We start from the raw sequence: 57,671 nt of genomic DNA, 5'->3' as shown, positions 1-57,671 counted from the left end.
CACTTTGAATACAAAGTATAAGATGAATGTCATAAATAGTCCAAATGCGATTACAATGGCTGTTCCCCAGTTGATTTTCATAATATTTATTTTTTTTAGCATCGGACTGAAGTCCGATGAAAGTTAGCTAAAGCAAGAAGATTAATTAAAGCTTCTAGGCCCCATGAAGTTAGTAGTAGCTGTTTCTATAAGATTTTCACCATCATACACTTCAATTTTTAATTTTATTTTATCGCCTTCAATGTAGGCCGGATTGATTTCGATAAATAAGGTTCCTTTGGCAATTCCATCCGGTTTTACCTTGATTTTTGGTTTACCAACCAGAATAATTTCACCTTTTGGTTCCACCAATTTAAATGTCACTGCTTCAAATTGCTTTGTGGTTTTATTGACAATTTTATAGGTGTACACATTGCTGATATTTTCACCTTTGTGTTCAAACAATTGACCCGGAAGTCGCAGTACTGTTGCTTCGACATCATTTCTTAAAAACAACATACCGATTAAGACGCCAATTAAAATGGTTAACACAGCGGTATAACCTTTCATTCTAGTAGTAAAGACAAATTTTTCTTTTTTAACAATCTCATCTTCACTGGCGTAACGAATTAATCCTTTAGATAATCCTACGCTTTCCATGATGGTATCGCATTCGTCAATACAAGCGGTGCAATTAATACATTCTAGTTGTGTTCCATTGCGAATATCTATTCCGGTGGGACAAACATGTACACATTGCTTACAATCGATACAATCGCCTTTTCCGGTGGCAGCTCTGTCTTCTTGTTTATTGAATTTTGCTCTGCCCAATTCTTTTTCACCACGAACGTGATCGTAGGCCACATTAATGGATTTATTGTCTAACAAAACGCCTTGCATTCTGCCATATGGACAAGCAATAATACACACTTGTTCTCTGAACCAAGCAAATACAAAATAAAATACGGCTGTAAAAATCAATAAGGCTATTAAAGTGCTGGTGTGTAAGGCAGGACCTTCTTTTATCATTAACAACAACCGATCACTACTGACCAAATAGGCTAAAAAAACATTGGCTATTAAGAACGAAATCACAAAAAAGATAATCCATTTGGTCACTCTTTTTCTGATTTTTTCTGCATTCCATTCTTGTTTTTGCAAACGAATTTGTGCTCCTCTATCGCCATCAATCCAATATTCGATTCGGCGAAAGACCATTTCCATAAAAATGGTCTGCGGACAAAACCATCCACAAAAAATTCTACCAAAAACTACTGTAAACAATGCCAACCCTACCACACCAATAATCATGGAAATCACAAATAAGTGAAAATCCTGAGGCCAAAAAGGAAAACTGAAAATATTAAATCTTCTTTCTAATACATTGAACATCAAAAACTGATGTCCGTTAATTTTGACAAAAGGAGCTGCCAATAAGAACACCAACAAAAAATAACTCAAGAGTTTTCGTTTATCGTAAAAAGGTCCTTTCGGTTTTTTAGGAAAAATAAATGCTCTTTTGCCTTCTTTATTAATGGTACCAATGGTATCTCTAAAACTTTCGTCGGGTAACTTGCTCATACCTTAAAAATTTAGATTTTACAAATCCCGATTTACACCGGGATTTGTTTTTTTTATTTTACTACCGCTACAATTTCTGTCTTTGTGGTATCGGTAACAGTAGTATCTTTGATTGTTTCTGTTTTTGTAGCATTTTCATCTACCCAAACATCGCCCTCAGGAGCTTTACCCTCTTTTGGATTAGTTCCTTGTAAAGACAACACATAACTGGCCACTTTTTGAATATCAGAGGGTTTGATTTCTGTTTTCCAAGGCACCATCCCTTTTCCCTCACGACCACCTTCCATAATGGTATTGAACACATTTTTGATTCCACCGCCCAAAATCCAGTGGTTATCGGTGAGGTTTGGTCCGATAGAACCACCGCCATCCGCTTTGTGACAAGCCACACATTTTGCTTCAAAAATTGATTTTCCTTCAGCCAAAGCAGTAGCATCCGTTAAAAGTGTTACTTTTTCTTTATCCATTAAATCAGGTGCCGTTAGTTTGTATTTTTCAACTTCTGCTTTAGCAATGGCCATTTCTGTTTCAAATTCAGAAGCTTGGTCATAGTCGTTGAAAATATGGAACCTTACCAAATAGACAAAAGCAAAAATGATGGTTAAGTAGAATAAATTCACCCACCAAGGAGGTAGCACATTGTCCAATTCTTTGATGCCATCATAATCATGATCTAACATTACATCATGTTCTTCTTCAATTTCTTTAGAACGGGTTAATTTTTTCATGATTCCTTGATAAAAAGCACTTTCTGTAAATGGTAATGATTGTGCTTCTTCCAATTGTTTTTTCTGTTCCTCAGAAAGTAAATGATAAGTAACTTTATCAACGGCACTTACCACAATTTCTATAGCAACTAACAGGAATAAGAAAACCCCTAAAAACAAAGCTACCATAGGGTATTCTATAAATGCAGGCTTATCGCCGGAGTCAATAAAATATTCCATTGCACCCATTACAAGGGCAAAAATCAACGGAACACGAACGTATGATGGAATTAATTTTTTCATATTTTACAACTAATAAGGTTAACTAATTATCTTCTTTTAAAGGGATATCACTTAATTCATTAATTTTTTCTTTGCTATAAGTGAATACCCAAAATAAAAGTAAAGCAAAGAAGATGAAGAAAATGCTGAGCGAAATAATCGGATAAATCTCTATCCCGGAGATACTGTCCATATGACCTTTAATAAACTTGAGCATAACAATTATTTTTGAGCAGTTTCTTTAACTTTAATATCTGTACCAAGTCGTTGTAAGTAAGCAATAAGAGCAGTAATTTCTCTGTCTTTCATAGCAACGAACTCTTCACCACGTGTAGCTGCATTCTTTTTACTTTCTTCATACGATTTTACAAAATCAGGATCAGCATGTAAATTTTTCTCAATTTGAGCAGCTTGTTCATCAATTGATTTTCTGGCATTAGCAATTTCTTCAGGAGTGTAGGGAACACCCAATGTCACCATCACTTCCATTTTTTTCTCAATTTGAGAATAATCCATTGGTTTATTATCATATAACCATTTGTAGCCCGGCATAATCGAACCCGGAGAGGTACTTTGCGGATCCCACATGTGATTAAAATGCCAATTATCATTGTATTTTCCACCTAAACGTTTTAAATCAGGACCGGTACGTTTGGAACCCCATAAGAATGGATGATCATACACATATTCACCCGCTTTTGAATATTCACCATAGCGTTCCACTTCAGAACGGAACGGACGAATCATTTGTGAGTGACAACCTACACAACCTTCGCGGATGTATAAATCGCGGCCTTCTAATTCTAACGGAGTATATGGTTTAACGGAAGCAATTGTTGGTATATTCGATTTTACTACAATTGTTGGTATAATTTGTATGATACCACCAATTAAAATAGCCACTAATGACAATACTGTAAATTGAATAGGTCTTCTTTCTAACCAAGAATGCCATTTTTCACCTTTCATTCTTCTGGAAGAAATGACAGCTAAAGCAGGGGCTTCCGCTAATTCGTCTTCTACTTTGGAACCGGCGGCAACTGTTTTTACAACATTGTATACTAACACGATTAAACCGGTCACATAAAGTGTTCCACCGATGGCACGCATCCAATACATTGGCATGATTTGGGTAACCGTTTCTAAGAAGTTTCCATACACCAATGTTCCATCAGGGTTGAATTGTTTCCACATAGAAGCTTGTGTAAATCCGGCAACATATAATGGTAAAGCATATAAAACAATTCCTAATGTTCCAATCCAAAAATGGAAATTGGCTAATTTTTCAGAATACAATTTGGTTTTGGTCATACGAGGAATCAACCAATAAATCATACCAAAGGTCATGAATCCGTTCCAAGCTAAGGCACCCACGTGCACGTGAGCAATAATCCAATCGGTAAAGTGAGCAATTGCGTTTACGTTTTTAAGCGAAAGCATTGGTCCTTCAAATGTGGCCATACCATATCCGGTAATACCCACTACAAAGAATTTCAAAACGGCATCGGTTCTCACTTTGTCCCAAACTCCTCTTAATGTCAGTAATCCGTTAATCATCCCCCCCCAAGATGGAGCAATCAACATCACTGAGAAAACAACTCCTAAATTTTGAGCCCAATCCGGTAAGGCGGAATATAATAAATGGTGAGGTCCAGCCCAAATGTAGATGAAAATCAACGACCAAAAGTGGATGATTGACAATCGGTATGAATACACAGGACGATTGGCCACTTTAGGTACAAAATAATACATCAAACCTAAAAACGGAGTCGTTAAGAAGAATGCCACCGCATTATGTCCATACCACCATTGTACCAGAGCATCTTGCACACCGGCATACACCGAATAACTTTTTAAAGCTGATACAGGAAGTTCCAAACTGTTAAAAATATGAAGCACCGCAACGGTAACGAACGTGGCAATATAAAACCAAATCGCTACATAAATATGACGTTCTCTCCGTTTGATGATAGTCATAATCATGTTGATACCAAACACTACCCAAATTAGAGCAATGGCAATGTCGATTGGCCATTCTAATTCGGCATATTCTTTTGAAGTTGAATACCCTAAAGGTAAAGTGATGGCAGCGGCAACAATAATTAATTGCCATCCCCAGAAGTTGATATTGCTTAACAAATCACTGTACATTCTGGTTTTCAATAATCGTTGCATGGAATAATAGACACCGGCAAAAATGGCGTTACCCACAAAAGCAAAGATTACTGCATTGGTATGTAAAGGTCTTAATCTACCAAAACTTAGGAACGAAATTCCATCGGTTAAATTGGGAAATAAAAACAGGATGGCCAAAATGAGGCCTACTAACATTCCGACTACTCCAAAGACGATACAGGCGTAGAGGAACTTCTTTACAATTTTGTTGTCGTAATAAAATTGTTGCATCTCCATAATTATACTTGTTTTTCTTTAATTGTTTGTATTGGTTTTTTGTTGGTTTTTATTTTGAGTTCATCGTCAAAAAGCATTCTGACGGAAGGAGTATAATCATCATCATACTGACCGCTTCTAACTGCTTTAATAAAAGCATAAAGAAAAAATACGGCCACAATGATGCTGATAGTGATTAAAATGTAAATGACGCTCATACCTTAAATTTATGTTAACAAAGTTAATTTGACTGCTTTTTATAAAACATGATATTTGTCATGCTTATTAATTTTAGTTTTGAGTAGCGGGTTTCGTGCGTAAAGATTGGTCATAATCGTTACAAAACTCACAATTGTAATTGTACTTAATGGCATGATAATCGCGGCTACAAGAGGAGATAAATTTCCGGTTACAGCAAAACTCAATCCTACCAAATTATAAGTTAAAGAAAGACCAAAACTCATGTAAATTGTTTTCATGGCGTTTTTGGAATACTGCATAAAAAAACCGATTGCAGAAAATTGAGAAGCATCTAAAATGCCGTCGCACGCCGGTGAAAAAACATTCACATTTTCTGAAATTGAAATACCAATATTACTTTGAGCCAAGGCACCGGAATCGTTTAATCCATCGCCAATCATCATGACATTTTTACCTTGTTTTTGAAGGTTCTCGATGTATTGCAATTTTTCTTCCGGTTTTTGATTGAATACTAAAGTGGTCGTTTCAGGTAACATTTTTTCTAAAATCTTACGTTCGCCATCATTGTCACCGGATAAGATAACTAAATTGTATTTTTTAGCTAATTGAAAAAACAATTGCTCTAACCCTTCTCTGTATTGATTATTAAACACATAACTTCCTTTGTAAACCCCATTAATTTCCACATGTACTTTGGTTTTTTTATGTGTATTCTCCGTCATCGTTTTTAAAAACTGTGATGAGCCTAATTTGATGGTATTGCCTTCTATTTCGGCAAAAATTCCTTTCCCTATTATTTCTTCAAAATGGGTGGGATTTACTTTCGCTTGGGCAGGAATAAAATCATATAACCTTCTGCTCAATGGATGATTGGAACCTCTGAGTGCGTTGTTCAGCAATTTCAATTCTTGTTCGCTCAAAGGAATGCCTTCGTATGTAATAGCCGTTTTTTTATTGGTGGTAATCGTTCCTGTTTTGTCAAAAACCAAGGTATCTACTTGAGCCAATTGTTCAATTACGGTGGCGTTTTTGAGATAGAATTTTCGTTTACCTAAAATTCGAAGCACATTGCCCAACGTAAAAGGAGCGGTTAATGCCAAAGCACAAGGACAAGCTACAATCAATATCGCCGTAAACACATTAAAGGCTGTATTGGTATCGATTAAAATCCAAAACAAAAATGAAACAATTGCCAAACTAAGTAAAGCCGGTGTGAAATAACGACTGATTTTATCAGTTACCGTTTTGTGTTTTACTTCCACTTTTTTCTGAAAAACGTCGTTGCTCCACAATTGGGTAAGATAACTTTGTGAAACAGAAAAAAGCACTTCCATTTCGATAATTTTCCCCACTTGTTTTCCCCCGGCATAGATTTTATCACCCGATTTTTTTTCGATGGCAACCGCTTCTCCGGTCACAAAACTGTAGTCAATGGATGCTTTTTCGGAAATTAAAATTCCATCCACCGGAATTAATTCCTGATTTCGGATTAAAAGTCGATCTCCTTTTTGAATGTCATATACTTGAACAGACGTTTCTGAACCATCGGCTAAAACTTTAGTAATCGCAATTGGGAAATAGGATTTATAATCGCGTTCAAAAGAGAGAAATGCGTAGGTTTTTTGTTGAAATAATTTTCCCAACAACATAAAAAAGATGAGTCCGGTCATACTGTCAAAAAAACCTTGACCATAATCGAAGACGATATCAATTGTACTTCTGACAAACATCACTACAATTCCCAATGCGATTGGGATATCAATGTTCAAGAATCCTGATTTTATACTTTTGTAAGCTGAAACATAATAGCCACTGGCGGAATAAAAGAAAGATGGCAATGAAATTCCGAAAATCAACCAACGGAAAAATCCTCGGTATTCGTTAATCCAATATTCCTCTACTTCAAAATATTCCGGAAAAGAAAGCAACATGATGTTCCCGAAACAAAAAAAGGCTACACCGATTTTATAAATTAAACTGCGGTCGATGTCTTTTTTTCCATTATCAAAATTCTCTAAACTGATATACGGTTCATAACCGATTGAACTCAATAATTCGACAATTTTCTTCAAAGAAGTTTGTTCAGGATGAAAAGTGACACGGACTTTTTTCTCAGGAAAATTTACTTGAGAAGTAATTATTCCCTGCTGAAGTTTCTGTAGATTTTCCAAAATCCAAATACACGAACTACAGTGTATATGCGGAATGTAGAGTGAAACAATATGAGTTGTATCCTCTTGGAATTCGAGAAGTTTAATAACAATGTCTTCATTGTCTAAAAAATCATATTTACCTTGTATATCTTGTGGTGTGGCACCCGGAGCTGCCTGAAAATCATAATAACACGATAAATCATTTTGACTGAAAATTTCGTAAACGGTTTTGCAACCATTGCAACAAAAACTTTTTTCGTCAAAAATAATTTCGTCTTTTTTATTAATTTCATTACCACAATGGAAACAATTTTCTGTGTCCATCTTTTGCTCATTTTACCTGTAACAAAGGTTGCAAAAGGTGAAAAATTAAAATATGATATTTGTCATACTTTAATTATCTTTGTAAAGACCAATAAAATAATACACCATGAGCAAGTGTGAACAATGTATTGTGAGAGAATTTAGCTCTCTAAAAGCTTTAAATAAAGAAGAGCTTTTAAAAATGGCCAACTGTAAAACTTCTTATACCATTAAAAAAGGGGAACCTATCTTTGAAGAAGGTGAATCGGTAAATGGTATTTATTGTGTTAAAGATGGCGTTTGTAAACTTTCTAAACTAAGTGCCAATGGAAAAGATCAAATTGTTAAATTGGTTAAACCGGGTGAATTATTGGGTCAACGCTCCATGATTAGTGACGAACCCACTAATTTAAGTGCGGTGGCTTTAGAAGATATGGAAGTTTGTTTTATTCCGAAGTCTGAAATATTAGGTTTTTTCAATAACAATAATCAATTTTCGATGAACGTGATGAAAACCATTTGTGGTGATTTGAAAGAATCAGACGATCACATGGTTTCAATGGCTCAAAAAACAGTAAAAGAACGTTTAGCTGAAACATTATTATACTTAGAGGACACTTTTGGTAAAAATGAAGACGGTTCGCTTCATATTCAACTTTCCAGAGAGGAATTGGCCGGAATGATTGGTACAGCTACGGAAAGCTGTATTCGATTATTGTCTGAATTTGCTAAAAATGGTTTGGTCAATTTAAATGGAAAAAAAATAAGTATTCTGGATAAGAACAAATTGAAAAGAATGGCGGAGTAAAATCATAATTTCTTCGCTTCTTCCCAAAACACATCCATTTCTGCTAAAGTCATATCTGAGAGGGGTTTACCAAGTTCTGATGCTTTGCTCTCGAGATACATAAATCGTTTCATGAACTTTTTGTTCGTTCGTTCCAACGCGTCTTCAGGATTTACTTTTAGAAAACGAGCGTAATTAATCATCGAGAATAATACATCGCCGAACTCTGCTTCTATTTTATCATTATTTCCGGCTTTTACTTCTTCTTGTAATTCGTTTAATTCTTCTTGTACTTTATCCCAAACTTGGTGCGGTTCTTCCCAATCAAATCCTACCCCTTTTACCTTGTCTTGTATGCGACTCGCTTTAACGAGTGCGGGAAGACTTTTCGGCACACCCTCTAAAACGGATTTTTTGCCCTCCTTCAATTTAAGTTTTTCCCAATTTTGTTTTACTTCTTCTTCATTGGCCACCACTACATCGCCGTAAATATGTGGATGTCGGTCGATTAATTTATCGCAAATACTATTAGCCACATCGGCAATATCAAAAGCATTGGTTTCGCTGCCAATTTTGGCATAAAAAACTATGTGTAATAATAAATCGCCTAATTCCTTTTTGATTTCCTGTAAATCGTTATCCAAAATGGCATCACCTAACTCGTAGGTTTCTTCAATGGTTAGATGGCGTAAACTTTCCAAGGTTTGCTTTTTATCCCATGGACATTTTTCACGAAGGTCGTCCATAATGTCCAATAATCTTCCAAAAGCTTCTAACTGTTTTTCCCGGGTATTCATCTGATTCTGATTTTTGTAAAAATAAAAAATCCTACTCGAAAGCAGGATTCCTTTTCAAATTTATTTAAAAAATTATTCAGCGGGTTTTTCAGATTCTGCTTCTTTCAATTCTTTTGATAAAGATTCCACAGAAACGATTCCTTTTGGCTGTAACATATTGTACCAATTGATTATTTTTTTTATATCAGACGGGTATACTCTTTCTTCATCAAATTCAGGTAGAACTTCTCTGAAATAAGTGACTAAAACACTGTTGTCTTCTTTGTGTGAAATAGCTGTTGGTCCATCATTTTCTTTGGTTGCAATCGCTTTAAAAACTTCGGCTAACTTTATTTCTTCATTATAGGTATACACCGCAATTTCAGAAAGCAAACTCACATTGCTTCGCATACCAACCGTAATTTTTTTTCCGTCTAATAAACTTTCGGCTACAAAACCGGTACGGGTTTGTAGTTTCAATTCAAACAATCCCGGTTTTCCCGAAATGGCTAATATTTTTTGTAAACTCATTTTTATTAAAATATTTATCTTGTATTATCTTCCTTTTTTGTTGAAAAACTTCATTTTGTAATCGGCTCTGATTTTGCCGTCGATGATGTTTTGCAATCTTTTTTTAATTAACGTTTTCTTTAATGACGATATTTTGTCGGTAAACAAAATGCCTTCAATGTGATCGTATTCGTGTTGAATTACTCGAGCAATTAATCCGTCATATACTTCGGTATGTTTTACGAAATTTTCATCAAAATAGTCAATGGTAATTCGCTCTTTTCGATACACATCTTCACGAACATCGGGAATGCTCAAACAGCCTTCGTTAAATCCCCATTCGTTGCCTTCTTCTTTAATAATTTTGGCATTGATAAAGGTTTTTTTGAATCCTTTCAACTGTTGAGCTTCTTCAGTTGACAAATCATCGCTTTCGCTAAATGGTGCTGTATCCACAATGAATAGTCGAATGGCTAAACCAATTTGTGGTGCGGCTAAACCAACGCCATACGCATTGTACATGGTGTCGTACATGTTGGCAATAAGTTCAGATAAATTGGGATATTCCGGTGATATTTCGGTACCAACTTTTCGTAAAACCGGATCACCATATCCTACAATTGATAAAATCATGTGAGCAATTTTTTGTAAATTAAAACCTAATCCAATTCGATTAAATTCGGATGCAAAAGTAATAAAAAGAAATCTGACTTTTACCTTAAAACAGGTAGCTTTTTCTTTTAAATCATTTTTCTGGTTAAGAAATCCTGCAACAAAATAGTCGCTGCAATTTCATCTACTAAGCCTTTATTTTGGCGTTGTTTTTTACTTAATCCGCTGTCTATCATCGTTTGAAAAGCCATTTTGGAAGTAAAACGTTCATCGACACGAATGACTTTCATTTCGGGAAATTCCGATGAAAATGTCGCCACAAATTTTTCGATAACGGGTGTGCTTTCTGAAGGTAATCCGTTCATTTGCTTAGGTTCACCAATTAAAACAGTAGAAACCTTTTCTTTTGAAAAATAGTCTTTTAAAAAAGAAATAACAGTTTCAGAGGGAATGGTGGTTAAACCCGATGCAATGATTTGCAATTCATCGGTCACGGCAATACCGGTTCGTTTGTTTCCGTAATCTATGGCGAGGATTCGTGGCATTTTATAAGGATTCTTTGTATTTAATGAAACCAAAAACGGTTACTAAATCATTTTCTATATCAACTAAATAAACGCAAACATAGCCTTTGAAAACATAATCCCTAATATTTTCAGTATCAAAATATATGGATTTTTTAAAATGAAATGGGCTTTTTAAGTCTTTGCGTAAATTTTTGATTAAATCAGATTTAAACTTTCTAGCTGCTCTGGGTTTATCTTTTGCAATATATTCAACTTGTTCGTTTAATGCCAATAAAAAATCTTTTTCAAATCTAATCTTCATATTTAGAAATCGTTTTTTCTAAATACTTATCAAGTTCATCTGGAGAAAAATATTCTGCTTTTCCATTAGCTATTTTTTCTAATGTGACCTCAAGTTTTTTCTTATCATTAATAAAAGATGCGTCTTCTGTGACTATCTTATAATCTTTTGAAGAAAAATTATTCAAAAACTCTATAACTTTGGTTTTGATATTGGGTTCACAATCAATTCTTATCGTTTCCATAACAAATAGTTTTTACAAATATACATGATTATTTCATTGCTTCAAATCTGGCCAACGGAGCCATTCTTCCTCTATTGAATGATAAATTATTTCCGTTAATACTATAATTATCCACTTTTTCAAGCATTTCGGCAAATTCTTGTTCAGTAGTCATATCCGGGCAAGCCATTAGGGTGGAAGCTCCTTTGGTAAACTTGATTAATGATTTTTCATCTTTGAATTCAACACTACCCATCATGTTATTACAACCGGCAAAAGCAACATATCCTTCTTCGCTATTAAGTTTTATAAACATTTCTTTTGACTCAATTGGTTTACCATTTAACTCAATTAATCTCCATTTATTTTTAACTAAAGAAATGTTTTCAAGGCTCTTTGAATGAATCGAATAATTTTTTATAGTTTCCGGTGCTGGTGGTGGTGGTGGAGGAAGTTCTCCTGAGTCAGATTTCTTTTGTAATACATATTTCTCAGCCAAATCACCTTCAATTTTATTACCATCCATATCCAATTGTTTTAGATAATTTTCACCCACAAAATAGTGATTAGGAGCATTTTCAATACCTTTTAAAATGATTGTATTTCCAAATTCATTCCAAACATATGAACCTCTAAATTCAGACTTAGTTTTATTCTTTTTACCCAAATAATTGGTGAATAAGACATAGTTGTTTTCATCAATCCATAAAGTAGTTTCAATTCCTTCGCAATCCGCACAGGGTAAAACACCTTGATACATCCCACTATAATCTAATGAAATTTTAGCATTATGCTCTTTATTCATTAATATCTCAGTTGAGTCAACTGTTATAACGTCAGTTGCTTCTTCTTTTACTTTTTTTGCACAGCTCATTATCAAAAGATATAAAAAAAGTAGTGTTGCTATTTTTGTTCTCATAATAGATTTCATAAGGTTCATTACAAATTTAATTCATTTTGTTGTTTATATGTGTTAAGTTTACAAAAATCAAACCAAAATGTATCGCCAAAAGATTTTATCTTTGTCAAAATTTTAAAAAATGAACGAACTACAATCTATCATAGAAAAAGCTTGGGAAAACAGAGCTTTATTGCAAGAAGAAACTACTATTGCTGCCATCAGAGAAGTCATTGAATTATTAGACAACGGAAAACTTCGCGTTGCCGAACCAACAACTAATGGTTGGCAAGTGAACGAATGGGTAAAAAAAGCCGTGGTCATGTATTTCCCAATCCAAAAAATGGAAACCTGGGAAACCGGTATTTTTGAATACCACGACAAAATGGAATTGAAACGCAACTATGCCGAAAAAGGCATTCGCGTAGTTCCTCCTGCTGTGGCACGTTATGGAGCGTATGTTTCTAAAGGCGTAATTATGATGCCCAGTTATGTGAACATTGGAGCCTATGTAGATGAAGGTACAATGGTGGATACATGGGCAACGGTAGGCAGTTGTGCTCAAATTGGAAAAGATGTGCATTTAAGTGGAGGCGTTGGTATTGGTGGGGTCTTAGAACCGCTTCAAGCCGCTCCTGTTATTATTGAAGACGGAGCGTTTATTGGCTCGAGATGTATAGTGGTAGAAGGAGTTCGGGTAGAAAAAGAAGCTGTTTTGGGTGCTAATGTGGTCTTAACCGGTTCTACCAAAATTATTGACGTAACCGGCGAAAATCCGGTTGAATATAAAGGTTATGTTCCGGCTCGTTCGGTGGTGATTCCGGGTAGTTATACCAAAAAATTTCCGGCTGGGGAATTTCAAGTGCCTTGTGCGTTGATTATTGGGCAACGTAAACCATCCACTGATTTGAAAACGTCGCTTAACGATGCGTTGAGAGAATATAATGTAGCGGTTTAATTTTTTGCGATGAAAGTACTGGTAATTCAACATAAAATGATTGGCGATGTTTTGGCCAGTACAGTCATTTGTGAAGTGCTGAAAAAAGAGCATCCTGATTGGGAAATTCATTATTTGATTGAAAAAAATACACTTCCTGTTGTTGAAAACAATGTTTATATTGACAAAATCGTTTTGTTTGATCCACAAGCTAACAAAGGGCTTTTTCGATTAATTCGATTTGGGAAACAACTCAAAAAAGAGAATTATGGCTTAGTGATTGATGTTTATGGCAAATGGCAAAGCATCATTCCGGCCTATTTTTCTGGTGCCAAAACAATTATTGGGCATTACAAATGGTATACTACTTTCTTTTATACTAAAACGGTTGTTCCGGATACTGAATGCAACGGGACAGCCAATGCTTATCGATTACTTTTAGCCAGTACGGCTTTGAACAAAAAAGTTGAATCAGTTTATCCAACAATTCACTTAGCAGTATCCGAATTGAATGATGCCAAAACTAAAATGAGTGTTTTTTCGCCCAACAATCCCATTTTTATGATTAGTGTTTTAGGTAGTGGGAAAAACAAAAGCTTACCACCATCCTATATGGCAAAAGTTTTGGATTATGTTGCAGAGAAAAAAGAAGCACACATTCTTTTCAACTATATTCCGAAACAAAGAGAAGAAGTTGAGCACATATTCAATTTGTGCAATGAGAAAACAAAATCGCAAATACATTTGGATTTTTATGCCAATGGATTGCGTGATTTTCTAGGGATTTTATCGAAATGCGATGCTTTAATCGGTAACGAAGGAGGTGCTACCAACATGGCAAAAGCTCTCTCCATCCCTACTTTTACGATATATGCTCCTTGGATAAATAAAACTTCTTGGAATATTTTAGAAGAAACCGGTTTACACGATGTAGTTCATTTAAGCGATTATTTCCCTGAATTATACCAAAATAAACATCCTAAAAATTTCAAAGACAAAGCGTTGGAATGGTATGAAAAATTTCAACCTAATTTATTTAAAGAAAAATTGATTGCTTTTATCGAAAGAATTGGGGGTTAACTTTGCTTTTCTCCTTTTTTAATGCCGAAAGGTGTCCACACAATCTTGTTATCTTTCACCTCTTTTCGAATCGCAAGATTTGCTGCTAAGGACTCCGGTGTTTTATATCCTCTGGCATGGTCTAAATGCAACACTATAGCTTGGTAGCGAATTTGTTTTCCTTTGATGCCGTTATTTTCTAAACGTTCACCAAACTCACGGTCGGGTCCACCATATTTCATTCGCTCATCATAGCCGTTAATGGCAATCATATCTTCTTTGAAACCGGAAGAATTACAATTATTAAAAGAAGGAGTTGTCGGTGTAATAGTATCCATTATAGTGGCCATAACCCCATCCGTGGATAACTTTAATGTTTGAGAAAAACCTAATTTATCTTTACTCTTCAACCATTTTACATCAAAACAAGTACCGTTGATAATATCATCTTTGGAAATGAGTTTACTGACTTTCATGCTTAATTTACAGTAACCTCCGGAGAGAAATCTGCCTTTTTCTGCATATTTGGCGTGCACTTCCACAAAATCTTTTCGAGGGATACAATCGCCATCTGTCATAATGATGTATTCGTGTGAAGCTTCAACTATAGCTACATTCAAAATTTCTTGTCGTCTGTAACCTTCATCTTCGTGCCACAAATGTCGGATTGGCACCGGATAATTTTCTCGATATTGGTCGATTAACTCTTTTGTGGAAGGTCTGGAACCATCATCAGCGATAATTAATTCAAAATCGTGATAGGTTTGAACACTGTAGCCTATCAGGACTTTCTCCAACCATTCTTCGGCATTATAGGTACTAACGATGACAGAAATTTTCATGTTTGCGTATTACAATAATTGATACAAAAGTAAGGATTAATTTTTTCATTGAAAATTGAGCTTTTCAAGGAGATGCTTTTTTATAAATTCCATCAGGAATCCATGTAATTTTATTTTTTTTATTAAAACTCCGAATCGCTTTATTTTTGGCAATGCTTTCCTGTGTGGCATAGGAACGCTTGTGGTCGAGGTGTAAACAAATGGCTGAATAACGAATTTGTTTAGAAAGCATACCGTTGTTAAACATTCTTTCACCTAACTCACGGTCTAACCCCCCGTATTTCATTGCTTCGTTAAACCCATTGACGGCTAAAATATCCTTTTTAAAACCCGACGAATTATGGCCATTCCAAGAACGTTTGGTGGGTGTTATCCAATTCATAAAGGTTGCTAACCATTTATTGTGTGTTAACTTTGTTAGTTTGAAATTGAAAGCTAACCCCTGTTTTTTTAACCATGAAATGGAAAAGCAATTTTGAGTAAGAATATCTTGTTCGGTTATCTTTTCTGAAATAGACATTGGAAGTTTAAAATAGCCGCCGGAAAGAAAATAACCCTCCTCTTTATGTTTCAAGTGTGTGGCAACAAAATCTTTTCGCGGAATACAGTCGCCATCCGTAAAAAGTAAGTAATCGGATTGGGAAGCTAAGATTGCTTTATTTAAAATACTTGGTTTTTGGAAACCATCATCTTCATGCCAAACGTGAACAATTGGATTTTTAAATTTTGATGAAAAACTGTCTATTAACTCTTTGGTTTTAAAGGTTGAACCATCATCGGCAACCACAATTTCAAAGTCTGAATCCGTTTGAATAGAGTAGCCTATGAACACTTTTCTCAGCCATTCTTCGGAATTGTATGTAGTTATTATAACCGATAATTTCATCAAATCAGATTAGATGGGAAAATTAAACCTTTTTATGTTTTATTTCCAAAAAAAGAGTTTCTTTTTTAAATTTTTTCTTCGGTTAAATTTATTCAAGAAGCGGTCTGATTCACTCTGTAAAAGTTTTGAGAAAATATTTTTTTGAACTTTCATTAATCTAGAGTACTCATCACTAATTAGTTCATTTACAATATTATCATTTGTTAGTTTTGCTAAATTAGAAGCTCTTTTTTGAATGGTTAGATTATCATGAAAAGCCATTCTGTTCAAGTCAACCAAATAAAAGTAATACTCTTCGTCTTTCACTTTTTTCACAAGTGTATTTCCGGCAGTATTATCAATAAACTCTATTCCAAAATTGTGGATTTTGTAAAAAAACTGAGCTAACTGTTTAAAAATTATTTCTCTCTCGGGATAATTAATATCAAAAATAACTTTTCTCAATTCACAATTTACCTCTTGTTGCTCACTAAAATAGTAACTTTCTCTCAATCCAAATAGCGAGATATTCTCAAAATAAGCAAACGGTTGGGGTGTACCAATTCCTTTTTCTTGGAGAATTGTGGCATATTCAAAAGAACGTCTAGCTTTTGACTTTCTTATATATCCATAAATTAAAGCATTAATGAAATTTGGTTTTTTAAATGACTTTACATTTACTTTTGTACCTCCATTTAAATCAAAGAATTTGATTATGTTTCGCTTTTCAGAACCAATCAAGTTGCCTTCTTTTTTAAATTTATTTAAAATATCATCAAACTGATTTTCTAAATAGTTAAAATTTGAGCGAAAAACCTTCTTCATTATAATTTCTTCTAATATGTTACAAAAGTAAGTTTTTTTATTTATTTGGTTTATTTTTACAAAAAAATAAAACATGTTCAAACATCTTTTAATTACTAGATTTAATCTTAGAAATCCTGAGTGGAAACAGTTAACAAAAAACAATGAATCAATTTTAGATGATAATTGGATGAATGAACGTTTAGCATTATTTTCAGACTATTGCTTACCTTCTGTAATAAATCAAACCAATCAAAACTTTGAATGGATAATTTATTTTGATGTCTCAACAAAAGCCATTCATAGAAAAAAAATTGAAGAAATTATTGAGAACTACACTAACATAAACACATTCTTTATTGATGGAATGCCTGTTTTCAATGAAAGCATCCTTAACTATGTGAAAAAAAATATTTCAACAAAATATTTGATAACTTCGAGAATTGACAATGATGATTGTATTCACAAGGATTTTATTGATGAAATACAAAGACAATTTAATTATCAAGATTTTTTGGCAATAGATAATATCAACGGTTACACTTTACAAGTAGAACCACAATTTATATTAGGAAAAAAAGAACATATTTTTAATCCGTTTATTAGTTTGATTGAAAAAAATGAAAATCCTAAAACCGTATGGCATTATGTTCACAACATGTGGAAAAAAGAGCCCCGATTAATTCATTTATCAGAAAAACGGTTATGGTTATCCATCATTCATGGAAAAAATAAAGTCAATGAATTTGATGGTTATGGAAATATCAAATGGAATAGTCTGAAAAATGACTTTATTATTTCTGAAAAAGTTTCAAAAACAATTGAGAGTAAACAATTATCATTTTCTAAATGGTGGTTTTTAAGTTTAAAAAACTATTTATATGTTAAACAAGTTTTACTTAGTAAACAAATTAAGAAAACATTAGGGATTTATAAAGCTAAATAAAAAGTAATGAAAATACTACATCTTTCTAGTAACATTAAATTTGGGGGAAGTGAACAACAATTAATACATTTAGTAGAAGCTACAGACAAAAGAAATATAAAAAATTATATTTTTTGTTTTGATACTTCTGAATTGTATAATTACAAAGATGTTACAAAAGCTGACTTTATTACTCTTCCTCCAAAAAAAATATATTCATTAGAGGTTATAAAAAAAATAAAAAAAATTGTTAAGGAAGAAAACATTGATTTAATTCACATTCATAACGGAAAGTTTATTTTATCGTTTATGTTATCGAACATATTATTTAACTTAAAATGTAAAGCAATATTTTCGAAAAAGGATATGAGTAGAAGTTCGAGTTTATTTAGCAAAATTAAATACAATTACAGTGGTATTTATAAAACAACTTGTGTAACTGAAGCTATAAAAAAAAGGTTTGAAAAAATTTTATTCAAAAGAAATCATCATAAATTAATCGTAATAAGAGATGGAATAAACATTAGTGAACTAAAAAAAAATAAAGAAATTGATATTGATTTTAAATTAATTAAAGATAAAATAGTTGTTGGAAATATAGCTAATCATGTTAGAGCAAAAGGATTAAAAAACTTAATTTTGACAGTTGATTTTTTGGTGAATGTTAAAAATATTAAAAACATTTACTTCATTCAAATTGGTAGATTTACAGATTTGACAGAAGAATTAAATAATATGATTCTTGAAAAAAACCTAACCAATTATATAGAACTCAAAGGTTTTATTCAAAATGGCCATAAATTTCTTCCACAATTTGACTATTTTATGATGACTTCAGAAAGTGAGGGCATGCCTTTAACTATTTTAGAATCATTATATTACAAAATTCCAGTTATAACAACCAATGTAGGTGGTATACCTGAAGTTATTATTCATAAGCATAACGGTTTATTATCTAATACTAATGACTTTGAAAGTCTTGCAAATAACTTAATCGAATTAATAAATGACTCATCTTTGCAAAAAAAAATAACAGAAAATGGATTTGAAATGATCATAAACAAATTTGATTCAAATATTATGGCTGAACAAACTATAGAAGTCTATAAAGAAGCTATTTTAAAACAATAATTTTCAAAGCGACATGTTAAATTCTATAGATATTCAAAACCACGAAATCCACCACGCCTTTCAAATCATCCAAAACGGAGGCATCATCCTCTACCCGACCGATACCGTTTGGGGAATTGGCTGCGATGCTACCAATCCGGAAGCTGTGAAAAAAATTTATGCCCTCAAAAAAAGAGAAGAATCCAAAAGCATGATTGTGTTGATGAATGGCGAAAAAATGATGTACACTGTTTTCAAGGATATTCCCGAAGTAGCTTGGCAAATTCTCGATTTAGCAGAGAAACCAACGACTTTAATTTTAGATAAACCACGAAATGTGGCTTCAAATATCATTGCAGAAGATCAATCCTTGGCTGTTCGAATCGTAAAAGAACCCTTTTGTTTTAAATTAATGGAACGTATGAAAAGACCGCTGGTATCTACTTCGGCAAACGTTTCCGGTGAACCTACTCCAAAATCATTTAAAGAAATTAGTCCTGAAATTATTAAAGGTGTAGACTATGTTGTAAATTTGCACCGCGAAAAAATGTGCGACAAGCCCTCCACGATAATTAAATTAACATTGGATAGTCAGGTTCAAATTATTAGGAAATAAAGTTATACGCCACAAATAATAATATTTTTTAGCCGCTGATTCGCTGATTTTTTTATTTTTATAAACCAAAATAATTAATATATGCCTGAATATCTGTATGAAAATGAAAGTTATAAAATAATAGGAATTTTATATGAAGTTCATAAAAATCTAGGAAAAGGTTTTTCTGAAATAGTTTATAAAGATGCTTTGGAATATGAATTTAATAAAAATAAAATTCCTTTTGAACGCGAAAAAGAATATAAAGTACATTATAAAGATACAGTACTAAAACACAAATTTTATGCTGATTTTGTGGTGTTTGATAAAATAATTTTAGAAATTAAATCTACCGATTCGTTTGTTAACAATCACTATGCACAATGTCTAAACTATTTAAAAGTTTCTAACAATAAACTAGCCTTATTAGTAAACTTTAACCAAACATCAGTTGAATACAAAAGAATAATAATTTCAAAATAAAATCAGCGAATCAGCGGCTAAAAAAAAATGAATTACACACAAGCCCTACATAACCCCATCTTCAAAATCATCTCACAAGCTGCACAAGAGCTTGGTGTTGAATGCTACGTCATTGGTGGTTTTGTGCGTGATTATTTGTTAGAACGCGATTTTAAAAAAGACATCGACATTGTTGCTGTTGGAAGCGGAATAGAACTAGCCCTTAAAGTTTCTGAACTTCTCCCCAACAATCCAAAAGTTCAGGTTTTTAAAACGTATGGTACAGCTATGCTGCGTTTTCAAGAAATTGATATCGAATTTGTAGGAGCCCGAAAAGAAAGTTATCATTTTGAAAGTCGTAATCCGGTAGTGGAAAACGGGACGTTGGAAGACGATCAAAACCGACGCGATTTTACCATCAATGCCTTGGCTTTTTCATTGAATGAAAAAAATTATGGCGATTTAATTGATCCTTTTAATGGTTTGGAAGATTTAGAAAATGGAATAATCAGAACTCCTTTAGATGCTGACATCACCTTTTCGGATGATCCCTTGCGAATGATGCGTGCGATTCGATTTGCTTCGCAATTGAATTTTACGATTGAAGAAAAATCATTAGCATCCATAACCAAAAATTGTGAACGAATCAAAATTATAACCGGTGAACGAATTGTGGAGGAATTAAACAAAATACTTTCCACAGAAAAACCGTCAATTGGTTTTATTTTATTGTATCAAACCGGATTGTTGGATTTGATTCTACCCGAATTGACTGCTCTCAATCAAGTGGAAGAAATAGAAGGTCATACTCACAAGAACAACTTTTATCACACCTTAGAAGTAGTAGATAACATTTGTCCAAATACCGATGATGTTTGGTTGCGTTGGGCGGCATTGTTGCATGATATTGGTAAAGCTCCCACTAAAAAATTCAATAAAAAACAAGGTTGGACATTCCATGGTCATGAATTTTTAGGTGGCAAAATGGTTAAGAAAATCTTCGAGCGGTTACATATGCCATTAAACCATAAATTAAAATATGTTTCCAAATTGGTGATGTTAAGTTCCCGTCCAATTGTGCTTTCACAAGATATTGTAACCGATTCTGCGGTGCGACGTTTACTGTTTGATGCCAGCGAAGACATTGAAGATTTAATGATTTTATGTGAAGCGGATATCACCACAAAAAACCCAACTAAGTTTAAAAAATACCACAACAATTTTAAGGTGGTTCGTCAAAAAATTGTGGAAGTGGAAGAACGCGATCACGTGCGAAACTTCCAACCCCCAATTTCAGGTGAAGAAATTATGGCGATTTTCAATTTGAAGCCTTCTCGTGAAATCGGAATATTAAAAGAAGCAATTAAGGAAGCGATTTTAGAAGGAGAAATTCCTAATGATTATGAAGCTGCTTATGCTTATATGTTGAAAAAAGCAGAAAAATTAGGCTTGCAATCAATTAAAAATTAACGTTAAGATTAACTTTTGTTTATAAAACTCAATAACCAAAAGTGATGTAATTTTGCATTAAGTTTATAAAACATGAAATCAAACAAACCCGTAATTATTTGGTTGCTCTCCGGCTGTCTTTTATTGTTTATCATGGTGATGGTGGGTGGCATAACTCGCCTTACCAATTCCGGACTCTCGATGACCGATTGGCATTTGGTGACCGATACATTTCCTCACACATCGGACCAAGCGTGGAATGAAGCATTTGAAGAATACAAGAAATTTCCGGAGTACCAAAAAATCAATATTCATAACGATTTCACGTTGGATGATTATAAATTTATTTATTTCTGGGAATGGTTCCACCGCTTCATCGGAAGAATTATTGGTATCGTATTTATTATTCCTTTTGTCTATTTTCTGATTAAGAAAAAATTAGATTCAGAAACCATCAAAAAATGTATTATTCTCCTTTTTATGGGTGGATTTCAAGGTTTTTTAGGTTGGTTCATGGTGAAAAGCGGATTAATTGACAATCCGGATGTGAGTCATTATCGTTTGGCTTTACACTTAACTTTTGCTTTTATCACTTTTGCCTATACGTTGTGGGTTGCGTTGGATTTAATTTACCCCGATAAAAATGAAGTTATTTTACCATTGCGAAAACTAGCTCGAATTGCGATGATCGTTTTAATCCTACAAATCATTTATGGCGGATTCGTAGCCGGATTAAACGCCGGTTTAATACACAATCATTGGCCATTGATGAGCGAAGGAAAATTAATTCATGAAACCGTTTGGATGGAACAACCTACTTTAGTTAAAAATTTAACCGAGGGAAAAAGCGGAGTGCAATTTGTACATCGAACATTAGCCTATGTTGTGGTCGGTTTGATGATATTACTTTACGTTCAAAGTAGAAAATATACTTTAACTACTTTACAATCAAAAGGTGTTAAAACATTGGTTGCTTTTGTGTTTTTTCAATTTATTTTAGGTATTTTTACCCTTTTATTTCATGTACCGCTTTGGCTGGGATTAGCTCATCAGTTGATGGCTTTTTTATTACTGAGTGCCATGACATTTACTTTGCATCGCTTTAGTAAATAAATATCAGACTATATTGTCGCAGTTTTTGTTAGAATACCTTACATGTCTAAACTCGCCGCTCAGGATAAATTTTTAGATTTATCCGATTATGGTAGAAGGTTCGGAAGAATTTTTGCTTTACAATTAAAAAATACTCGCTTTACACCCATCCACGTGACACTACTTTTTGGTATTAGTGGATTGATTGCGATGTATTGCATCCTCAATCAATATTATGTTTGGGCTGCTTTTTTCATCATTCTTAAATCCATTATTGATGCGGCCGATGGTGAATTGGCTCGATTGAAAAAAACACCTTCCTACTCCGGCAGATACTTAGACAGTATTTTCGATATTTTCTTGAATTTCGGTTTTCTAATGGTAATTTGTTATGTTTCTACCACCTCGTTTTGGTTTACGATTATAGCCTTTTTTGCCATACAATTACAAGGAACATTATACAATTATTACTATGTAATCTTGCGAACAAAATCTGTGGGAGGCGATTCTACCAGTAAGATTTTTGAATACAAAACCCCCAAAGCTTTACCCGGAGAAAGTCAGCAATTGGTAAATATTCTTTTCAAAATTTATACTATTGTTTATGGAACTTTTGACAAAATTATTTACTTTTTAGATTCTGAGGCATATAAAGTAAAAACCTTTCCAAATTGGTTTATGACCTTACTTTCTGCTTATGGATTGGGTTTTCAATTGTTAATTATCGCTATTATGCTCCCGTTGGGTTGGATTGAATGGATAGTTCCTTTTTTTATTACTTACTCGATCTTACTATTTGTTTTAATCGGTATTAGAAAAAAACTTATTCAATAAAAAAGCCTCTTCAAAAATGAAAAGGCTTATGTTTTTTTTTAGATAAATGTATTAGAAAGCGGTATTAATCGAAAGAGTAAAACCTGTACTTTCCGGAACAAAACGACAAACTCCTCCCACACAAACCAAACCACCGCGTTGACGACCATAATTCATTGCAATACGCGTTGAATTAATTCGATACGCTCCACCAAAGTTATAGTAGTGTTTTTGTTTGGAAGAATCATCGTTTCCGTAATTAATAATATCCCAGACATAGAACGAATATTTATCGTTCAAGTTTAATTCAACTATTCCACCGGCCCAATTTTTAAAATCGGCATCGGCCCACATGTGTTCAGCTTCTACACGAATGGATTTATTAGAGGTAAAATTATATACCGCTTCTGCTGTAACAATGTTAGTATTGACATCAGAACTACCGTCTTCTACCCAAGGTTTATTGTAATATTGATTGATGTAATAAAATCCGGTATGCCATTTTTCAGATAATTGTTTTTTTACTTCTAAATTGTAATCTGAATAATATTTGGTTCCTACCCCAAAAAAATCCGTTTTATATTCAGCAGGTGTTAATCGGTATTGACCCGGTAGATTATACCAAGAAGCCATGTTTACAGCGATTTTAGTTCCGTATTTTCCACCTAATTTAGTGTCTTTGGCAAACTCATAAAATAAATCAATTTGACCACCGGTCTCACCAACTTTTAAAATGCGAGGATCTTTAAAATCAAAACCTGCTTGAGCTTGATAAACATAAATATTAGCCAAATTAGAATGGTGTTGTTTTGTCAAAGCAGGTGTAAAATTCAATACTTTATCATTAAAATTTAAACTTGTATTATCGCCAGAAACAGTGGGTACTCTTTCAGACAAAAAAGTCATATTTTCAGTTCTACGTAAGGTCGCATCAATTCCTAAACCCTGTTTGGAATATCCTAAATTCAGACTAACTGCATTTCCGTCTTTAATCAAATTTTCATCAAGGGTATTACTGATTCTATTTAAAACGGCATCTTTGGATTTGTAATTGTATTCAAAATTGGAATAAAAAGAACTATAACTATAATTTACTCTTCCGGAAATTCCATGTGTAATTTCATCAAATTGAGGATTTTCTATTGCTAAATCAATTGCTTCATCGCGTCCCACATAACTCAAACCAAAGGATAAATCAGATTTTTCCAATTTTAATAATTGTGTGAGTTGAAAATCGGAATCAAAACCATAAATTTTTCCATCTGAAACATTAAAACCGCTTCGTTGTTGACCGTATAAAGCAGTAAGTCGAATATTATCCGAAGGACGGTAAATAATTCTACCTCCTCGTAAAGCGGTATTTATTCCTAACGCTCTGTCTTCCCATGCACGAAGTAACATACCGCTTCCAAATTGCTCATAGAAATAACCGGCTGTAATATCAAATTTGTTTGATTTGTAATTAATGAAATAGGTAGCAACATTCGTTCCTTCAAACTCCGGATTGTAATTTAATAATGCATTTTTTTCATATGCTTCCACTTGAACGCCGGCTGTCCATCCTTTAATTTGATAATTTAAAAACAAATAACTATTGGAACGGATTGGATCTTCGGGCTGAATAATTCCACGCCCTTTGTCATTCAAATACCATTGCGAATTGGATTCGAATCCTCCAAAAATTCTGCCATAATCTTTTTTAACCTCGGTAGAATCAACTTGTGAAAACAAACAAGAGAAACTGCCTAAGAAAACGAATAATAGAATTTTATTTAATTGCATTACTAAAGTTGTTTCAATTTGTTAAACAACTCTTTTTCGGCACCTTGACTGTAACCATTGTGAACATATACAATCTTTTGATTTTTTACAACAACGGTGTAGGGAACATTTGCAATAGCTAAAGCTCTTTTTAAATCTTGATTGGTATCCAATAGAACTGTATAAGGCCAATTTTTACCATTTAATAAAGGTTTTACACGTTTTTGAGTACGCGTATCATCAATTGAAACTGCTACAACTTCCATATTCAGCTCTTTGGTCCATTCAGAATAATTTTCTTTAATAGCATCTAGTTCATTCAGGCAAGGAGCACACCAAGTGGCCCAAAAGGTAAATACATATAATTTATCTTTTTCATTAAAGTCATTTTTAACATTATATGATTTGTTATCGTTAGATTTCAAAACAACATTTGGCATTTGTTTTTGAGCATAGAGACTGCAACTTAAGACAAGGAGAAATGCGACATAAAAATTCTTCATTGTTGTGGTTTGTTTAAAGAGATTATAAAATATTTGTTTGTTTAATGATTTTGGGACAATATTAAAAAAATACTTTCAAATTTAGTTTAATAGTTAAAAAAATGTTTAAAAAAAATTAATAAAACGTGAATTGTTTTGAAAAAAAGTATATTTTTGAAAATTCTAATTTTTAAGTTAATCTATTAATTAACAAACGACTAAACAATTTTAATTAACAAACCACTAAACTATGAAAAAAACATTACTTTCAGCGTTATTGTTGACATTTGGTTATTCTTATAGCCAAACTTTCGTTAGTACAACTCCAGAGAACAGAAAAGCAATTTTGGAGGAATATACAGGTGTGAATTGCGTTTTTTGTCCTCAAGGTCATGCAATTGCAAACAGCATTGTTAACGCTAACCCCAACAATGCATTTATTATCAATATCCACCAAGGTGGGTTTTCCACACCAGGTGCCGGTCAACCTGATTTTAGAACTTCTTTTGGTAATGCAATTGTTCAACAATCTTATAACCCTGCTCAATCAGGATTTGGTTATCCAGCTGGTTCAATGAACAGAAATGTATTTTCAGGTCTTTCAATTCATTCTGGTTATACTGCCATGTTTAGAAATAATTGGGCTAACGCTGCCAGTCAAATAGTTAACCAAAGTTCATACGTAAACGTTGGTGTTCAAGGAGTTATAAATGCTCAAACAAGAGAATTAACAGTTACTGTAGAAGTTTATTACACCGGTAACAGCCCTGTAAGCACAAACAAATTAAATATTGCTTTATTACAAAATAATACGTTAGGTCCTCAAACAGGAGGAAATATGGGGAATAATTATAATCACATGCACCGTTTAGTTCACATGATTACTGGTCAATGGGGTGTTGATATTACTTCTACTTCAACCGGTTCATTCTACACACAAAGTTTTACTTATACAATTCCGGAATCTTACAACAGTGTTTCTGCTGAAATTGGTGAAATGGAATTAGTTGCTTTTGTTGCAGAAACACAACAAAAAATAATCAGTGGTAATGGTGCAAAACCTACTTACACAGGTTTAGCAAATAATGATGTAAAAGTAAAAAGCATCGAAAGTATTGGTGCTCAATGTGTAAACACCATTAGTCCTAAAGTTACTATTCAAAACTTAAGTCAAACTCCTTTAACAAGTTTACCAATTGAATATAACATTAATTCAGGTGCAAATTCTGTTTATACTTGGACAGGGAATCTAGCACCATTAACTAGTACAGTGGTAGAATTACCAAGTTATAGTTTTACCTTAAACCCTACAAATACTTTGACAATTACTATTCCAAATGATGACAACAATGCGGATAATGTAGGTTCTACTAATTTTAACAAAGCAGCAGAAACTGATCAAACAAATATTACCATTCGTATTACAACAGACCGTTATGGTAGTGAAACAACTTGGAATTTAAAAAACAACGCCGGAGTTACTGTTGCTTCAGGAGGCCCATATGCTGATGCAGGTGCTGCAGGTGCCTATCCGCAACCTGATGTTAATGTTACTTTAGCAAATGATTGTTATACTTTAACTGTTAATGATAGTTATGGTGATGGTATGAGTAGTGCAGCTTATGGTTTTGGTGGTTACCAAATTTTGGCAAATGGAGTTTTAATACCAGGAATGAGCGGTGGAACTTTTACTAGTACAGATACAAGAAAATTCGGCGTAAATACAAACTTAAGTGTAAATGATTTTGACGCTTCATTAATTAAATTTTACCCTAACCCAACAAATGGTTTAGTGACAATTTCATTGCCTGAAAATGCAATGATTACATTAACCGATTTAAGCGGTAAACAAGTATTGGCTCAACAAGCTGAGGCAGGTGAAAGTACTATCAACTTAGGGTCACTTTCAAGCGGCATGTATTTAATTAATTTTGCCGGGGACAATTTTGCTAAAACCGATAAGATAATCATCAAATAATAAATAATACAAAGGGTGTTAAATTTTATTTAACACCCTTAATTTATCCTTAAATCTATTTTTTTACTAGATTTGTACATTACTAAAACTACAAAAATGAAAAAAATTTCGTTCTCAATTTTATTTTGTTTGGTATTTCTAAATGCTTTTTCTCAGTTTACTTTTAAAAAGTCTGATGGAACAACAATCAATGACGGTGCTGTATTAACTTATGGACCAGGAGATAATTATCTTAACTTTAGAGTGCAAAATACAAGCAACCAAGAACTAGACATTAAAGTAAAATGCACTAATCTTGTTAATACTAACGGAACCCAGTTTGAACTTTGTTATGGAGGTTCTTGTTTTGACAGTGTTGCTGTAAATGGTATTTATCCAGATTATTACAATCCTCTTTTACCTGGTCAAAGTAATCCTGCTCAAGGGGATCATTTTGTTAATTTTAATGCCGGAAACGGAGAAATCATGGAATTTCATTTTTCAGTTTATGCCGTTGGTTTTGAAAATGATGCTATAAATTTTGTTTACAGATATGATTCAAATTTATCTGTTAATTCTTTTGAAAATTTATCTTCATTAGGAATTAATATTGAAAATACTACTGTAAAAAACGAATTTAAATTTAACTCAACACAAGCTGGAAATCTTTCAATTTTTAACTTGAATGGTCAGTTAATTAGTGAATACAACTATTTTGAAGGTATTCAAAATTTGAATTTATCTAATTTAAGTTCAGCAATTTATGTAGCAAGCTTTTCATCAGCTGAAGGAAAATCTTCATCCATTAAAATAATTAAAGAGTAAGTAAATGAATAAATTTGGTTTCTTAAGTGTTGTTACTTTAGTCTTGACTTTATTTTCTTGCAGTAGTGACTACACCATTTTAGATCCTGTTGAATCAATCAGTTTGACTGCTGACAGTTCTGTTAAAGTAATTGGTGAAACCATAACTTTTTCAGTAACGACAAATGGTGGAAATGACATCACCGATGAAGCAACAATTTACGTTAATGATACAGAAATTAATGGAAATAACTTCACGGGGTCTGAAATTGGAGATCTAGTAATAAAAGCTAAATACCTTGGTGTTGAATCAGAACCAATCACCGTGAGATTTCACGATGGATCTGAAATCAATTTCGTGAAACGTGTATTAATCGAAGATTATACCGGTACTTGGTGTGGTAATTGCCCACGTGTGAATCATGCTATTGAGTTAGCTCGTGCTCAAACTGACAAAATTGTTACTGTTGGAATTCATCGTTCCAGTTCGAATCCTGCTGATGCGAGTTACGATCCTTATAATTTTGATTCTTCTGAATTAGAAGGGATATTAAATATGTCCGGCTATCCGAAAGCATTGTTAAACAGAATGACGCGTTGGCAACCCCTTGAACAGAATAACATTACTCAAGTTATCAATTTAACGCAAGGTGAAAACCCTAAATTAGGTATAGCCATGGATGTTTCAATTGTTGGTTCTACTCTAAATCTGGAAACAAAAGTAAAATTTAGTAAAGATTTCTCTAATATAAAATTAGTTGTATATGTTCTTGAAAATGGATTAATCTACGATCAAGTAAATTATACGAACTTTTTTACCGGTCCGGGTACAATTTCTAATTTTCTACATGACCATGTGCTGAGAAATTGTTTAACGCCTCTTTTAGGCGAATCAATTGCCAATAGCAATACAACTGTTGGTCAAACATTTACTAAAACTTTTTCAGTTCCTGTTCCTGCAAATATTGAAAATGTTAATAACATTGAATTTGTTGCTTTTGTGGTCGACGAAAACAATAAAACTATCAATGTGCGTAAAGCATCTCCCGGTGATAATCAAGATTTTGAAGAATTATAAAAATAAATTTCAATAATTTACAAAAGACTGTCCGAAAAGACAGTCTTTTTTTTATCCCAACCATTCTTTAAAATCATTAACCCGCTCACGACTTACAATAACTTCATCGGCTTTATAAGTAGGAAGAATAACTTTTAAACGCGAATTACTGTAGACCACAATATCTTTAATAGTTCTTAAAGGAATGATGAATTTTCGGCTCACTCTAAAAAAATCTTTCGGATTTAGTTCGGATTCCAGTTGTTCTAAAGTAATATCCAACAAATAATCACGATTGTCTATCGTATGAAGATAAGTACCTTTGTTTTCGCTATAAAAACATTCTACTTCTTCAATGGAAATCATTTTTAAATGTTCTCCGATTTTGATGGTAAAACGTTGCTTGTATGTTCTTTCATTTGGATTAACTAACATACGCTTAATCGCTTCAAAGTCCAACGATGATATACTGCTCTTTTGAAATTGATTTTTAAATTTTGTTATTGCCATAGACAAATCATCTTCATCAATTGGTTTTAGTAAATAATCAATACTATTCAATTTGAAAGCCCGCAACGCATATTCATCAAAAGCTGTCGTGAAAATCACCGCACTTTTTATTTCTATTTGTTCAAAAATTTCAAACGATAAACCATCCGACAACTGTATGTCTAAAAAAATTAAATCCGGGTGTTCATTGGAATGAAACCATTGTAAAGCTTCTTCAACAGAATGCAATAGTGACTCCACTTGTAAACCTAATTTTTCAACTTTGCGTTGCAATAATCGAGCAGCTGGTTTTTCGTCTTCAATGATAATTATTCTCATGATTTATTTTTTAAACTGTAACTATAAAAATCAACCTCCTTTGAGACTTTTTCTAAAATAAAACCACTTTCCAACAAATCCTTTTCAAAATCGTCAAAGCTTCCTTTTTTAACTAGCAAGTCAATATTTTGTTTTAGATTTGATTCATCAAGTAAAATTACATTATAAAAATCACTCATATCGGTAATTAATGTTTCTACTTTTGCATTGGAAAAGATAAAATGTGTTTCATTACTACCCGAATGATTTTCTTCATTTTGATCTATTGAAACAGGTATTTTTTTTGAATCGTTCACTTTAAAAAGGTATACATCAACTTTTTTAGTTTGAATGGTTTCGTATAAATTCAAGGCTGTGAGAAGGTTGTTTTTCAAAATGTTACCATGAGCTTGTAAGTCCATTTCGTTCAGATTTTTGTAAAACAAATTATAATTACTTTTCAATTCTTTAGGAACAATGATTTGCGATTCAGGTATTTTATTAATTTTAGAAAACATTGATTTTACATCACTATTCAAATCGAGGTATTTACCTTTGAATAAAGCATCGATTGACATTATATCATCATTCTCTAAAGCTTTTGATAAGCTGAAAGTGTAATGATTATTTGAATCTTTTAAAAAACCCATCGCCACTTCAACGTTCTTTTTTATCGAAACCTTTTCTGAATTTTCTTCTACTTTCTCAACTATTACATTTGAGCTGATTGGTTGTCCCGCTAGTAAATTATCGAGTAGCGATGCAGTCAATTCCATAGGTGTTCCAATCCATTTTATAATACCTCTATTATCAATTAATACGGTGTGTGGAATACCTTTTACATTAAAATTTGACTCCGTTTGCTTAGTTTGATCTGAAATTACAATGGTATTGAATTTCACTTTTTCAAGCGTTCTTTTCACCTTTTCAGGCTTTTCATAAGTTAAAGAAAGAAATACTAAATCATTTCGATCCTTATACTTGCTTTGTAAATCGTTCAAATGTGGTACTGCACTTAAACAAGGTGCACACCAAGTGGCCCAAAATTCAAGAACGATAAACTTATTTTCAAAATTTTTATCTTTTGGAGAATTAAGAAGATAATCTGTAACATTTATTTTTGGAGCTTTATCCCCTACTTTTATACTATTTTGTGCATAACTATAAGGGATCAGAAAAATAAGAAGTAAAATGGAATATAAACTTTTCATTGTTTTTAGATTTTTTGATTAAATGAATAAGACTGTATTCAACGAATTGGTAATGTTAAAACAGAAATCAAGTCATAGTTATTCCCACTTGTTTTGTTTCTCTTTTTCCATGATTTCTTTGATCTTTCGTTCTTCCCAATCATTCCCTAAAAACCATTGCGGTACAAAAACCGAAAATCCATGAGCAACAAGTCCGATTCCCCAAAAAAAGGCTGTCATAAAATTTTTAAATTGAAAATACGATTCTCCGGGAGCTAAATCTTTAAAATTTAAAACAATAATCATCAGATTTACAAGAATATAGACAAGTAAATGGGTGTAAAATCCTTTTATTTTTTGTACTCTTTTCTTCGCTTCTTGGTATTTAATTTCGTCTTGAATGTTCATAATTTTTAGTTTTTAAAATTTGTACTTTTACTTTGTTCTTCTTCCATAAATTCTTTTATTTTTCTTTCTTCCCAGTTTTTACCGAAAAGCATGTTGGTTCCAAAAACGCCAATCGCGTGACCAGCCAAACCTATTCCCCAACCGGCCATAGGATATATAAACCATAAGTGCTCGGGTGAAAACGTCAGGTTTAAATAAACCAATAAGGAAATTACCAATACATAACACAACAAATGAACATAGAATCCCTTGATTTCTTTAACGTGTTTACTTGCTTTTAAGTAACTTTCGTATTCTGATTTCGTTTCCATAGTATTGTCCTTTAATTCCATTTATTATTTTCTTTTGATTCTTTTTCCAAAATTTCACGAATTTTTCGTTCTTCCCATGATTTACCATAACCAAAAGTTTCCAAAGCGTGAAAAAATACTCCTAATCCCCACCCTAACATGGGGAACCAAAACCATTGGAAATTTGACGTATTCAGATTAATGATGATCAAAACGGGAATAACTACACAATAGGAAATTAAATTTCCATAAAACCCTTTTAAATTTTCTACACGTTCTTTGGCTCGCGTATAAGCCATGTTTTCACTATATTTTGTTTGCGTTTCCATAAATGTAATTTGTTTTGTTAAAATGGGTAATAAAACTTTAAATGCATTTTCATTTTCTTCAACCAACACATTTCGTTTGGTCAATATAGCATAGCGGTTCACTATGTTTTGAAGTCCTACTCCTTTTCTGTCGGACAAGACTTCTTTTTTCTGTAAATTATTTTCAACTATTAAAAAATTATTTTCAATGTAAATTTTAATGTGTAATGGCTTACTTTCACTCACCACATTGTGCTTAATGCAATTTTCCAACAATAGTTGCAAGGACAAAGGAACTACTTTAGCGTCCTCATTAGAAAAATCAGTTGGCAACTCAAATGTAATACTGTTTTCAAATCGCATTTTCAACAGATTCATATAGGTTTTAGCAAAGTTTAATTCTTCCTGAACAGTTACCAATTCTTTGTCTTTTTGTTCTAAAACATAACGATAGATTTTTGATAAAGAAGTGGTGAACTTTTGAGCACTCTCGGGATTTTCTTCTATCAATGAACTGAGTACATTTAAACTATTGAACAAAAAATGAGGATCAATTTGGTTTTTTAAACTTTCAAACTGAGCGGAAGCTGTTCCGGCTATAACTTTTTGTTCTTTTACTTTGTTTTCCTGATAGGCTTTGTAAAAATAAAAAGCATGAATTCCTAAAGTTATGATGAGCGTGATTACCATCGCAACAATATAGTTAGATGGCTTTTCGGTAGCTAAAAAATCACTTAATGATTTCTTTTCAATCATAACATCTTCAAAAATTCGCATTAAAAAAATAACAAACATGGAGACAAAAAACGAAAGAATTCCTCCGATAATTATTCTTTTTCGAGTAAAGCGATTGTCTTTATAAAAATCATCCAACTTACTAAAAACAAAACTATTTGCAAAGTATAAAGAGTATCCATAGAGCATGGTGTAACCAAAATTTACTAATAAATCCGTATTCAATGCAAAATGAACACCAGTTAAAAAACGGATTAGTACAAGCACTAAAAAAACACCTAAACTTATCCATGTTGCTCTCGGAAATTCTTGAATATACTTTTGCATAGCTATTATTATTTACAGGATTTAGCAATTTCTTGTGCTCTGTCTAAACCCCACTTTGGATGAAAAACGGATTGAGGTTTAAATGTAGCAAAAAGTTCAATAGATTTGTCAATTTGAGCACAGATTGGTTTGGTATCGGTACCAAAAAACTTTGCAGACCCTAATTCAAATTCTGCTTTGCTCAATACTACTCGAGGATTATTGGGCTCAATTTGTTCTGCTTTTCCATACAATTCCATCACTTTTCCGGATAATTTCATGCCATTGGTCATCGGGTCAAAAGCAATCCAAGCGGTATGAATCATGGCTTGCATCACTAACAATTCAGCATTATTTGGGTATTTAGTTAACTCAATATCTAATGCTGATTGTGCTTTTGATAGCAAAGCATTCATCTGCTCTTTATCTTTTGTGGCAAAAGCTGTAGTTGTATTGACTAAAGCCACATAATAATTAGGTAGCCAACTTTCCTTTTCTGCAGAAGCGATGCGTTCAAACATGGCCGAAGCTTCTGTGTTTTTTCCTTCTCCCCAAAGAGCGAATGCTTTTCCCATTCCTTGCTCAAATTGACCTTGTGAAAACAATTGAGTAGTCACAAATAAAACGATGGTAATAATAATTTTTGTCATGATTTTAGATTTTTATGTTTATAGTTTTGTTTTGATTAATTGTAAATTTTGCATCAGAATATTTTGGTGGTCCCATAAATCCTTTTGCCCCATTTGAACAAGCATAATCTTCTTTCGGAATGCCAAACCAACCTGTTTCCAATTTTCCATTTCCGTTTTCATCATGAAATAAGGAAATCGCAAATTCACCGGAAGGTAAATGATCAAATTCTACTACTGCTTCTTTATTGGAAATAGAAACAACTTTTCCAAAATATACTTTTCGCAAAAAGTTCTTTTCGCCTTGATACAAGCCAACTACTACTTGGCCTTTATTATTTTTCAAGCCTTTTATGTTGACAGTTAATTTACTTTGGGCTAATAGGCCGCAACTGAAACAAATGATCATCATGAATAGTAAATTTTTCATATTGTTTAGATTTAAAGATTAATAAATTTTTGATGAGTCAAATTTCGTTTGAAAATCATGGGTTTAAAAAAGAGTTTGACTGAGTTGTTGATTTTTAAGGATGAATTGTTTTTTAAGGTACTAAGGCACTGAGGTTCTAAGGAGCTGATTTAATTGTCATTTAAAAACCTTAGTTCCTTAGAGCCTTAGTAACTCAGAACCTATAGATTCTCCAACTGATTCGTTTTCTTATTCTCACTAATGGTCCAAAAGAAACCAACAAAGAAGAATCGATCAGCGGGTTGACCAATGGCTCTGCGTTGAAATTGACCATTCAAATCCGGTGAGTTAGCATATTGATATCCAAAAACATTGTCTGTACCAATGATATTAGAAACCGAGAAATACAAAATCTTTTGTTGCGAAAGCAAATACGCCCAGTTAAAACTCAAATTTTGAAAGGCTTTCGTTTTTCCGTTCATGAACTCCAATTCATTCGGGTTGTTATACGGACGACCGGAATTCACTGTGTAAGAAAACCCAATTTGCGATTTCCAGTCCTCTATCCAATGTTTGGTAACAACCGATAAGGTGTGATCAGCCACAAAACTTGGTGTAACTTGGTTAGGAAAATTCAAATAATCGCGTTCGGTATCGATATAGGAATAGGAAACCCAGTATTCTGTATTTTTAAAGGTCTTATTATCTCTCCAGAAAATATCAATTCCTTTGGCATAACCGAATCCATCATTGGTAAAAGCAGAATTGAATTGAGCTCCATTGGTATCAAATTTCACCAAATCGTGATATTTTTTATAATACGCCTCCGCTCTGAACAAACGTCCGTCTTTATTATGTTGAAAATTGAAGATGTAATGACTTGCTTTTTCCGATTGAAAATCATCCGAATATTTGATATAATCAGCTCTGGGAGTTTGCACAAAATCGCCATAGGCAAAGGAAAACTGACTGTTTTTTGAAACTTTATAGGCAAAAGAAGCTCTTGGTGAAAGTCGGAATTCCTCTAACAAACTAGTTTGCGAAGCCCTTGCTCCTAGTTTCATGGCTAACTTTTTACTGAAGAAAATATCCGATTCAGCATAAACTGCAGCTATTGAATTTTGATAGCCAACCTTGAAAGATTGTCCTTCAAATTCAGTAAATTTTTCATCAAAATCAGTCACAAAATAATCTGCACCGGCAGAAATTTTGATGCGTTCAGTAATTTTTTTACCTACTTTCATTTTTAAGTGAATCGCGTTTTCATCATTTTTCACTTGATCAGAATTGATGCCGATTTTATTTAAACCCAAACCGTAACTCACTCCGGTGTGAAGGTTCCAACTGTTTCCGAAAGTTCCTTTGTAAGAAGCATTTCCATAAAAATTATCGTTTCTTAAGTCAAAACGTACTTTCTCCGGTTGATTGATATCTTCCTGATTAATATCCAATTGAGCAACATCAAATGCTCCATACACTTTTAGCAATCCATTTTTGAATTGATAGCGATAAACCATTTCACCAGCTAAAGATTGATATGGTTTATTCCAATCTACCGCTTGCGGAACTAATTTTTGATAGGGTTCTAAATTGATGTAGGCTGCATTGAAAGTGAATGAATTTTTATTCCATTTTTGCGTATTTCCAATGCCTAAACCAACTGTCATTAACGAAATATCGGTTTGTTCTTGTGTCGGTTCATCTATCGTGTTTAAGGTTAATACGCTTGAAAGAGCTTCACCAAATTCAGCACTGTACCCCCCCGTGGAGAAAGAAATTCCATTAAACAGAAATGGTGAAAATCGTCCGCGAGTAGGTAAATTTTGAGCTGTTGCTCCATATGGTTGAGCCACCCGAAGTCCGTCTACAAAGGTTTGTGTTTCATCGGCTTCACCACCACGAACAAATAAGCGTCCGCTTTCCCCCACCGTTTGTGTTCCTGGAAGTGTATTGAGTGCTCCTATAATATCTCCGGCCGCACCGGCAGTAGTAACAATATCTAATGGTTTTAGAACAGAAACTCGAGCTTTATCACCGGCTTCAAATGTACCGGCAGTCACAATCACCGCATCCAACGTGTTGACACTTTCTCTTAATTTGATGGTTTGGTTTTTGAAATTGGATACATCAATTTCCTTTTTAAAGGTTTCAAACGAAAGAAAACTTACCACTACAACTTTTGTTCCGGTTTCAGAAGTCGAAAATGAAAAATTTCCGTTTTCATCGGAGGAAGCTCCATCATATGTTCCTTCTAAATAAATATTGGCTCCCGGAATGGCCATTCCTCTTTCATCGGTAATTTTTCCGGATAGTTCGGTTTGAGCAAAACTTTGTAACGCTAAGATAAAAAGTAAAAAAGTAAATATTGTTTTCATTTTGTTTGATTTTGATGAGACAAAGTTGCTTCAAAATATTCCTTTTTAAAATTGAATGTTACTGAGTTGTGGAAAATGAAGGATGAATTGTATATCAACAAAAAAGAATTACTTTCGTAACATAGTATAAATTCAATGCATCAATGAAAAAAATTTTATTTCTTCTCGTTCTTTCAATAAGTTTCCAATCTAATTCTCAAGACAATTCAACTATTACCACAGAGAAAAATATTGCATCTTGTTATAATAATTGGTTCAAAAAAAGTGAGGTAGATTTAGTTGAGTTTCAAAATCAATTTGAGTCATATTTCATTGTAAATAAATTAATTGATTCAAATTTAACAACGGACAAAAAATATGAAGCAATTTTAAAGATATTGGAAAATCCTCCAAAAAAATTACCCAAATTTCAGAATAAAAATAGTTTAGTTGAATTAATAAAAAAATTAAATATTTCAAATTCTGACATCATTAAAAGAGGACAATTAAAATGTTTAATGGATTTCTATAAAACCAACAAAAGTAAATTAGAAAACAAATCAGGCATTTATGCAATTGGAATAACGTTAGAACATGTAGAAAGAGCTCCTGGAGTTAGTCAAGAACTTATTGTCAGTTCAATTAGAATGAACTTGAACAAAAATGAATTAAAAAAAGATATAGTTCAAATTTCACTTGTAATTTTATTTTTTCCTGAACTCATCTTACTAACAGACTAATTCTTTTTTTAATGAATCCAAAAATCCAAATCACCAAAACCGAGTTACTTTCTGACAATTGGTATATACTTAACAAAGTTACTTACGAATTTACTCCTCAAAACGGTGAATCCGAAATCCAAAGAAGAGAAGTATATGATCGCGGAAATGGTGCCGCAATTTTATTGTACAACAAAAAAAAACAAACCGTTATTTTAACCCGTCAATTTCGTTTACCCACTTTTTTAAATGGAAACGAAAGCGGTATGATGATTGAAGTATGTGCCGGTATGTTGGACGAAAATAATCCGGAAGAATGCATCAAACGCGAAACCGAAGAAGAAACCGGTTACCGCATTCAAGACGTCAAAAAAGTATTTGAAGCCTACATGTCGCCCGGAGCTGTGACCGAAATTTTACATTTCTTTATTGCTGAATACCAACTTGAAATGAAAGTGAGTGAAGGGGGCGGATTGGCCACTGAACATGAATACATTGAAGTGTTAGAACTCAATTTCAACGAAGCGATGGAGATGGTTTATAATGGCGAAATCAAAGATGCAAAGACCATTATGTTGCTTTTACATGCAAAAAATAACCAACTATTATGATCCAAAATCTTATCAACAATTCACAAATCTTCCCACATAAATCGTAAATAATCGTTACTTTTGCCTTCCGTAAAAATGCAACGAAGATGATTTACAAATTACGAGTAATACTCGACAACGAAGACGATGTTTTTAGAGATTTAGCCATTGAAAACACGGATACTTTAGAAGATTTACACAATGCTATTGTGAATGCTTTTGGCTTTGACGGAAGCGAAATGGCCTCCTTTTACACTTGTGATGACAACTGGAATCAAGAAGATGAAATTCCGCTTTTTGACACCGGTGATGTTCCGGGTGAAATGCGGATTATGAGCGATTTGACCCTCGAAGACATGTTGTATGAAAAGCAAACTAAAATCATTTATGTCTATGATTTTCTAAATATGTGGACCTTTTTGGTTGAGTTAGCCGCCATCGAAGAAAGACAAATTGGAGCCACCTATCCGGAATTATTGTTCTCACACGGATTAATGCCACTTGGTGACAACGACCCTACTTTTGAAGCTGATGAAGATTCATTATTCTCCGAATTTGAAGACGAATTAGACGAAGATGACTTGAACATGTTTGATGGAGACGATTCGTTTGAAGATTTTGGATTTGAGGAGAATTGGAACTGAGTAGCTGAGTAGCTGAGTAGCTGAGTAGCTGAGTAGCTGAGTAGCTGAAAATTAAAAACTATAAACCATTTAAAACAATTATTAGCCATGAAAAATTTCAAATCATTACTTATTTGGCAAAAATCAATGTCATTAGTAACCGAAACCTATTTAATAACAAAAGAATTCCCTAAAGAAGAAATTTTTGGTTTAACATCACAAATTAGACGTAGTTCAATCTCAATTCCGAGCAATATTGCTGAAGGATTTGGTAGAGATGGAAATAAAGAATTTCTGAGGTTTTTAAGAATCTCTTTAAGTTCACTTTTTGAATTTCAAACGCAAATAGAAATTTCAAAAAACATATATTATTTAAACGAAAATCAATTTAACAAATTATATGAGTTCAGTAGAGAACTAGAAGCTATGCTTGTTTCATTCATCAAAAAAATTGACGAATCTAAATAAAAACTCAGCATCTCAGCATCTCAGCTACTCAGCAACTTAAAAAAAAATGATCAATTTATTCAACGCCCACATCGAATCCCTTTCCATCCACCGAGTTGGAAACAAAAGCCGTAACGAAGCTATCTTTTTATCGGAAAACCCATACCAAACCAATGACGAAATTACGCCATTGTTGAAAGAGTTTTTCCTAAAATCGTTTCGTGAAAAAGAAGAGAACTATTATCAATTTGCTCATGAAGTAGATTTGGAATACAACGATATGTTCAAATTGGCATCTGAAGTGTTTGAAAATCCAGCCAACATTCATGATATTTCAAAGAAAATTACAAAACATTTGTTTGAACAATCCAATCATCCGCACATTAAAAATGGTGAAGTGTATGTGGCTTACTTCACGCATTTAACCATTGACAATAATCAAGTAGATGCCATTGGTGTGTTTAAAAGTGAAGTGCAAGCCGACTTTTTACAATTTGAAGAGAAAGGAACAAACCTTGAAATGTTGCTTCAACACGGCATCAATTTGAATAAATTAGATAAAGGTTGTTTGATTTTTAATTACAAAAAAGAAGAAGGCTACAAAATCTTAACCGTCGATAGTAACCGCTATGATGCACGTTATTGGTTAGAGCATTTCTTGAGCGTAGACGCTTTTCAAGATGAAAACTTCATCACCAAAAAATACTTGAAATTCTGTCAGGATTTTGCCAAAGATGTAGTTTTTCCTGCCGAAGACAAAAAACAGGAAGTGATGTTTATGAATCGTTCGGTGAATTATTTTGCCAAGAATGATGAGTTTGAAGAAAGTAATTTCTTGAACGAAGTGATGGACAACCCTGACCTGATTCCGGAATTTAAAAGTTATAAAGTGGATAAAGGTGAAAAATACAGCATCGAAGATGTCACCAACTTCCCTATCGCCAATGCAGCGGTTTCCGATGCCCGAAAGAAAATTAAAAACGTCATCAATTTAGATACCAATATTCAAATTAAATTGGATTTCATCAACCCCGAAAGTGCTGAAAAATTTGTGGAAAAAGGCTGGGACGAAGAAAAACAAATGTATTACTATTTGGTTTATTTCAATAAAGAACAGAAATCGTAAATCGCAAATCCTCAATTAGTTATATAGTTGAGGATTTTTTTATTATTTGTAGTCTTTTACTTCCTAATGTGTTAATTTTCAGTGTTTTGTCGAGTTTTTTTGTGGTTTTGTCCATAATTAAGTAAGTTTAGCTTGCCACAATTTAAATACCACATCTATGAAAACCTACACTAGCACTCTGTCCGTTTCGGGCACTTCCGTGATTTGCTCCATTTTGGGGCACAAATTTCGATCAACCAGAAAAATCACCAATCACTTTAGTGAATACCAATGCCGTTGTTGCGGAAAACAAATGACCGAAGACCCAAGAGGTCGTTTAATTTCATTAACTCCTGAACTTCGCGATATTAATGAAACTTTGCATATGATTTTCAGAAGGAGGCAAATTCATATTTGACTACTACATTCGTAAAAGTTCTATTGATTTCAAGATCGATGCGTAACAAATTGGTAACTTAGTCGTCCTATCTTTAACGACTAAAGTGAATTATCTTGGAAACTATTCTCACCATTGAAAATTTAAACAAACGATTCGGAGCCGTTCATGCGGTAAAAAACGTATCACTTGAAATAAAAAAAGGTAATGTTTACGGAATTCTCGGTCCAAACGGTAGCGGAAAATCAACTACATTAGGTATTGTATTAAATGTAGTCAACAAAACTTCCGGTGAATACCGCTGGTTTGGCGGAACAATGGAAACGCATGAAGCTCTCAAAAAAGTGGGAGCCATCATTGAACGCCCTAATTTCTATCCTTACATGACTGCACAAGAAAATTTGGAATTGGTTTGTAAAATCAAAGGAGCATCCTATAACAAGGTAGCAGAAAAACTGGAAGTGGTTGGGCTTTTAGACCGAAAAGACAGTAAATTCAGGACTTTTTCGTTGGGGATGAAACAACGTTTAGCGATTGCTTCTGCCCTACTAAACGATCCCGAAATTTTGATTTTAGACGAACCAACCAACGGGTTAGATCCGCAAGGAATTCGTCAGATTCGCGATATAATCAAAACCATTGCTTCGCAAGGAACTACTATTTTGTTGGCTTCACACCTATTGGATGAAGTTGAAAAAGTCTGTAGTCACGTTTTAGTTCTTCGAAAAGGCGAAATCTTATATTCCGGAAAAGTAGACGGAATGATTTCCAACGAAGGCTTTTTTGAACTTCAATCTGAGAATATAAACGAATTAATGTCTGCCTTGCAAAATCATCCCGCCATTGAAAAAATGGAGTTGGAAGAAGGCAAATTGGTTGTTTATTTAAAATCTGCTTTGGAAGCAAAAGACATAAATAAATATTTAGTGGAAAAAGGAATTTACCTCAACCATTTAGTGAAGCGAAAACACAGTTTGGAAGAACAGTTTTTACAATTGACCAACAAAAACTAAACCTATTACCTTTTACCAATAACCATCATGAATAGACTTCTTCAAATAGAATTTCAAAAAATATGGAAAAACAAAGCCAGTCGGATATTAACGATTGCTTATTTTGTGATACTTTCCTTTATCGCTCTAATTGCTTCGATTAAATTTAAAATAGGAAACTTTGAATTGCAAATTGCTGAACAAGGCATTTTCAATTTCCCTTATATTTGGCATTTCAACACGTATATTGCAGCTATTTTAAAGTTTTTTCTTGCGATTGTTATCGTTTCGATGATGGCAAATGAATACAGTTACGGCACCTTAAAACAAAATTTAATCGATGGTTTCAGTAAAAAAGAATTCATACAATCCAAGTTCATAACCGTTTTAGTGTTTGCATTGGCATCTACTGTTTTTGTTTTCATTATGTCGTTAATACTGGGATTAAGCTTTTCTTCCTATAATGAAATCGATATTATTTTTTCAGATTTAGAATATATTCTTGCCTACTTTTTGAAACTGACTGCTTTTTTCTCTTTTTGTTTATTCCTTGGAATATTGGTCAAACGATCGGCTTTTGCGATTGGATTTCTTTTTGTATGGAATATAATAGAAGGAATTATCATTGGGTTTTTAAAGTGGGAAGTATATGTTAATTCAAATGATTACCAATATTTCACTCAATTCTTGCCTTTAGAATCGATGTCTAATTTAATAAAAGAACCATTCACACGTTTAAGCGTAATCAAAAATATAGAGGAAACCATTGGTGGAGCGGCTAATAGTAAAGATTATGGTGTGCATTGGTATTCGATGCTCATCGTCATTTGTTGGATAGTTATTTTTATGTTAATGTCCTATAAAATTCTAAAGAAAAGAGATTTGTAGTATCTTTGCAAACGCTATGAAGTTTGCCAAAAACATTGCCATTTTACTGCTTACGATTACTTTTACTCAAAGTAATCATGCACAATATATTCTAGTGGATGACAACCGAACCGTTGAAGATTTAGTAGAAAATATTCTCATCAACTCCTCTTGTGCCAATGTGTCTAATATTTCGGTTTCCGGTTGGGCATTTACGAGTGGAAACAGTTATGGGTTTTTTAATGCTTCCGGTACTTCATTTCCTTTTGAAGACGGTGTGATTATTTCAACCGGAAGAGCTGCCTCTGCGGTGGGACCAAATGGAAACCTGCTTAGTGAAGGCCCAACCAATTGGCTAGGCGATAATGATTTGCAAAATGCAATTAACGAAAACAATACCATCAACGCTACTGTTATTGAGTTTGACTTCCTCCCTTTTGCCAACAAAGTAAGTTTCGACTATATTTTTTCCTCTGAACAATATTTGTCCAATCCGAGTCCGAACCAATGTAATTTCTCTGATGGATTTGCTTTTCTTTTAAAAGAAGCAAGTTCTTCAGAATATACAAACTTAGCAGTTGTTCCCAACACTAACATTCCTGTAAAAATAACAACTGTACGTGGACAAGGAACCATCTGTCCGCCAGCTAATGAGGAATATTTTGATGCATTTAATGGTTTTGAACATCCAACCAATTACAATGGACAAACCAAAATTTTAAAAGCTGAAAGCAATGTTACTCCTGGAGTTTTGTACCATATTAAGTTAGTAATCGCAGACCAAGGAAATAATTTATATGATTCTTCCATTTTTTTAGGAGGCGGAAGTTTTACTATAGAAACCGATTTGGGTGAAGACCGACTCATTGCTACCGGAAATCCACTTTGTCCTGACGAAACTTTGTTGTTAAACGCCACCAATTCAACGGCTGTTGGATATAAATGGTTTAGAAATACGATTGAAATAATTGGCGAAACGGGTCCAACTTTGTTGGTAGATGATTTTGGAATTTATAAAGTGGAAGTCATTTTCAATCCGACCTGTTCTTCCTTTGGCGAAATTGAAATTGAATACAGTACAAACCCTGTTCCTAATGACACCACATTAACACAATGCGATTCCGACGGAGATGGTTTTGCTTTGTTCAATCTAAACGATGCAAATAACGATGTGATTGGCTCAAACACAAATGTAGGTTCTCCTTTTTATTACCTCACTCAAGCTGACGCGGAAAATGCACAAAACCCGATTGCAAATTTTTCATCATTTCAAAACACAGTTGTAAACCAAGTTATTTATGCCCGACTACAAAATAATTTTGGTTGTTTTGGTATCTCGGAAGTGACACTTTCTACGTCAAACAATACTGTCGCAATTACACCATTTGCAATTTGCGATGGTGATGTTGAACAAAATGGAATTACTGCCATCGATTTAAATAATGAAATTTCACCTACCTTATTATCCAATTTCACCCCGGGCTTAGTTGTAAATTATTATCCAACGGAAGGAGATGCGCAGCTTCAAGTAAATCAAATCGCTTCACCCTACATTAATTTAACAGCTTTTCAGGAAATTATTTTTGCCCGAATTACAGATGGTGTAAGTTGTTTTGGGATAATCCCAATTACAATTAACATTAACACTTTTGTACCTACAAATTTTGAAAACGAGACGCTTTTTTTATGTGAAAATGAATCGCTAATTATTGGTGTGGATGCTATTTTTGAAAGCTATGTTTGGAATAATGGAGAAACCACACCGGAAATTGTTGTAAATCAACCCGGAACTTACATAGTAACAGTTACCAATACAGAAGGTTGCACCGCTCAAAAGACTTTTATTGTAACTGCTTCCGGACCGGCCACCATAACATCAATAAATATTAAAGATTTTGCAGAAAGCAATAATACTGTTGAAATCAATTATACCGGATTAGGAAATTATGTTTTTTCATTAGACGGAAGTTTTTTTCAAAACAGTCCGATTTTTACTAATGTAAGTGCCGGTGAATATACCATTACCATCAATGATCTAAATGGTTGCGAGGCTACTTTTGAAACAATAATTGTGTTGGATTACCCAAAATTCTTTACTCCTAACGGTGATGGCATCAATGATTATTGGAAAATTGAAAACTTAAATCAACCCGCTGCAAAAATTTATATCTTCAATCGTTATGGGAAATTTTTGAAACAAATTGGTTCGAATGGTTTGGGTTGGGACGGAAATTTTTCCGGTTCTCCTATGCAAGCTTCTGATTATTGGTTTACTCTTTATTTAGAAGATGGAAGAATCATCAAAGGACACTTCACTTTAAAAAGATAATTCATTATCTTTGTTATCCTTTGAAAAATAAAATGAAAAAAATTGCTTTATTTCTGTTATTCACATTGAATTGTTTTGCTCAATTTAGTAAGACACACTATATCCCTCCTATAACAGGAACTAATCAACAACCTATTCAAAATCAATTCATTTACATTTCATCTCCAAGTTTAACCCCGGTAAATTTTACAATAAATCCGATAGGAGGAACACCAATCAACGGAACCGTTTCCAGAGATGTACCTTTTGTTTATACTATTGGATTTGGGGATAACACACCATTATTCGTTCCGGCTACAAACCTAAATAGTGTTTTTACGAATAAAGGTTTTATTATTGAAGCGGAAGATCAGATATATGCCGCTGTACGTTTTACTGCTTCAACTGCAAGTAATCAAGCCACCGGAATTGTTTCCAAAGGTCTAGCAGGATTGGGAACACAATTTAGAATTGGTGCATTTACAAATACCGGGTTGTCTAGTACAGGGTATACAAATAATCATTTGACCTTTATTTCCATTTTGGCAACTGAAAATAACACAACCGTTTCATTTAGTGATATCAAACCAGGGGTTCAATTAATAAATAATGTTGGAGTTGGAAACAATCCCGGCGACATCACATTGAATAGTGGGGAAAGTTTTGTAATGGGAGTAACTGGACCTAATTTTGCTAATCGAGATGGACTAATCGGTGCATTGATTAATTCTGACAAACCAATTGTGGTCAATTGTGGTTCATTCGCCGGTACAAATGGAAATGTTGATAACAATTTAGATGTAGGAATTGATCAAATTGTTTCTGTTGAAAGAACTGGCACTGAATATATTTTTGTAAGAGGGTTTGGCGATAATCTAACTGAAAAACCTTTGATTGTAGCCCATGAAGATAACACAGAAGTTTCTATCAATGGTAATTTGGCACAAATAATAAATGCCGGTGAATATTTAGCAATTGATGGAGGGTTTTACAGTCCACAAGGAAACATGTACGTACAAACATCAAAAAATGTGTTTGCCTATCAAGGCGTTGGTGGTGCCATTCAAGCCAACCAAGAAATGTACTTTGTTCCACCTTTAAGTTGTCAAACGCCTAAAATCATTGATAACATCCCTTTAGTGAATTTAATTGGGAATATTTCGTATACAACCAATAGCGGTATCAATATTGTAACCGAGACAGGAGCCGCTTTAAATTTTATTGTTGACGGCGTTAATTATACCATTGCTACTCTTCCCGGAGGTATTAATCTTCAAGGCCCTTTTTCAATTCCCGGAAATACGGATTACGAAACTTATCAAATTGTTGGGCTTACAGGAAATATTTCTGTTTTTTCAGATAAGCAATTGTATCTTTCTTACTTTGGTTCTAACAACGCAGCAACTTACGGTGGTTATTATTCCGGTTTTACATTTAAACCCGAAATTTCTTTTGAAAGATTAGATTTAGATTCTTCCAATTGTATTCCCAATGTTAACCTTTCCATCAATACACTTTCTCCCTTTGATACCTACCAATGGTTTTTTAATGGAAATCCAATTGTGGGAGCTACTAATCCTGAATACACACCTACGGAACCAGGATTTTATTATCTTTCTGCAACTGTAACTGAATGTAATATTACTTTAATATCAGATGAAATTCCGGTAAGTGACTGTCCGGAAGACAGTGATTCTGATGGAGTTAACAATAACATTGACCTAGATTTTGACAATGACGGCATTGCAAATTGCACAGAATCATTTGGCAATCAAGAAATTAATTTAAGTAATTCAACTGCAGGCACTATCGTTATTGGAAATTATTCCAATTCTTTCCTGGGAACGGTCAATACTGATGGCCCGGGAATTCCTACTCCCCAACCTCTCATTGGAAATGCCAATGGTGATTTTGTAACCCATCCGGCAAATGGAAAAGAGAATTCTGTTACTTATCGTTTAGATTTTGCCCAACCCATCAGTTTAGGGATAGAGTATGTGCAAACTGCAAATACTGCCAATTTATTATCGTCTACGGGAGAATTTATAATTGAAACAGCTGTTAACAAAACAATTACCTTATTAAATCCTGACGGACAATTGTTAGTTGATACTAATTATGACGGTATATATGAAAATGGGGTTTTTGAATATTCATCATTCCAAATTCGTTTTCGATTAAATAGTGCAGTTCCGCTTGCTGCCGGAACTGGAACGTTCAGATTTACGGTTAATTTAACCGAATTTATTTCAATCACGCACAAAAATATTTCAGATAACTCTTCAAAAGCTTCTTTCAAATTAATTGCCACCTGTATTCCAAAAGATTCTGATGGTGATGGAATTTCAGATGCAATGGATTTAGATAGTGATAACGATGGGGTTCCTGATAATATTGAAGCTCAAGGAGAAAATTTTATAGCCTCTACCCCAATAGATTCAAATAATGACGGGATTAGTGATGCCTTTGGAGTTGGTCTCGTACCAATTGATTCGGATGGCGATGGAATTCTTGATTATTTGGATTTAGACAGCGACAATGATGGAATTTATGATTTGAATGAATCCGGTTCAAATGCTACAGATACTGATCTAAATGGTGTGATTGACGGTACTGGATTTGGAAACAATGGATTGTTTGATAATTTAGAAACCGGTTCAAACAATGGTATATTAAACTATACTATTGCTGATACCAATGCAGATGGAATTCTAAATTATATTTCATTAGACAGTGATGGAGATTTATGCAACGATGTTATTGAAGCGGGATTTACAGACGGTAATGGAGATGGCCTCTTGGGTAATACCTCTTTTTCTGTTGACGCAAACGGGTTAGTTTTAGGTTCGGGAGGCTATAGCCCACCTAATCAAAACTATACCATTGGTGCACCTATTGAAATTACAACTCAACCGGCAAGTCAAACAACATGTAATTTTGAAAATACAAGTTTTACATTAACAGGAACGATTTCCGATAGTTATCAATGGCAGCTAAGTAGTGACAATGGAGTAAATTGGACAAACATTTCTAATAATACAACTTACGCTGGTGCTACAACTCCAACTCTACAAATTAGTGGAGCTGTTAATGCAATGAATAACTATCGCTATCGGGTGGTTTTAAATCGCATTGGGAATAGTTGTGGTTTAACTTCTGAAGAAGCTGTGTTAACAATCAATCCAACACCCATACTAACATCGCCGGTTTCAATTATTCAATGTGATAATGACGATACAAATAATGGTATTTCTGATATTAATTTACTTCAAAAAAATGACGTAATCTCTGCGAATTTTGCAACCGAAACATTTACCTATTTTACGACACAAATTGCTGCTGTAAATAATGATTCAACGTTACAAATTACAAATCCTATAGCTTATAATACCGGAAATTCGACCGTTTGGGTTCGCGTAGAAAATACGTTTGGTTGCTTTGAAGTTGGACAAATTGATATTTTTGTTTCTGCTACACAAATTCCGTCAAGTTTTCTTCGCACTTTTGCCAAATGTGATGATTTTATTGATACCGCCAACGACGATAGAGATGGTATTTCCACTTTTGATTTTAGCAGTGTTACTGCTGATTTAATTGGAATCTTGCCAGCTTCAACCCCATTTACCATAAAATATTTTGAAACAGAAGCAGATGCTCTTGCTGAAACTGACAATAATGGAAATTCATTAGAAATTACAACTATTAGTAATTTTAGGAATACAAATTCACCAAACTTTCAGCAAATTTGGATTCGAGTAGAAAGTACTTTAGATAATGCTTGCTTTGGTCTAGGTCCGTATATTGAATTGACGGTTGAACCTTTACCAATTTTAACGCCACTAACCACAAAAATTGAATGTGATGATGATCAGGATGGGCTATTTTCATTTGATACTTCATCAATCATAACTGATTTACTCGGCACTCAAAATCCGAATGATTTCATTATTACCTATTTTGATGAAGATAATATTCCAATACCAAGTCCGTTACCAAATCCGTTCTTAACCGCTTCGCAAACAATTAAAATTGTTGTGACAAATGCTACTACACAAGACCCTAACGGACCTTGTTCTGAGGAAACAACGCTAACTTTTATTGTAGATAAGCTTCCGTTTATTGCCAATGCTATTCCCAATCAAATAACCTGTGATATTGATAATGAAGAAGATGGTTTTTTCAATTTTGATACTTCTTCGTTTACATCTACTTTACTAGGAAGTCAAACAGGAATGAGTATTACTTATTTTGATGAAAATGGTATTGAACTTAATCCTCTTCCAACAAGCTTCTTTACAAAAACACAAACTATTACTGCTGTAATAACAAATTTAGCAAATACAAATTGTAATGTTTCAACGACAATTAATTTCATTGTAAATCCATTACCGCAATTAGAAGAAGGTTTTAAGGAAATTATTTGTTTTGGTGTAGATGCGGTAACATTTGATGCCGGTCTAATCGATGGAAACATTTCTGATTTTACTTACCAATGGTTCAGAAATGATGTGCTTATCCCAGGCGAAACAAATTATAATTTAACAGTCGATGAAGATGGTATTTATAAAGTGATTGTCGAAAATACATTTGGTTGTACACAAGAAAGAATAATCGAAATTGTTTACTCACAACCAGCCACTTTTGAAAATATTGTTGTGGTTGATTTAGTTGAAAATAATACGGTAAGCATTTTTGTAACCGGTTCGGGAAATTATGTTTACAGCTTAGATTCTGCAAACGGACTTTACCAAACAGCTAACTTTTTTGAAAATGTAATTGCCGGAATCTACACCGTATATGTAAAAGATTTAAATGGCTGCGGAGTAGTAGAACAAGAAATTGCTGTTCTGGGTGTTCCAAAATTTTTTACTCCAAATGGCGATGGTTATAATGATACATGGAAAATTAGAGGAGCAAATGAAAAGTATAATTTTAATTCTACAATTTATATTTTTAATCGATTTGGAAAGTTAATAAAACAAATCGGAACTACCGGAGAAGGTTGGGACGGAACTTACAACGGAGAACCTCTCCCGGCAGATGATTATTGGTATTCTATTGAATTTGAAGATGGTCGAAGAGCTAAAGGACATTTTTCATTAAAACGGTAACAATGAAAAAAATATACTTTTTAATTTTCTTTTGTTTTAATTTTACGATGACAAATGCTCAAAAAATCAATGTAAAATATGGTATTTTAGAGGTTTATGAAAATTTTAAATCCGTTAATGTACCACCGCGAAATGTGGGTGTTTGGCTCCCACAAAACTATACTCCCAAGAAAAAGTATGCTGTTTTATACATGCACGATGGACAAATGCTCTTTGATTCCACTGTTACTTTTAACAAAACCGAATGGGGAGTTGATGAATGTTTAACAAAATTAATGCGGGAAGGAAAAATAAAAAACACCATTGTAGTTGGTATTTGGAATACAAATGAAAACAGACATCAAGAATATTTTCCTCAAAAACCTTATGAAAATTTATCAAAAGAAGAAAAAGAAAACGTAAGTATTTCTTTGAAAAAAATTGGTATGTCTGCAACGTTTACACCTTCCTCTGATAATTATTTAAAGTTTATTGTAGAAGAACTCAAACCTTTTATTGATTCTACCTATTCCACATTAACGGATAAAAAAAATACCTTCATCGCCGGTTCTAGCATGGGTGGACTAATTTCTATGTATGCTGTTTGTGAATATCCCAACGTTTTTGGTGGTGCAGCCTGTTTATCTACTCATTGGCCTGGAACATTTGAAGCGGATAACAATCCGGTTCCCAATGTTTTTTATAATTACTTAACTAAAAATCTTCCAAATCCTAATCAAAATAAGTTCTATTTCGATTACGGTACCGAAGAATTAGATGCTTTATATCCACCTTTACAATCAAAAGTTGATGCAATAATGACATCCAAAAGATTTTCAAATGAAAACTGGATTACTCAAAAATTTGAAGGAGAAAATCATTCTGAAAATGCATGGCGAAAAAGACTTCATATTCCTATTGAATTTTTACTGAAAATTTAGTGCCTCAACGAATACTCTTTTCATTTGAATGTAAATGAAAAGTTATTAATGAAAAATGTTAAAAAAATATAACTTTTAAAGAAAAAGCTTAAGCATAAATTTGTACTTTGGTAGTATAATTTATTTGCACTATGAAAAAAATATTTGCTGTAAAAACTTTATCGCTCTTTACTTTTTATCTAGCTTTTTTGTTATTGCCACAGAACTCCTATTCTCAGCTGGCAGTTCCATTTAAAGTTCGTTATCAATCGTATGTTAAAGGAGATATGATGGTCATATCAAATACAATAGTCAATCGAAAAGAAAATAGAACTTCTACATCTGAACCCTATAACGACATTACAGAAATCGCGAAATTGAATGATCAATTTGAAATGAACTACATCGACATCGATAATGATGAGTCAACTTTCAGTTCAAGTTCTGCCGTGTTAAATTTGAGCAATGTTTCATCAAAGAAAATAAAATATGCCGGTTTATATTGGTCTGCTACGTACAAATATGATTCCGGTGAAAGAGATAAAAACTGGAGATATGTGGCGGTAGATAAAAATAGAGCTTCGGTAAATGAAATTAAATTAAAACTTCCTACACAAAATGAATATATCACCATTACTGGTGAACTTATTTTTGATGGACTGTCAGTGAAGAACTTTAAAGAAAGTGCTCCTTATGCGGTTTATGCCGATGTAACGAAAGAAATTCAATCACTTCAAAATCCTAATGGAGAATATACTGTTGCCAACATTCGTGCCACAAAAGGTATAATTAGTGGTGGGGTTGCCGGTGGTTGGACATTATTTTTGGTGTATGAAGATGAAACAGAAACCGGAAAATTCATCACCTCTTTCGATGGTTTTGTTGGAATAACTGCTAGACCGGTAGAAATATTATATACCGGATTTAGTACCTTACCGGAAGGAAAAGTTAATGCTAAATTAGCTGGATCAGTGCTAGAAGGCGACAGAAACTTAGTAGGTGATCAATTGGAAATTAAATCAGGGGATAGTAAAAATTATACGTTATTAAGCCATTCTTTAAAACCGGTGGATAATTTCTTCAACAGCACTATTGTGGTAAATGATTCTTACTTTGAAAACAGAAACCCTAATAGCTTAAACACATTAGGGTATGATACTTTTCTTATCCCTATTGACAATGAGAATAATTCTGTTATTCAGAACAATACTTCAAAAGTTTCATTGAAATTGAAATCATCAGGCGATCGCTATAGTATGTTTTTCAGTGCTTTTAATGTGGAAGTAAAAGATCCTGTAAAAGAAATCGGATCACACCTTTTGACTTCAAAAGAGATAAAAGAAGTTCAAAAACCGGCTGCAGCAAATCCATATTTGGTTGTTACTGAGAAAGAAAATAGTAACGATTCAGATTCAATTAAAAATGAAAATATTAGCCTGGAAAAGCCTACTGTGTTAGAACAAGCTATTGCAGAAATAGAGCCCAAAAACGATGTAAAAGAAAAAACAGTAGAAGCTAAAGAAACTCAAATTGAAGAAGAAAAAGTTTCACCACCTCCCGCAAGAACGTATTTCAGCATTCGCGATATGATTAAAGAAAGTGAAAAAATGAATGCTGAAATTGGTGAAAACGAAATCAAAAAAAGAATAACCGTAATACCGGGTGCCGATGTATTAATTCCAAACCAACCCAAAGGATATTATGTGGTCGCCAATGTTTTTGCAAAACCAAATAATGCAGAACGTTTTGAATCTAAATTAAAGAGCAAAGGTTTAGATGCACAAATTCTATATAATCCTACAACAAACTATAAAAGTGTTTATATTGGAAAATTTAGTACTTGGTCTGATGCTATCAAATTTTATTATTCCAATGCTGAAGGGAAATATGATGATGAATTATGGATTATGTTAGTCAACACCTCAACCGGAACAATTTTATAACGTTTGCAATAATCTATAAATACAAAAAATCCCGATTGCTCGGGATTTTTTTATGATAAGATGCTTGAACTTATTTAGCTCTGTTAGCATATTTGTTTTTGAATTTATCAATACGACCTGCTGTATCAATAAGTTTCGATTTACCTGTATAAAATGGATGAGATGTTCTTGAAATCTCCATTTTAAACACCGGATATTCAACTCCTTCGTGTACAATTGTTTCTTTTGTTTCTACGGTAGATTTAGTAATAAAAACATCATCATTAGACATGTCTTTAAAGGCAACTAATCTGTAATTTTCTGGGTGAATTCCTTTTTTCATTTTGTGTAAATCTTTTTCTTATTAATGGTTGTGCTTCATTTTGCGGCTTTTCTTCTTGAAAAGGTATAAACGACACACAACTTTTTGTTTATACTATTTTGAGGTTGCAAATTTAATCAATTTTAATAAACTAACAACAAGTTTATAAAAAATATTTTTTTAGCTTTTTACGACTAAAATTGTAACGTTTTATTGAATTTTATTACTAACTTAGATAACCTAAACTTAAAATCATGGAAAACCAAAAACAATCAATCAAAAGTTTAATTCTTCTATACGGAACAATTTTAGCTGTTATCACAATCCTAATTTCTGTGGTAAAATATGCCATGGGTAATCATTTGGAAAGAAACGTTTGGGAAAGCGTTTTCGGAATTGCTTTGATGATAGCATTGACTGTTTATCCCATCATGCTGTTAAAAAAAGGAAATAACGGATTTTTAAATCTTAGTCAATCGATCAAAATCGGACTTGGTGTTGCAGCAGTTTCCGGAATTATTTCAATAGTATATTTCTTTATTTTTGCTAATTACATAGAGCCAGAGTTTGCTAAACAAGTGATGGATGCTCAAATGACTGAGGCAATTAAACAAAATCCAAACATGTCTTCGGCCGACTTAGAAAAAGGAAGAGAAATGGGACAAAAATTTGTCATGCCAATGTTATACGGCGGAATAATTGTGGTAAATTTATTTTTAGGATTTATCATTTCATTAATTGCTGGATTGGCGATGAAAAAAGAATAATTTTTGGATACTTCTTTGTATTTTTGACTTTTCTTAGAAAAGTTATATGAATATATCAGTAGTAATACCACTACTCAACGAAGAAGAGTCGCTCTCTGAATTGCATTCCTGGATTGTTCAGGTGATGAATAAACACAACTATAACTACGAAATCATTTTTATTGATGACGGTAGTTCGGATAATTCATGGAATGTAATCGAATCATTGACCAAACAAAATTCAAATGTAAAAGCTATCCGATTTCTGAAAAACTTCGGTAAATCACAAGCTCTTCATGCCGGATTTGCTAAAGCTAAAGGAGACGTTGTTGTTACTATGGATGCTGACTTACAAGACAATCCGGAAGAAATACCTGAATTATACGATTTAATTTTAAATCAAAATTATGATTTGGTTTCCGGTTGGAAGAAAAAAAGATATGACTCCGTTGTTTCCAAAAACTTACCTTCCAAATTATTCAATTGGGCAGCACGAAAAACGTCCGGTGTTCAATTAAATGATTTTAATTGTGGTTTAAAAGCTTATAAAAATTTGGTCATCAAAAACATTGAAGTTTCCGGTGAGATGCACCGCTACATTCCGGTTTTAGCCAAAAATGCGGGTTTTTCTAAAATTGGAGAAAAAGTAGTCAAACACCAAGCTAGAAAATATGGCGAGACTAAATTCGGCATGGAACGATTTATCAATGGTTTCCTCGATTTAATTACCATATGGTTTTTATCCCGATTTGGAAAAAGACCAATGCATCTGTTTGGAGCTTGGGGTGTTGTTATGTTTTTAATAGGATTTTCCACTTCCGGTTACATCGGGATTTCAAAATTATATCGATTGTATAATGATTTACCCTATGATTTAGTGACTAACAGTCCGTATTTTTATATCTCATTAACCACTATGATTATTGGCTCACAATTATTCTTAGCCGGATTTTTGGGAGAAATCATTTTGCGAAACAAAGAATCAAACGAAAATTATAAAATTTCAAACGAGTTAAATATGAACTAAAAATATAAGCCATTTTAAAATTAATAAACGCCAAAATCATGAAATTAGAAATCATTCAACAACAAATTATCGAGTTAAGAGGACAAAAAGTAATGCTCGATTTTCATTTAGCCGATTTGTATGAAATCGAAACTAAAGTTCTAAAGCAAGCTGTAAAAAGAAATATAAATCGTTTTCCAACTGATTTTATGTTTGAACTGAGTAACAAAGAGTTCGAAAGTTTGAGGTCACAAATTGTGACCTCAAAAAGAGGTGGATTGCGTTACATGCCATTTGCCTTTACAGAACAAGGAGTAGCCATGCTTTCCAGTGTTTTAAATTCGGAAAAAGCCATCGCCATCAACATTGCCATCATGCGAACATTTGTTTCATTAAGGCAATTTGCACTAAATTATAAAGATTTAAATGATAAAATAACCGAAATTGAAAAACAATTTCCTGATATATATAAAATATTAAATTTTTTAATGAATAAAGAAAAAACTGTTTTAATAAAAGAAAGAAATAAAATAGGATTCAAAAAATAAACACCATGTATATTCCTGAAAACATTCTCAAAAAAGTAAATGAGTGGTTAACACCAACCTTTGATGCTGCTACTCAAGAAGAAATTAAAAATATGATGACTTCTTCTCCAAAAGAACTAGAAGAAAGCTTTTATAAAAACCTAGAATTCGGAACCGGTGGAATGCGTGGTATCATGGGCGTTGGCACCAATCGAATTAATAAATACACGCTGGGAAAAAACACACAAGGTCTTTCCAACTACCTCAAACAAGCTTTTCCAAATGAACAGTTAAAAGTGGTCATCGCCTATGATTGTCGTCATAACAGTGATACCTTGGCCAAAGTGGTTGCCGATGTTTTTTCTGCAAACGGAATTAAAGTTTATCTTTTTGAAGAATTACGTCCAACACCGGAATTGTCTTTTGCTTTAAAACATTTGAATTGCCATGCAGGAATCGTTTTAACGGCTTCGCACAACCCCCCGGAATACAATGGATACAAAGTATATTGGCAAGATGGCGGACAATTAGTACCACCACAAGATGAAGAAATTATTCAAGTAATTGAAAATTTGGCCTATGATGAAATTAAATTCGAAGCCAACGAAAGTTTAATCGAATACATTGGTGCAGCAATTGATGAAGCCTTTTTTAATTCAACTATAGAAAATGCAAGTTTTAACACTCCGGCAGCTGCCAAAGAGAATTTAAAAATTGTCTATACTTCTTTGCATGGAACATCCATCAAAGCCATTCCGGCAGTATTAGCAAAAGCAGGATATACCAAAGTTAAAATCGTTAAAGAACAAGAAATTCCTGATGGTAATTTTCCAACCGTAAAATCGCCCAATCCGGAAGAACCGGAAGCGTTGACAATGGCTTTGGCTTTAGCAGAAAAAACCAATGCAGACATTGTAATTGGTACCGATCCGGACTCTGACCGATTAGGAGTAGCTGTTCGCAATACCGAAGGAAAAATGACTTTGTTAAACGGAAACCAAACCATGGTCATCATGACCGCTTTTTTGTTAGAACAATGGAAACGTGAAAATCGATTCAAAGGCAATGAATTTATTGGTTCTACTATTGTTTCCACACCTATGATGCTTGAATTAGCGTCAGCATATGGCGTAGAATGCAAAGTGGGTTTAACCGGTTTCAAGTGGATTGCCAAATTCATCAAAGATTTTCCAAACCAAAAATTCATTGGTGGTGGCGAAGAAAGTTTTGGCTATATGGTGGGTGATGCTGTTCGCGATAAAGATGCCGTAGCCGCTACCCTACTCGTTTGCGAAGTGGCCGCACAAGCGAAAGCAGCAGGAAGTACTTTGTATCAAGAATTATTGAATTTGTATGTTGATCACGGCTTTTATAAAGAATATTTAATCTCTTTAACTAAAAAAGGAATTGAAGGAGCAAACGAAATCAAACAAATGATGATTGATTTACGTGAAAATCCTCTCAAGGAGATTAACAATCAACGAGTAATTTGTATTGAAGATTATGAAAATTCAACGGCCCGAAATTTAATTTCAGGCGAAACAGAATCACTTGTTATTCCAAAATCAAATGTGTTAATTTATTATTTGGAAGACGGAACCAAAATTTGTGCTCGACCAAGCGGAACAGAACCAAAAATTAAATTCTATTTTAGTGTGAATGAACCGTTGGATTCCATCGAGAATTTCAAAAAAGTGGAAGCTGATTTAGATCAAAAAATTAAAAACATTGTCGCAGAAATGCAGTTAAACTAATGGATGAAAATTTAAAAAAAATAATTCCTTTTCTAAAACCATATAAAACCAATGTGATATGGAATATTATTTTCAATATTCTTTATGCACTTTTTAGTACACTATCATTCATCGCGTTAATTCCGATGTTGGATGTGCTTTTTAAAGATGCTGAAAAAGTAGTTGCAAAACCAAAATTCACTTCAATTTGGGAAATAACAAGTTTTGGAAAAGATTATTTATATTTCTACATAACAAAACTAACAGAGGAAAATGGTGCTCAATATGCTTTGTTATTAGTAGTTTGTATCGTAATCATAACCTTTTTATTGAAAAACTTATTCAATTATCTGGCTTTGAATCATTTGTTATTGCTGAAAAATGGCGTCTTAAGAGATTTGAGAAATAAAATGTTTGACAAAATCATCGACTTGCCGGTTTCCTACTATTCTGAAAAAAGAAAAGGAGATGTCATGGCAAGAATGCTAAATGATGTGAATGAAGTAAAAAATTCTTTCTTTTCCATTTTAGAATTAGTAGTAAAAGAACCCATGACCATTCTATTTACTATCGGTGCAATGGTTGCAATAAGTTTTAAACTAACCCTTTTCGTATTCATTTTTATTCCAATTTCAGGATTTATTATTTCCAAAATTGGAAAAAGTCTAAAAGCAAAATCCAAGAAAGCCCAAGATGA

General features: G+C 33.3%; 58 protein-coding genes (2 of these 58 running past the window's edge). 30 read left to right on the top strand and 28 right to left on the bottom strand.

All coding sequences use genetic code 11. The features are described 5' to 3' along the window. The 7 genes in view from EQG68_RS09340 to EQG68_RS09310 are tightly spaced (at most 60 nt apart) and all read right to left on the bottom strand, a layout consistent with a single transcriptional unit that may run on beyond the window. On the bottom strand, positions 1–81 hold the 5' portion of the coding sequence (locus tag EQG68_RS09340) for a FixH family protein (protein ID WP_129464592.1). Its footprint begins 366 nt before the window's first position; only the first 81 of its 447 coding nucleotides appear in the window; the start codon lies at positions 79–81; its stop codon lies off the left edge, out of view. 60 nt (positions 82–141) lie between these two features. Next, complete coding sequence (gene ccoG, locus EQG68_RS09335) at positions 142–1,560, bottom strand: cytochrome c oxidase accessory protein CcoG (protein WP_129464590.1); 1,419 nt, start codon at positions 1,558–1,560, stop codon at positions 142–144. Between the two features lie 53 nt (positions 1,561–1,613). Then, complete coding sequence (locus EQG68_RS09330; RefSeq protein ID WP_129464587.1) at positions 1,614–2,570, bottom strand: cbb3-type cytochrome c oxidase N-terminal domain-containing protein; 957 nt, start codon at positions 2,568–2,570, stop codon at positions 1,614–1,616. Between the two features lie 22 nt (positions 2,571–2,592). Next, a complete protein-coding gene (locus EQG68_RS09325) occupies positions 2,593–2,766 on the bottom strand; it encodes a CcoQ/FixQ family Cbb3-type cytochrome c oxidase assembly chaperone (protein ID WP_129464585.1) in 174 nt (57 codons plus the stop codon). Between the two features lie 5 nt (positions 2,767–2,771). After that, complete coding sequence (gene ccoN, locus EQG68_RS09320; RefSeq protein ID WP_129464583.1) at positions 2,772–4,961, bottom strand: cytochrome-c oxidase, cbb3-type subunit I; 2,190 nt, start codon at positions 4,959–4,961, stop codon at positions 2,772–2,774. A 2-nt stretch (positions 4,962–4,963) separates the two neighbouring features. After that, on the bottom strand, positions 4,964–5,158 hold the full coding sequence (gene ccoS, locus EQG68_RS09315; protein WP_129464581.1) for a cbb3-type cytochrome oxidase assembly protein CcoS: 195 nt from the start codon (positions 5,156–5,158) through the stop codon (positions 4,964–4,966). Between the two features lie 39 nt (positions 5,159–5,197). Continuing rightward, entirely contained in the window at positions 5,198–7,618 is a 2,421-nt protein-coding gene (locus EQG68_RS09310; protein ID WP_129464579.1) for a heavy metal translocating P-type ATPase, read from the bottom strand. Between the two features lie 106 nt (positions 7,619–7,724). Between EQG68_RS09310 and EQG68_RS09305 the strand changes: the two genes are divergently transcribed. Next, the gene (locus tag EQG68_RS09305) at positions 7,725–8,405 is read left to right on the top strand and encodes a Crp/Fnr family transcriptional regulator (protein ID WP_129464577.1); all 681 of its coding nucleotides are present in this window, start codon (positions 7,725–7,727) and stop codon (positions 8,403–8,405) included. Between the two features lie 2 nt (positions 8,406–8,407). Here EQG68_RS09305 and mazG read toward each other — a convergent pair whose 3' ends face one another. The 7 genes from mazG to EQG68_RS15045 form a co-directional block, all read right to left on the bottom strand. After that, positions 8,408–9,181, bottom strand: coding sequence for a nucleoside triphosphate pyrophosphohydrolase (mazG, locus tag EQG68_RS09300; protein ID WP_129464575.1), 774 nt, complete (start codon positions 9,179–9,181; stop codon positions 8,408–8,410). A gap of 72 nt (positions 9,182–9,253) precedes the next feature. Next, entirely contained in the window at positions 9,254–9,691 is a 438-nt protein-coding gene (locus EQG68_RS09295; RefSeq protein WP_129464573.1) for a DUF5606 family protein, read from the bottom strand. A gap of 24 nt (positions 9,692–9,715) precedes the next feature. Next, positions 9,716–10,303 (bottom strand): peptide deformylase, encoded by a 588-nt coding sequence (def, locus tag EQG68_RS09290; RefSeq protein WP_129464571.1) that lies wholly within the window; start codon positions 10,301–10,303, stop codon positions 9,716–9,718. A gap of 107 nt (positions 10,304–10,410) precedes the next feature. Next, a complete protein-coding gene (ruvX, locus tag EQG68_RS09285; protein WP_129464569.1) occupies positions 10,411–10,827 on the bottom strand; it encodes a Holliday junction resolvase RuvX in 417 nt (138 codons plus the stop codon). A gap of 1 nt (position 10,828) precedes the next feature. After that, positions 10,829–11,110, bottom strand: a complete 282-nt coding sequence (locus tag EQG68_RS09280; RefSeq protein WP_129464568.1) for a type II toxin-antitoxin system RelE/ParE family toxin — start codon at positions 11,108–11,110, stop codon at positions 10,829–10,831. Continuing rightward, positions 11,100–11,333 (bottom strand): hypothetical protein, encoded by a 234-nt coding sequence (locus EQG68_RS09275; RefSeq protein WP_129464567.1) that lies wholly within the window; start codon positions 11,331–11,333, stop codon positions 11,100–11,102. The genes EQG68_RS09280 and EQG68_RS09275 overlap by 11 nt, the downstream gene beginning before the upstream one ends. A gap of 28 nt (positions 11,334–11,361) precedes the next feature. Then, positions 11,362–12,231 (bottom strand): copper resistance protein NlpE N-terminal domain-containing protein, encoded by an 870-nt coding sequence (locus EQG68_RS15045; RefSeq protein ID WP_222845210.1) that lies wholly within the window; start codon positions 12,229–12,231, stop codon positions 11,362–11,364. A 121-nt stretch (positions 12,232–12,352) separates the two neighbouring features. Between EQG68_RS15045 and EQG68_RS09265 the strand changes: the two genes are divergently transcribed. Further along, on the top strand, positions 12,353–13,168 hold the full coding sequence (locus tag EQG68_RS09265; RefSeq protein ID WP_129464565.1) for a 2,3,4,5-tetrahydropyridine-2,6-dicarboxylate N-succinyltransferase: 816 nt from the start codon (positions 12,353–12,355) through the stop codon (positions 13,166–13,168). A gap of 9 nt (positions 13,169–13,177) precedes the next feature. Next, positions 13,178–14,227, top strand: a complete 1,050-nt coding sequence (locus EQG68_RS09260; RefSeq protein WP_129464563.1) for a glycosyltransferase family 9 protein — start codon at positions 13,178–13,180, stop codon at positions 14,225–14,227. Here EQG68_RS09260 and EQG68_RS09255 read toward each other — a convergent pair. The 3 genes from EQG68_RS09255 to EQG68_RS09245 all read right to left on the bottom strand — a co-directional run bounded on the left by EQG68_RS09255 (position 14,224) and on the right by EQG68_RS09245 (position 16,738). Next, on the bottom strand, positions 14,224–15,048 hold the full coding sequence (locus EQG68_RS09255; protein ID WP_129464561.1) for a glycosyltransferase family 2 protein: 825 nt from the start codon (positions 15,046–15,048) through the stop codon (positions 14,224–14,226). The two genes, EQG68_RS09260 and EQG68_RS09255, sit on opposite strands and share 4 nt — an antisense overlap. A 64-nt stretch (positions 15,049–15,112) precedes the next feature. After that, positions 15,113–15,934, bottom strand: a complete 822-nt coding sequence (locus tag EQG68_RS09250; RefSeq protein WP_129464559.1) for a glycosyltransferase family 2 protein — start codon at positions 15,932–15,934, stop codon at positions 15,113–15,115. A gap of 39 nt (positions 15,935–15,973) precedes the next feature. After that, positions 15,974–16,738 carry a lipopolysaccharide kinase InaA family protein gene (locus tag EQG68_RS09245; protein WP_164975421.1) on the bottom strand — a complete coding sequence of 255 codons (765 nt, stop codon included), beginning with the start codon at positions 16,736–16,738 and terminating at the stop codon, positions 15,974–15,976. Between the two features lie 73 nt (positions 16,739–16,811). Between EQG68_RS09245 and EQG68_RS09240 the strand changes: the two genes are divergently transcribed. The 7 genes from EQG68_RS09240 to EQG68_RS09210 all read left to right on the top strand — a co-directional run bounded on the left by EQG68_RS09240 (position 16,812) and on the right by EQG68_RS09210 (position 23,184). Continuing rightward, on the top strand, positions 16,812–17,663 hold the full coding sequence (locus EQG68_RS09240) for a glycosyltransferase (RefSeq protein WP_129464556.1): 852 nt from the start codon (positions 16,812–16,814) through the stop codon (positions 17,661–17,663). 6 nt (positions 17,664–17,669) lie between these two features. Then, positions 17,670–18,773: a glycosyltransferase family 4 protein gene (locus tag EQG68_RS09235; RefSeq protein ID WP_129464555.1), complete on the top strand. Its 1,104-nt coding sequence runs from the start codon at positions 17,670–17,672 to the stop codon at positions 18,771–18,773. Between the two features lie 13 nt (positions 18,774–18,786). Beyond that, the gene (locus EQG68_RS09230; RefSeq protein WP_394343611.1) at positions 18,787–19,368 is read left to right on the top strand and encodes an L-threonylcarbamoyladenylate synthase; all 582 of its coding nucleotides are present in this window, start codon (positions 18,787–18,789) and stop codon (positions 19,366–19,368) included. Positions 19,369–19,449: 81 nt separating this feature from the next. Beyond that, positions 19,450–19,830, top strand: coding sequence for a GxxExxY protein (locus tag EQG68_RS09225; protein ID WP_129464554.1), 381 nt, complete (start codon positions 19,450–19,452; stop codon positions 19,828–19,830). 27 nt (positions 19,831–19,857) lie between these two features. Next, positions 19,858–21,279 carry a CCA tRNA nucleotidyltransferase gene (locus EQG68_RS09220; RefSeq protein ID WP_129464552.1) on the top strand — a complete coding sequence of 474 codons (1,422 nt, stop codon included), beginning with the start codon at positions 19,858–19,860 and terminating at the stop codon, positions 21,277–21,279. Between the two features lie 72 nt (positions 21,280–21,351). Next, positions 21,352–22,371: a COX15/CtaA family protein gene (locus tag EQG68_RS09215; protein ID WP_129464550.1), complete on the top strand. Its 1,020-nt coding sequence runs from the start codon at positions 21,352–21,354 to the stop codon at positions 22,369–22,371. Between the two features lie 42 nt (positions 22,372–22,413). After that, positions 22,414–23,184 carry a CDP-alcohol phosphatidyltransferase family protein gene (locus EQG68_RS09210; protein ID WP_129464549.1) on the top strand — a complete coding sequence of 257 codons (771 nt, stop codon included), beginning with the start codon at positions 22,414–22,416 and terminating at the stop codon, positions 23,182–23,184. 51 nt (positions 23,185–23,235) lie between these two features. Here the strand turns inward: EQG68_RS09210 and EQG68_RS09205 are convergent, their stop codons facing one another. Both EQG68_RS09205 and EQG68_RS09200 read right to left on the bottom strand, forming a co-directional pair. After that, complete coding sequence (locus tag EQG68_RS09205) at positions 23,236–24,945, bottom strand: DUF6029 family protein (protein ID WP_129464547.1); 1,710 nt, start codon at positions 24,943–24,945, stop codon at positions 23,236–23,238. 2 nt (positions 24,946–24,947) lie between these two features. Beyond that, on the bottom strand, positions 24,948–25,427 hold the full coding sequence (locus EQG68_RS09200) for a TlpA family protein disulfide reductase (RefSeq protein WP_129464546.1): 480 nt from the start codon (positions 25,425–25,427) through the stop codon (positions 24,948–24,950). Positions 25,428–25,656: 229 nt separating this feature from the next. Between EQG68_RS09200 and EQG68_RS09195 the strand changes: the two genes are divergently transcribed. The 3 genes from EQG68_RS09195 (at position 25,657) to EQG68_RS09185 (ending at position 29,245) form a co-directional block, all read left to right on the top strand. Further along, a complete protein-coding gene (locus EQG68_RS09195; protein ID WP_129464544.1) occupies positions 25,657–27,384 on the top strand; it encodes an Omp28-related outer membrane protein in 1,728 nt (575 codons plus the stop codon). Between the two features lie 96 nt (positions 27,385–27,480). Then, on the top strand, positions 27,481–28,188 hold the full coding sequence (locus EQG68_RS09190; RefSeq protein WP_129464543.1) for a T9SS type A sorting domain-containing protein: 708 nt from the start codon (positions 27,481–27,483) through the stop codon (positions 28,186–28,188). Positions 28,189–28,192: 4 nt separating this feature from the next. Beyond that, complete coding sequence (locus EQG68_RS09185; protein WP_129464542.1) at positions 28,193–29,245, top strand: Omp28-related outer membrane protein; 1,053 nt, start codon at positions 28,193–28,195, stop codon at positions 29,243–29,245. A 51-nt stretch (positions 29,246–29,296) separates the two neighbouring features. Here the strand turns inward: EQG68_RS09185 and EQG68_RS09180 are convergent, their stop codons facing one another. The 8 genes from EQG68_RS09180 to EQG68_RS09145 form a co-directional block, all read right to left on the bottom strand. After that, entirely contained in the window at positions 29,297–30,052 is a 756-nt protein-coding gene (locus tag EQG68_RS09180; protein WP_129464540.1) for a LytR/AlgR family response regulator transcription factor, read from the bottom strand. Beyond that, positions 30,049–31,242 (bottom strand): TlpA family protein disulfide reductase, encoded by a 1,194-nt coding sequence (locus EQG68_RS09175; protein ID WP_129464538.1) that lies wholly within the window; start codon positions 31,240–31,242, stop codon positions 30,049–30,051. The genes EQG68_RS09180 and EQG68_RS09175 overlap by 4 nt, the downstream gene beginning before the upstream one ends. A gap of 78 nt (positions 31,243–31,320) precedes the next feature. Beyond that, positions 31,321–31,629, bottom strand: coding sequence for a 2TM domain-containing protein (locus EQG68_RS09170; RefSeq protein WP_129464536.1), 309 nt, complete (start codon positions 31,627–31,629; stop codon positions 31,321–31,323). 5 nt (positions 31,630–31,634) lie between these two features. Beyond that, positions 31,635–31,961: a 2TM domain-containing protein gene (locus EQG68_RS09165; protein ID WP_246011701.1), complete on the bottom strand. Its 327-nt coding sequence runs from the start codon at positions 31,959–31,961 to the stop codon at positions 31,635–31,637. Next, positions 31,952–33,289 (bottom strand): 2TM domain-containing protein, encoded by a 1,338-nt coding sequence (locus tag EQG68_RS09160; RefSeq protein WP_129464535.1) that lies wholly within the window; start codon positions 33,287–33,289, stop codon positions 31,952–31,954. Before EQG68_RS09160 ends, EQG68_RS09165 begins: the two co-directional genes overlap by 10 nt. Before the next feature lie 8 nt (positions 33,290–33,297). Continuing rightward, on the bottom strand, positions 33,298–33,918 hold the full coding sequence (locus tag EQG68_RS09155) for a hypothetical protein (RefSeq protein ID WP_129464534.1): 621 nt from the start codon (positions 33,916–33,918) through the stop codon (positions 33,298–33,300). A 4-nt stretch (positions 33,919–33,922) separates the two neighbouring features. Then, positions 33,923–34,327, bottom strand: coding sequence for a DUF2141 domain-containing protein (locus EQG68_RS09150; protein WP_246011700.1), 405 nt, complete (start codon positions 34,325–34,327; stop codon positions 33,923–33,925). 200 nt (positions 34,328–34,527) lie between these two features. Continuing rightward, entirely contained in the window at positions 34,528–36,681 is a 2,154-nt protein-coding gene (locus tag EQG68_RS09145; protein WP_129464532.1) for a TonB-dependent receptor, read from the bottom strand. 143 nt (positions 36,682–36,824) lie between these two features. Here EQG68_RS09145 and EQG68_RS09140 point away from each other — a divergent pair, with 143 nt between their 5' ends. From EQG68_RS09140 to EQG68_RS09085, 12 genes are all read left to right on the top strand, one after another. Next, positions 36,825–37,400: a hypothetical protein gene (locus EQG68_RS09140; RefSeq protein ID WP_129464530.1), complete on the top strand. Its 576-nt coding sequence runs from the start codon at positions 36,825–36,827 to the stop codon at positions 37,398–37,400. Between the two features lie 11 nt (positions 37,401–37,411). Then, entirely contained in the window at positions 37,412–37,990 is a 579-nt protein-coding gene (nudK, locus tag EQG68_RS09135; protein ID WP_129464528.1) for a GDP-mannose pyrophosphatase NudK, read from the top strand. An 86-nt stretch (positions 37,991–38,076) separates the two neighbouring features. After that, positions 38,077–38,613 (top strand): IS1096 element passenger TnpR family protein, encoded by a 537-nt coding sequence (locus tag EQG68_RS09130; protein WP_129464527.1) that lies wholly within the window; start codon positions 38,077–38,079, stop codon positions 38,611–38,613. Between the two features lie 87 nt (positions 38,614–38,700). Further along, entirely contained in the window at positions 38,701–39,060 is a 360-nt protein-coding gene (locus EQG68_RS09125) for a four helix bundle protein (protein ID WP_129464526.1), read from the top strand. Positions 39,061–39,106: 46 nt separating this feature from the next. After that, on the top strand, positions 39,107–40,165 hold the full coding sequence (locus tag EQG68_RS09120) for a nucleoid-associated protein (RefSeq protein ID WP_129464525.1): 1,059 nt from the start codon (positions 39,107–39,109) through the stop codon (positions 40,163–40,165). A gap of 157 nt (positions 40,166–40,322) precedes the next feature. Beyond that, entirely contained in the window at positions 40,323–40,562 is a 240-nt protein-coding gene (locus EQG68_RS09115; RefSeq protein ID WP_129464523.1) for a hypothetical protein, read from the top strand. Positions 40,563–40,657: 95 nt separating this feature from the next. Beyond that, positions 40,658–41,554: an ABC transporter ATP-binding protein gene (locus EQG68_RS09110; protein WP_129464521.1), complete on the top strand. Its 897-nt coding sequence runs from the start codon at positions 40,658–40,660 to the stop codon at positions 41,552–41,554. Positions 41,555–41,581: 27 nt separating this feature from the next. Next, on the top strand, positions 41,582–42,421 hold the full coding sequence (locus EQG68_RS09105) for an ABC transporter permease (protein ID WP_129464519.1): 840 nt from the start codon (positions 41,582–41,584) through the stop codon (positions 42,419–42,421). Between the two features lie 16 nt (positions 42,422–42,437). Further along, the gene (locus EQG68_RS09100; RefSeq protein ID WP_129464517.1) at positions 42,438–44,729 is read left to right on the top strand and encodes a T9SS type B sorting domain-containing protein; all 2,292 of its coding nucleotides are present in this window, start codon (positions 42,438–42,440) and stop codon (positions 44,727–44,729) included. 32 nt (positions 44,730–44,761) lie between these two features. Next, on the top strand, positions 44,762–49,819 hold the full coding sequence (locus EQG68_RS09095; protein ID WP_129464516.1) for a T9SS type B sorting domain-containing protein: 5,058 nt from the start codon (positions 44,762–44,764) through the stop codon (positions 49,817–49,819). Between the two features lie 2 nt (positions 49,820–49,821). Then, positions 49,822–50,739 (top strand): alpha/beta hydrolase, encoded by a 918-nt coding sequence (locus tag EQG68_RS09090; protein ID WP_129464515.1) that lies wholly within the window; start codon positions 49,822–49,824, stop codon positions 50,737–50,739. Positions 50,740–50,870: 131 nt separating this feature from the next. Continuing rightward, entirely contained in the window at positions 50,871–52,661 is a 1,791-nt protein-coding gene (locus EQG68_RS09085; protein ID WP_129464513.1) for an SPOR domain-containing protein, read from the top strand. Between the two features lie 70 nt (positions 52,662–52,731). Here EQG68_RS09085 and EQG68_RS09080 read toward each other — a convergent pair whose 3' ends face one another. Beyond that, on the bottom strand, positions 52,732–52,983 hold the full coding sequence (locus EQG68_RS09080) for a type B 50S ribosomal protein L31 (RefSeq protein ID WP_129464511.1): 252 nt from the start codon (positions 52,981–52,983) through the stop codon (positions 52,732–52,734). Positions 52,984–53,216: 233 nt separating this feature from the next. Here EQG68_RS09080 and EQG68_RS09075 point away from each other — a divergent pair, with 233 nt between their 5' ends. The 5 genes in view from EQG68_RS09075 to EQG68_RS09055 are tightly spaced (at most 46 nt apart) and all read left to right on the top strand, a layout consistent with a single transcriptional unit that may run on beyond the window. Then, positions 53,217–53,729, top strand: coding sequence for a DUF4199 domain-containing protein (locus EQG68_RS09075; protein ID WP_129464509.1), 513 nt, complete (start codon positions 53,217–53,219; stop codon positions 53,727–53,729). A 46-nt stretch (positions 53,730–53,775) separates the two neighbouring features. Beyond that, positions 53,776–54,735 (top strand): glycosyltransferase family 2 protein, encoded by a 960-nt coding sequence (locus tag EQG68_RS09070; protein ID WP_129464507.1) that lies wholly within the window; start codon positions 53,776–53,778, stop codon positions 54,733–54,735. Between the two features lie 38 nt (positions 54,736–54,773). Beyond that, the gene (locus EQG68_RS09065; RefSeq protein WP_129464506.1) at positions 54,774–55,262 is read left to right on the top strand and encodes an ORF6N domain-containing protein; all 489 of its coding nucleotides are present in this window, start codon (positions 54,774–54,776) and stop codon (positions 55,260–55,262) included. A gap of 5 nt (positions 55,263–55,267) precedes the next feature. Continuing rightward, complete coding sequence (locus EQG68_RS09060) at positions 55,268–56,995, top strand: phospho-sugar mutase (RefSeq protein ID WP_129464505.1); 1,728 nt, start codon at positions 55,268–55,270, stop codon at positions 56,993–56,995. Then, on the top strand, positions 56,995–57,671 hold the 5' end (the start) of the coding sequence (locus EQG68_RS09055) for an ABC transporter ATP-binding protein (protein ID WP_129464503.1). The gene runs 1,171 nt beyond the window's last position; the window shows 677 of its 1,848 coding nt (coding positions 1–677); the start codon lies at positions 56,995–56,997; its stop codon lies beyond the right edge, outside the window. Before EQG68_RS09060 ends, EQG68_RS09055 begins: the two co-directional genes overlap by 1 nt.

It is taken from the genome of Flavobacterium piscinae (assembly GCF_004122145.1).
GTDB lineage: Bacteria > Bacteroidota > Bacteroidia > Flavobacteriales > Flavobacteriaceae > Flavobacterium > Flavobacterium piscinae.
Note: the sequence above shows the minus strand (reverse complement) of the source record. Positions and strands in the feature narration are given on the sequence as shown.

What these genes read in the sequence shown, in the direction of transcription:
- ccoG (WP_129464590.1), bottom strand. Translation starts at nt 1,560, where the DNA reads ATGAGCAAGTTACCCGACGAAAGTTTTAGAGATACCATTGGTACCATT.
- EQG68_RS09330 (WP_129464587.1), bottom strand. Translation starts at nt 2,570, where the DNA reads ATGAAAAAATTAATTCCATCATACGTTCGTGTTCCGTTGATTTTTGCC.
- EQG68_RS09325 (WP_129464585.1), bottom strand. Translation starts at nt 2,766, where the DNA reads ATGCTCAAGTTTATTAAAGGTCATATGGACAGTATCTCCGGGATAGAG.
- ccoN (WP_129464583.1), bottom strand. Translation starts at nt 4,961, where the DNA reads ATGGAGATGCAACAATTTTATTACGACAACAAAATTGTAAAGAAGTTC.
- ccoS (WP_129464581.1), bottom strand. Translation starts at nt 5,158, where the DNA reads ATGAGCGTCATTTACATTTTAATCACTATCAGCATCATTGTGGCCGTA.
- EQG68_RS09310 (WP_129464579.1), bottom strand. Translation starts at nt 7,618, where the DNA reads ATGGACACAGAAAATTGTTTCCATTGTGGTAATGAAATTAATAAAAAA.
- EQG68_RS09305 (WP_129464577.1), top strand. Translation starts at nt 7,725, where the DNA reads ATGAGCAAGTGTGAACAATGTATTGTGAGAGAATTTAGCTCTCTAAAA.
- mazG (WP_129464575.1), bottom strand. Translation starts at nt 9,181, where the DNA reads ATGAATACCCGGGAAAAACAGTTAGAAGCTTTTGGAAGATTATTGGAC.
- EQG68_RS09295 (WP_129464573.1), bottom strand. Translation starts at nt 9,691, where the DNA reads ATGAGTTTACAAAAAATATTAGCCATTTCGGGAAAACCGGGATTGTTT.
- def (WP_129464571.1), bottom strand. Translation starts at nt 10,303, where the DNA reads ATGATTTTATCAATTGTAGGATATGGTGATCCGGTTTTACGAAAAGTT.
- ruvX (WP_129464569.1), bottom strand. Translation starts at nt 10,827, where the DNA reads ATGCCACGAATCCTCGCCATAGATTACGGAAACAAACGAACCGGTATT.
- EQG68_RS09280 (WP_129464568.1), bottom strand. Translation starts at nt 11,110, where the DNA reads ATGAAGATTAGATTTGAAAAAGATTTTTTATTGGCATTAAACGAACAA.
- EQG68_RS09275 (WP_129464567.1), bottom strand. Translation starts at nt 11,333, where the DNA reads ATGGAAACGATAAGAATTGATTGTGAACCCAATATCAAAACCAAAGTT.
- EQG68_RS15045 (WP_222845210.1), bottom strand. Translation starts at nt 12,231, where the DNA reads ATGAGAACAAAAATAGCAACACTACTTTTTTTATATCTTTTGATAATG.
- EQG68_RS09265 (WP_129464565.1), top strand. Translation starts at nt 12,353, where the DNA reads ATGAACGAACTACAATCTATCATAGAAAAAGCTTGGGAAAACAGAGCT.
- EQG68_RS09260 (WP_129464563.1), top strand. Translation starts at nt 13,178, where the DNA reads ATGAAAGTACTGGTAATTCAACATAAAATGATTGGCGATGTTTTGGCC.
- EQG68_RS09255 (WP_129464561.1), bottom strand. Translation starts at nt 15,048, where the DNA reads ATGAAAATTTCTGTCATCGTTAGTACCTATAATGCCGAAGAATGGTTG.
- EQG68_RS09250 (WP_129464559.1), bottom strand. Translation starts at nt 15,934, where the DNA reads ATGAAATTATCGGTTATAATAACTACATACAATTCCGAAGAATGGCTG.
- EQG68_RS09245 (WP_164975421.1), bottom strand. Translation starts at nt 16,738, where the DNA reads ATGAAGAAGGTTTTTCGCTCAAATTTTAACTATTTAGAAAATCAGTTT.
- EQG68_RS09240 (WP_129464556.1), top strand. Translation starts at nt 16,812, where the DNA reads ATGTTCAAACATCTTTTAATTACTAGATTTAATCTTAGAAATCCTGAG.
- EQG68_RS09235 (WP_129464555.1), top strand. Translation starts at nt 17,670, where the DNA reads ATGAAAATACTACATCTTTCTAGTAACATTAAATTTGGGGGAAGTGAA.
- EQG68_RS09230 (WP_394343611.1), top strand. Translation starts at nt 18,787, where the DNA reads ATGTTAAATTCTATAGATATTCAAAACCACGAAATCCACCACGCCTTT.
- EQG68_RS09225 (WP_129464554.1), top strand. Translation starts at nt 19,450, where the DNA reads ATGCCTGAATATCTGTATGAAAATGAAAGTTATAAAATAATAGGAATT.
- EQG68_RS09220 (WP_129464552.1), top strand. Translation starts at nt 19,858, where the DNA reads ATGAATTACACACAAGCCCTACATAACCCCATCTTCAAAATCATCTCA.
- EQG68_RS09215 (WP_129464550.1), top strand. Translation starts at nt 21,352, where the DNA reads ATGAAATCAAACAAACCCGTAATTATTTGGTTGCTCTCCGGCTGTCTT.
- EQG68_RS09210 (WP_129464549.1), top strand. Translation starts at nt 22,414, where the DNA reads ATGTCTAAACTCGCCGCTCAGGATAAATTTTTAGATTTATCCGATTAT.
- EQG68_RS09205 (WP_129464547.1), bottom strand. Translation starts at nt 24,945, where the DNA reads ATGCAATTAAATAAAATTCTATTATTCGTTTTCTTAGGCAGTTTCTCT.
- EQG68_RS09200 (WP_129464546.1), bottom strand. Translation starts at nt 25,427, where the DNA reads ATGAAGAATTTTTATGTCGCATTTCTCCTTGTCTTAAGTTGCAGTCTC.
- EQG68_RS09195 (WP_129464544.1), top strand. Translation starts at nt 25,657, where the DNA reads ATGAAAAAAACATTACTTTCAGCGTTATTGTTGACATTTGGTTATTCT.
- EQG68_RS09190 (WP_129464543.1), top strand. Translation starts at nt 27,481, where the DNA reads ATGAAAAAAATTTCGTTCTCAATTTTATTTTGTTTGGTATTTCTAAAT.
- EQG68_RS09185 (WP_129464542.1), top strand. Translation starts at nt 28,193, where the DNA reads ATGAATAAATTTGGTTTCTTAAGTGTTGTTACTTTAGTCTTGACTTTA.
- EQG68_RS09180 (WP_129464540.1), bottom strand. Translation starts at nt 30,052, where the DNA reads ATGAGAATAATTATCATTGAAGACGAAAAACCAGCTGCTCGATTATTG.
- EQG68_RS09175 (WP_129464538.1), bottom strand. Translation starts at nt 31,242, where the DNA reads ATGAAAAGTTTATATTCCATTTTACTTCTTATTTTTCTGATCCCTTAT.
- EQG68_RS09170 (WP_129464536.1), bottom strand. Translation starts at nt 31,629, where the DNA reads ATGAACATTCAAGACGAAATTAAATACCAAGAAGCGAAGAAAAGAGTA.
- EQG68_RS09165 (WP_246011701.1), bottom strand. Translation starts at nt 31,961, where the DNA reads ATGGAATTAAAGGACAATACTATGGAAACGAAATCAGAATACGAAAGT.
- EQG68_RS09160 (WP_129464535.1), bottom strand. Translation starts at nt 33,289, where the DNA reads ATGCAAAAGTATATTCAAGAATTTCCGAGAGCAACATGGATAAGTTTA.
- EQG68_RS09155 (WP_129464534.1), bottom strand. Translation starts at nt 33,918, where the DNA reads ATGACAAAAATTATTATTACCATCGTTTTATTTGTGACTACTCAATTG.
- EQG68_RS09150 (WP_246011700.1), bottom strand. Translation starts at nt 34,327, where the DNA reads ATGAAAAATTTACTATTCATGATGATCATTTGTTTCAGTTGCGGCCTA.
- EQG68_RS09145 (WP_129464532.1), bottom strand. Translation starts at nt 36,681, where the DNA reads ATGAAAACAATATTTACTTTTTTACTTTTTATCTTAGCGTTACAAAGT.
- EQG68_RS09140 (WP_129464530.1), top strand. Translation starts at nt 36,825, where the DNA reads ATGAAAAAAATTTTATTTCTTCTCGTTCTTTCAATAAGTTTCCAATCT.
- nudK (WP_129464528.1), top strand. Translation starts at nt 37,412, where the DNA reads ATGAATCCAAAAATCCAAATCACCAAAACCGAGTTACTTTCTGACAAT.
- EQG68_RS09130 (WP_129464527.1), top strand. Translation starts at nt 38,077, where the DNA reads ATGATTTACAAATTACGAGTAATACTCGACAACGAAGACGATGTTTTT.
- EQG68_RS09125 (WP_129464526.1), top strand. Translation starts at nt 38,701, where the DNA reads ATGAAAAATTTCAAATCATTACTTATTTGGCAAAAATCAATGTCATTA.
- EQG68_RS09120 (WP_129464525.1), top strand. Translation starts at nt 39,107, where the DNA reads ATGATCAATTTATTCAACGCCCACATCGAATCCCTTTCCATCCACCGA.
- EQG68_RS09115 (WP_129464523.1), top strand. Translation starts at nt 40,323, where the DNA reads ATGAAAACCTACACTAGCACTCTGTCCGTTTCGGGCACTTCCGTGATT.
- EQG68_RS09105 (WP_129464519.1), top strand. Translation starts at nt 41,582, where the DNA reads ATGAATAGACTTCTTCAAATAGAATTTCAAAAAATATGGAAAAACAAA.
- EQG68_RS09100 (WP_129464517.1), top strand. Translation starts at nt 42,438, where the DNA reads ATGAAGTTTGCCAAAAACATTGCCATTTTACTGCTTACGATTACTTTT.
- EQG68_RS09095 (WP_129464516.1), top strand. Translation starts at nt 44,762, where the DNA reads ATGAAAAAAATTGCTTTATTTCTGTTATTCACATTGAATTGTTTTGCT.
- EQG68_RS09090 (WP_129464515.1), top strand. Translation starts at nt 49,822, where the DNA reads ATGAAAAAAATATACTTTTTAATTTTCTTTTGTTTTAATTTTACGATG.
- EQG68_RS09085 (WP_129464513.1), top strand. Translation starts at nt 50,871, where the DNA reads ATGAAAAAAATATTTGCTGTAAAAACTTTATCGCTCTTTACTTTTTAT.
- EQG68_RS09080 (WP_129464511.1), bottom strand. Translation starts at nt 52,983, where the DNA reads ATGAAAAAAGGAATTCACCCAGAAAATTACAGATTAGTTGCCTTTAAA.
- EQG68_RS09075 (WP_129464509.1), top strand. Translation starts at nt 53,217, where the DNA reads ATGGAAAACCAAAAACAATCAATCAAAAGTTTAATTCTTCTATACGGA.
- EQG68_RS09070 (WP_129464507.1), top strand. Translation starts at nt 53,776, where the DNA reads ATGAATATATCAGTAGTAATACCACTACTCAACGAAGAAGAGTCGCTC.
- EQG68_RS09065 (WP_129464506.1), top strand. Translation starts at nt 54,774, where the DNA reads ATGAAATTAGAAATCATTCAACAACAAATTATCGAGTTAAGAGGACAA.
- EQG68_RS09060 (WP_129464505.1), top strand. Translation starts at nt 55,268, where the DNA reads ATGTATATTCCTGAAAACATTCTCAAAAAAGTAAATGAGTGGTTAACA.